Source organism: Arcicella aurantiaca (genome assembly GCF_003148625.1).
GTDB classification, from domain to species: domain Bacteria; phylum Bacteroidota; class Bacteroidia; order Cytophagales; family Spirosomataceae; genus Arcicella; species Arcicella aurantiaca.
Map to the genome: position 1 here is coordinate 57,672 of NZ_QGGO01000006.1, position 57,671 is coordinate 115,342.

Consider the following 57,671-nt stretch of genomic DNA (forward strand, 5'->3'; position numbering starts at 1 on the left):
GTCGAGTTTATAGTCCTCAGTGAGTGGTGTGATTGCAGGAATTACGATTCCACTATATTTTTTTTGTATTATCATCAGGTTGCATTATTACAGGAAAATTCCTGAGTTTTTATCTATTTGAGGTTTCAGTTTAATTTTTAATATATTGTGAGCGAAAAGCGATTTGGGTCCGACACTAAACCCTAATACCTAAATCCCAATCCCTACTAAATCAATAGGCTGAATTGAAAATATCAATTGCGTCTTGTTCTTCAATTAATCGAGGATTATTTTTCAATAATCGTTGTATTTTCATGGCATCTTTTGCCATTTGTGGGATACTTTCTTTACGCACACCCACTTCGCTTAATGTAGCAGGAATACCGCATTCCTTGATAATTTCTCTGATTTTGGAAACACCTCTGTATGCCGTTTCTAAGAATGTGGGAGCTTCCTCACAACCCAAAGCAATGGCAACTTTGGCATATCTTTCTGCCGATGCAGGAATATTATAATTCATCAAATAAGGCAAAAGAAGAGCGTTTGATAGTCCGTGTGGCAAATGATATTCACTACCCAACGGATATGAAAGTGCATGAACGCCTGCTGTATTGACAGGCCCTAAACAAAAACCGCCCAAAATACTTCCCATCGCTACATTGATACGAGCATTTTCATTTGAACCATCTTTTACGGCATCTACAATATTTTCAGCAATCAAACGCATTCCTTCGTAAGCATACATGTCAATAAACATATTGGCAAATTTGTTTGTATATGCTTCCAAACAGTGCGTAAGGGCATCTAAACCTGTTGCTGCGGTAATGCTTGCGGGCAAACTCAATGTTAAAAGTGGGTCTGCATAAACCATATCTGGCACTAAAAATGGACTAATAATTCCTTTCTTTTGATTGTCAGAATCATCAACTAAAATAGCATTTGGTGATACTTCACTGCCTGTTCCTGAGGTAGTTGGCACACAAATCAATTTCTTTTTACGTCCATTTAACAAACCAATTCCAACATAATCTGTCAATTTTTGCTCGTTTTCTAATTGTGCAGCTACCAATTTGGCAATATCCAAAACGCTTCCACCACCAATTCCAATGACAACATCTGGGTTTTGAGGTGCAACTCTTTCCATTAATTTGTAGAAATCGGCAAAACTTGGTTCATTCAAAATACTCGTATCAAAAGCAACTACTATATTTTTTTGTGTTAGTGTTTCAGCAAATCCTTCTAACGATTTTAAAAGCGGTTCGATAGTTACGATTAAAACACTTTTTGCTTTTAAAGCAAATATTTCGTCGGGTAATTGTTTTAAAACGTCTTTCCCGAAAACCAACTTACTCGGAAAATGTATGCTTACTTGTTGTAATGATTGCATGATTTTTATTTGATTCTCTACTTAGACTTCCTTCGTTATTTCAGCACCAGTTGGAGCAATATAGCCTTTCATTGCAGGCCAAATTCCTTCTTTTATTTTCTTGGTTTTAAACTTTTTAGGGTCTAAAATCGAATGTTTAATTTTTTGTCTTCTCCAAGTATAAATCACGTGAATTAACCCGTCTGAACTTTGAATAATTGACGGATAAGAATACTGACTGATGGGTGAATCTTCAATAATGACTGCCCCAGACCAATTAATTCCGTCTTTTGAAACTGAAAGATTTAAAGGTGTTCGAGGACCTTTCGCTAAATTATTCGGTGGCAAAACATGGTTATAGACCAATACGTGCAAACCATTTTTAAGCGTTACGGCATCTGTTCCAGAGTTATTATTGGGCAGATTTGTCTTGGCTAAGGGTGTCCATGTTTCTCCGTTATCAGTTGACCATGATTCTAAAATAGCTCGGTTTTTACTTCTTGCCACAATTTGTAATTTGCCATTTCCATGTTGTAAAATACTCGGCTGAATCGCTCCAAATGCTTTATCTGCGGTAATTGCCCCTACTGTACGCCAAGTTTTTCCGAAATCTGATGTTACTTCAAAATGGATTCTCCAGCCTTTTTCTCCTTCTGTGCTACTCGGACAAAACAAATTTCCGTTGCTCAATAAAACGGGTTTATTTTTCACAGGTCCAATATAACCTTCGGGCAAAGCTTTGGCGTTCGACCATGTAACGCCATTATCTGATGATGTTTTCAACCAACCTTTCCATTTGGCTGGACTGGGCCCTATTTTATAAAAAAGCATTAAATCGCCATTCGGAATTTGGTATAAAACAGGATTCCAACAAGCGTAACGAAGGGTGTCATTTACAATTCCGTTTGCTACGTTTTGAGGAGCTAACCATTTGCCATTTTCTTGACGACTCACCCAAATACACACATCTGGATTTCGCTCTTTTGTTCCTCCAAACCACGCAGCGACCATTCCTTTTTTTGATTCAGCAATAGTCGCTGCATGGCTTTCGGGAAATGGAGGATTTTCAACCACGAATTCATCCAATAAAAGACCCGATTTCCATTTTTGTGCAACAGAAATATTCAGGGTTAAACAACTGATTATTAATATTTTGAAAATGTTTTTCATGTATTTTTTTGGGTCAGATGACTTTTTTTATGGTAGGAACGAATAGCATTCGTCCACTGTGTTATTTGAGGGAGTGGACGAATGCTATTCGTCCCTACATCAACAATTTCATAAAACTGTCAGATAACCGCTTTTAATGCTTAAATTAATTCACTACAAACTCAAACTGACCAGATTCCACTTCTAAAACAGCTTTATTATCTTCAATTTTTAAGAATTTGATTGATTTATTTTGACTTACTTTTTGATTACTTTCCTTAATATTTTTCACTGAATTGGTCGGCAAATAAACATGAGCTTTTGTGTTTGGAGGAATCGTTATTTTCCATGTAAATTGTCCTGCTTGCTTTTTCCATTCCGACGAAACTTCACCTCGAATACTATGATAATTGGCTTTTACACCATTCAATTTTTCAATAATTTCGGGCTTCATGATAATCGTTTTGAAAGCATTTGATTCTGATTTTATACCTGCTAAATTTTCATAATACCAGACAATTAAATCTCCCAAAAGCATTACATGATTTGCCGAATTCATTTCTGGATTGGCAGTATTTCCATTCCACAATTCCCATATCGTAGTCGCTCCATTTTCTGCCATATAACCCCAACTTGGATAGTCGGTATTGGTGGCTAATTGGTAAGCAATATCTGCACGTCCATTTTGAGTTAAACCTCTCATTAACCACTGCGTACCAATCACGCCTGTGCTGATATGTCCATTATTTTCTACTAAAATTTTATCTAACAAAGCATTCAAAACAGCCTTTTTGTTTTCTTTTGGCACAATATCATACACAATTGGCAGAAGATTCGCCGTTACTGTGCCGTTACTATATTTGGTTTTATCATCCTTTAAAAATTGTTGATTAAATGCTTTTTGCATGGTTCTCGACAAATTTTCAAAGCTTGATTTATCTTCGTGTTTTGTTAGTAATTGAGCAAATTTTTGCATCGTTCCTAACATTTTAATGTAGGTTGCTGCCGCAATCAATTTACCGTCTGTAATTCTGTTGGTGTCTTTTGCATGAATCAACTCTTTCGACTCAGGTGGTACGCACCAATCACCATATTTATCTTTCGTAACGATACCATTTTCGGTGTATTTTTCAGCCATGTAATCCATCCATTTTTTCATAGAAGGATAATGTTTTTTGATAACCTCCTTATCGCCAAATTGCGAATACAACATTTCAGCAATGGTAATATAAGTAGAAGCCCAAGTAACGTTGTCGCCATAATATCTCCAGAATGCAGGAGCAACATCGGGAATACTTCCATCCGCTTTTTGAGATTGTTCAATATCGTCCAACCATTTTGCATATAGTGTATGATTATCAAAAATGAAACTTTCGCCGTAAGCTCCCGTAGTGCGGTCGCCGAGCCACGGCTGACGCTCATTTCGTTGCGGACAGTCAACTGGCATTCCTTTATAATTGCTTCTAATGCCCCAATAAGCGTTTTTAAAAACCTGATTTATGGTTTTATTTGAGGTTGAAAAACTGCCAACAGTTTCCATTTCATCATATACAACCCGACCATCAAAATCGTCAACGGTAGGTTCAGAAGGAAAACCCGAAATCTCCACATAACGAAAGCCATGATAAACAAAAGTAGGCTCCCAAGTTTCCGTTCCTTCTCCACTCAAAATATAATTATCCTCAGATTTGGCATCTCTCAAATTACGTACATATAATTCCCCATTTGCCTGTAAACTTTCTCCAAATCTTAATTTCACTTTATCACCTCTTTTCCCATGAACACGCATACGAAGCCAACCCGCCATATTTTGTCCCATGTCAAGAATGTAGGTATTTTCTTTAATTTTCTTGATTGAAATGGGCTTTATTGTCTCCATAACTTTCATATTTTCAGTCATTTGAGCTTCATAACTCCCACCTGCTTCTTGTACCAGTTGAGCTTTCAACCAGCTTTTATCGTCGTAACCAACATTATTCCAACCCTTTAACTCTTTGGTTGCATCATAATCTTCTCCGTCATATTCGTTATTGGTACGGATAGCACCATCAGCAGTTACTTTCCATGAATCATCACTTACAATCGTTGATTTTGAGCCATCTGCATATTCAATATCTAAATTGAAAAGCATTTTTGGATACCCAAAAGTCTTGATTTTATAAGGTTTATAATCTTGACGCATAGCATAAAATCGTCCATTCCCTAAGATTGTCCCAATTGCATTATTCCCTGATTTCAATAAAGTAGTTACGTCAAAACTATTGTACTTTACGCCCTTATTATAGTCGGTTGGTACGGGAGCAAGCACCTGATTCCCAACTTTTTGACCATTGAAATATAATTCGTACAAACCCAAGCCAATGATATTAGCAGTAGCACGTTTGATTTCTTTATTGACAACAAATTCTTTTCTGAAATAGCGGGCAGATAATTTTGCAAACTGACTTTCATCGTCCCAAGCAAAGGAGCGGTCAAGCCCTATCCAACGCCCTTTCCAATCGACATAATTGCGTAAACCAATTGAAAATGAAGCGTTTTCTGACCATTGACTTTCACCTTTATTTGTCCATATTTTCACCTTCCAAAAACACGCTTGGCGACTTTTCAAGGCTTTTCCTGCATAACGATTATTGATAGTTTCATCAGAAATCACTTTTCCAGAATCCCATAAATCACCTTCATTACGTGCTAACTTTTCTGAACTTGAAGCCACCAATATTTGATAAGCCGTTTGTTCAACACTTCTAAAATTCGCTTTAATTTCCCAACTTAATCGAGGATTTAAAACATCTATTCCGACAGGATTAACCAAAAATTCACAACGTAAATGCGTTAAAGTAATGGCTTTTTCGTCTTGCTTAAAAGACAAAAAGAGTAAGGCAATCAGAAAATATGAAAGTTTTTTTATCATGAATTTGTATCTTGAAAACTTAGTCCATATTCATTTAAAATATCAGCGACTTTTACGGGCAAACCCGTTGTTAGTGAAATATCCATCGCTTGTAAAAGTGCTACCGTGCCAATGCCTTCTTGAATATCTGGATAAGCAGTTTTATCATTTTCAATGCAATCGACAAAATATTCCAAATAATTTTGATATTCGCCTGCATGATGGCTTTGCCCCTCAAAACGGAAATAATGTTTAAGATATTTATCGCCAAATGCTACGACACGTTCTTCGCCTGTTTTATCGGTAATGGCGTATCTGAGTTCGTGATAATCTGCTTGCGAAGCCCCTTCTGTTCCTCTCAAAATACAGCTCATGCCACTATCACGCATAGTTGGTTGTGTTGGTCCAGTATAACAACCACTTACCCGAGCAATTTTCCCATCGGTTGATTTGAATATAAAGTGCATCGTATCTGCATTTTTCAAACCATTTTTTACCCCATTGGCACTTAACATTCCGTAACCCATCACCTCTTGAATATTGGGCATATACCAACGAATAAAATCAACAGGGTGACTTAAACCACCATACAACCATTTAAAGGCATTTTCTAATGACCAACTTTTTTCTAAAAACCAACGGTGGTCGGCGTGATAATGTCCTTCAATGGTAATCAAATCGCCTATTAATCCATTTTCAAAGTCAGCTCGTTGTCGCATAGCGGGTTCAAAAAAACGAGAACTCTGCCCTACAAAAACCTTTTTGCCCGATTGTACACATAGTTGAATAATCTCTTTGGCATCTGCCAAATTATCAATCAACGGCTTCGTACAAACTACGTGTTTGCCGTGAAGCAAAGCTTGTTTTATGTGTGTTGCATGAAATTTATCAGGTGTATAAATCGCAATTATATCAATTCTGGAATCGTCCAAAAGGTCTTGATATTCGGTAGTATAATGATGAAAATCAAATTCTTTCGCCCGTTTTTGGCATAATTCAGCACTCAAATCACAAACGCTGATTAATTCAAGTTTTGAGCTATTCAACGCTGCGGACATCGTACTTCTGCCTTCGCCTAATCCTAAAATGGCAATCTTTAACATATAATTTTATCAGTTATTTCGGTTTATATTTCCTTCAAAAACACCCAAGTTTCGCCTTTTTTTGTGCCTTCAATCCCTTCTTGATATTTTTGCATTAAGGTATTCCAATCGTTTACTCGTGGATTATTTTCGGTGGTTTTAGGATTGAGTTTATCTAAACTTTCGCCCTTTGGAATGCTGATAATTAACATCAATTGGCGACCATTTTTATAAATCAATAATTGTTGAAAATCGGCATTACAAAATCCTTTTGACACTTCTTTCCAATCTTTAAATTGATTGGCGTGATAGTTTAAATATTCTCTTTGAAGCGTTGTATCCGCCACCAAATTAGCGGTTAACAAAATATGTGTTTGTTCTTTTTTAGAAGGTTTTTCGCCACAATTTTCACGATTAAATTCATAGAAATAATCATCGTAAGTTTTGATTTTAGCTGTTGGGAAAGCTGTTTTCAAGCGTTCACGAAGGAGAAATAAATCTTGAACTTTATCGAAAATAATGTAGTGATTTTGCCACTGAAATAAGGCTTCTTTCCTTACTTTACTTTTTAGCATAATTGCTCTTAAAGTCTGTAAATCAATCGGTTGCTTAGCATCAACTATCAATTCCAAAACGACAGGTTTCTCTTTGTTGATAAGCCAATTTTTATCCGCCGAAACATTCGATTTTTGTAATTGTTGAAATGACTTCTGTAATCCTGCCTTGTGTTTAACAGAATCAGCTACTGACGAACCGTTATTTTCCCAAGTATTTCCTGGTCCATTGGCGTTTTGAAGATATTTTTCCGATGGCGTCCAATTATTTTTTATCGTCATAAACGAAGAACCTTCGTCGGTGTATAAATAAAACCAATGATTAGGAATATGTGCATAAGGAGCTTTATAAATACTGTCAATGTAGTTTTCTGAAATGAGGGAATTTGGTTGAGCAGACAAAGTATAAATTCCTGCACAATCATAATTATGTTTTCCGTAATGATGAATTTTATTCGCAATCACCCGATTATTTTTCATCACATTTACTGTTGGAGTCCAGCCCCACCCCATGCTGATTCCAGAATAGGAAACATTGTTGATTTCGTTGTGTTCAATGTTAAGTCCACGCACAAAACCTGCTCCAATGCCCACACAACCCCAATCTTCATTACTTACATCGGTAATTAAGTTATTACTAATGTGAATATTTGAAGTAATTTCTCTTGAATCGCTCGGGTTGTACGGTAAATGTATTTCGGTAGCTTCGTCTGAAAAAACGCCTACTTGGATTCCTGTTCCGCCAATATCTTTGAATAAATTTCCTTTGACCGAATTTTCAGAAACGCCTTTATGGAAATCTAAACCCGTAGAAGCAAGATGCTCAAAACTACAATTCTCGAAACTAATATGATTTGAAAAAGACGATTGCAGTGCCGCCGCTGGGCGACCAACCCACGCTTGATTTTCGAGTGTTTTTTTATCAGGAGTTCCCGCAATTTTTAGCTTGTAAGCATCTAACATATACATTCCTGCTTGATGCGGAACGTGTCCATAAGTAGAAGGTCGCAACCAAGTTGAATGCTGAAATGACAGATTTTGGAAGAAAATATTAGAAATAGGATTATCGATTGTACCCTCAATTTTCAGGAGTGTTTCTAATGCAGGAGCAATGGCGGTTGCTTCTTGCATATTTTCATGAGGCAGAGGTAAATAATAAATTTTATTGGCTTTTCTGTCTAAAAACCATTCGCCAGCTTCATTCAAAAAGCCTATTGAATTGGTTAAATAGTAGGCAGAATTACCAGTTTCGGCAGAAATCCAAGGAGCAGGCCAAGGGTGTTCCGACTGAATACGACTTTCGGGTTGATGAAATGTCAATTTTGTGCTATCTCCATGAATTTCAATGTTTTTTATTCTCAAATTAGCAACTTCCCACCATTGATGAATAAACAATTCAACTTCAAATTCCTTTTCAATTCCCTCAAATTTTGGCGTTGGAATCCAGCAATATTCTTCTTTTCTATTCCAAGATAATATTCTATTCATCTTGCTATTGGGTGTATCTTTTGCACGAATGGCTTTTTGATTATTTACCCATAATTGTCGGAATTCAAAACTCCTGCCTGCCAAAGTCGGCACGTCGGCAATCCAAACTTTGCCGACAGCCTCCTTGGGTAACCCAATTACCTTTTCTGTGAGTTTTCTCCAATGTTTTATAGCAATGCCACCGCTTAAAATAGCTTTTTCATCTGGTGCAGATGAAATTATCGTCGGACTCGTTGATGTACCTGAATCTTCGGGTCTAACAAATACCGTTTCGTTTAGTGAGTGAATACCTGATTTAAGATAAATATGTACACCCTGTTCAATAGACCTATCTGATAAACGACGTAATTCTCTTACCTTTCGCAATGCCATATTTAGACTTGCAAGAGGTTTCTCTTTTGTACCATCGTTTAGTTCAGAACCTGTTGGAGAAACCCAAATTTCAGCCCTTTGTCCAAAACTAACAAAACAGAATACAAAAAAAACGCTACAAAAAGCAACGAGTATTTTGATAAAAGGAATTTTCATCGAAATTTATTAACCGAATATTATACTTAAAAAAGCATAATTTGAAACACAAAGATAGGTGACGACCCCAACCTTTGTTTGTACCATTTTCTCAATGTATTATACAATATTGTCTTTGAAGAATTGGGGCGTTTATGGGAAAAATTAGTAAAAGAAAATGGTTTTGGAGGGCTTCTATTTAAAATTACGTCAGTCATCCTTTTTAAGGTTATGACTATATCTTGGTAACTTAAAAGAGCCATAGGCTCGAACAATCTTGTAGCAACGGATTTTAATCCGTTGAAAAATTACATCAACGGATTGAAATCCGTTGCTACAAAATCGGTCGAGCCTATGGCTCTTTAAACCCATACGCATCAAAAAACAATATTTACCTATTTCACAAAATCTTTATTACTTTTTCCTAAATCTTTGGAAGTAGCAACGGCAATACCACGTTGGTCGCCTTTATTTACGGCACAATAAAAATGATAAACAACGCCTTTATGCTTTACAACATAAGATTTATGAGCATATAAATTATCATAATTTTCAGAAGATTCTACTAAATTATCCCCGTTCCAGTCTGTCCAATCTGTTAAATTGTAAGATGCCGCAAAGCGATTAAAAGCACCTTTTCTGTCTTTCCAAAATGCACCAAAGTAAAACATCACATAAATATCTCCGATTTTTTGAATGATTGGGTCGCCCGTAATGCCAACAGGATGATGTACAATTGGCTCACTTGTGGGGCGTTGCCAAGTGGTCATATTATCTGAAACCGCCATACCGATACGCTCAAACCAGCGAGTTTTTTTGTTATTTACTGCCGAATCACCGTTGGCATTATAGTACATTACAAATTGATGACCAGTTAAACGTTCTTTGTCTTCAATGACTGTACTTTTAAATAACTTCCGATTTTCCCACCAACCTACATTTTTATCATCAGATGCCAAAACAGGGGATTTTAGCCGTTTCCATTCATGTACTTTACTTGGGTTTTGGGAAGTATGAGCGATTCCGATTGATAAATTTCCTGCTTCATAACCAGCAGATTTACCACCAAAATACGACATCCAATAATCTCCATTGTACTTTCTTAGCTTATACGAACCTTCCCAATTAATATCTTGCAAAGCCAAATAACCTGCTTTTTGGTTTCCGTCCCACTCCGTAGAATCTGTAAAAGACATGATTCGACCAAGCATTTTCCAATTCAGTAAATCATTGCTTTGAGCCAGCCAAGTTTCGTAACCTCTACCACCAAAAGTCAGGTAGGTCATATACCATTTTTTGCCTTTTCTAAAAACCGTCGGGCAGTCCATTTTCAATGAATTATCGGCAGGAGTAAGCACTAAACCATATTTATAAGGCGTTTTAATTTCCTGATAAAGTTCATTCATTTTCTCTTGCGAGACCGTTTTGGAAGGTTGTGCAAAGGTGTTGAAACTCAGAAAAAAACTGAGTAGCAATAATAATATTTCTTTCATATTTAATAGATTATTGATTAGAACTTAGGATTAATACCCAATCATTGCCGTCTTTGGGTTCAGCAGGAGGATTAAATTCTTTCGTCCCCTTATTAGGAAAACTTCCTATTATTGTTTTTTCTCCATTTCTTGGATTATACCAAGTTGCTTTCAAAACATTTCCTTCTATTTTTCCTAAATTTACCGTAAAATTTCGCCCTGTATAAGTGTATAAAAAGGCATATTTTTTACCACGAGTAGCCAAAATGTAATTATACTTTTCTCCTTGCTTTGCTACTAAACTTTGGTCGGGGATTCGCTCAAAAAATGGTTTAGATAAAAGTAAACTTTTCATGAATTGCATTTGTCCAGAACCTTCCGCTTTCATGCCTTCCGACCAAATTTCCAAAGGTCCAAAAGAAGTATCTTCATTAGTAAGAGTTCTAAACATTTGCATCACCGAATTTTGTCCGTAAGTATAACCAAATGCTCCTGCAAAAACCGACCAATATCCGTATCTTCTAACTTCGGCAGCCGTCCAACGTGGTTGAGTTACATCGTGTAAACCATGCGGTATGCCTTCGTAAGAGGGTTCTCCGTCAATTGTGGGCAATACGGGACGAAGTTTATAATCTCGATTTATATACTTCCAATTGTCTTCGCCATAATGTAATTTTTCATTGGCTGAGGTATCCTGAGCATACGTTCTATGCCCTGATTGCACCATATTAAAGTCCATCCATTTTTCGTTATGAAACCATTCAGACGACGAAGAACGCCCTCTTGGATGAAAGGTAATTAAATGTTTTTTGTCAATTTCACGAAGCGTATTTCCAATAACATTCCAAATATTTATTGACTCACTTCCTTTTATATCACCACCATTCAACCAAATGATATTACTATGTTTGGCAAATCTTTTGGCTAAAAATTCAGCATAAATTCTTGCTTGACTTTCTGAAACTCTACCAGATTTTACATTACCACCCCAAATTGGTACAAAACCAATATAGATACCTCTTTTTTCAGCTTGTTCTATCACAAAATCAACGTGATTCCAAAAGTCATATTGGGCTTCGTCGGTAAAAGAATCACCATCTGTAATTTTTGGTTTTGCGATATTTTTTCCAACTAAGGCAGAATCACCGTACATATTTACGACGTTCAGTGTATGTAATCCCATCGCTTGAATCACATTAAAACCTTTGGCTTTTCGGTCGTCTAAATATTGAATTGCTTCTTCTCTGGTGAGTTTTGAAAACAAAAGCCAACCTGTATCTCCTAACCAAAAAAACGGTTTTCCATCAGCAGTTTGAAGGAATCTTTTATTGGCAGAAACTTTTAAATCGGGTAAAGTTTGAGCGTATGTATTTTTCGATAAAATGAGCATCCCCAAAAGGAAAATCGTAATTATTTTATTGGTCATGTTGAAAGTTTTTTTTAGTAACACAGACTTTAATCTGTACTCAATTTTCATTTACAGACTAAAGTCTGTGTTACTTTTTTGTAATCCATATTACTGTGGCAGATGCGTTTTTACTATTTATTTGAAGCACTTTTCTACCTTGAACAATCTCTGAATCAGCGATTATTTTCCCATCTTTTGGATTGATATAATTTACGGTAAAATCACCTGAGAAATTTGTCAAGTCTAAATTTACATTTTCGTTGGTTTCAGTATAGATGATGTAATTTTTGCCTAAATACCCTAATGCCCATTGATTTTTAGGCTTGCCTGATAATTCAATTACATTCATTTGGGTGGTATTTTTCAAAAAATCAGGAGGTAAATTTTGGGGTAAATTAGCCAAGGAACCACCTGCCATAAACACTGCCCAACCATTCGCATCGAAACTATCTCCCGAATAAACCACTGCTTTGTCAGGAAAATTTTGACGGTATTCTCGCACTGCTTTATAAATCTGTTCAAAAGATGAGCGTTTAGGGTTCAATAAGCGTGCGTGTTGGCGTGGAGCAAGATTTTGTCCTCCTTTGGGTTCGTAAATTGTACCGTTAAATTGATTGTGCCAATACCGAATATCAATCAAATCAATCGTTTTTGAACGATTTTTATCTGCTAAAATGGCATCTTGAACGTCTTTTGTAGTGCTTAATCCGATAGTAACATTTTTGCCTGTTTCTTTTTCCCATTCCTTAATGACATCAATCCAAAATTCTACAAAATGCAAAGGACCTGTATATTCAGCTCCAATCAGTTGAATTACTCCCGAATTTTCTGCAAAATTTGATAAACATTTTCGGATATAATCACGATGAATTTTACGACGAATTGGGTGCGAAATGTCATAAAATTGCTCCGCCATAAAAATTCGTTTGTCACCTGCATACGGCACAGGCTCTGGGAAACCCGTATTGTTAATATTATTGGCAGGTCGCCAAGGGAAATCGGCATAATGAGCCCCTGCTTCGATAATATTGTGCTGAAAGTAATTTTGATGAATTAGTACCAAATTTTTCTGGTCTGCCAAATCAGCAAATTGTTTTAATCTTCCCCAATACCATTTATTGTATTTTGTCAAATCATATTTACTTAAACCGTCCCAAGCGGTTTCTTTTCCACTTCTGGCAAAAGGCAATTCATAAAAAGGCGTCCAAACTTCACCATCCATTCTACGGATTCGCTCGTGGTCGTCTCTTCGTCTATCGTACCAAAGTCCGTAATTATGGTCTAAAACCGTAACATTATTTTGTTGCATCCAATCGGTTAATTCTTCCAAATCATCGGTTAAACCCAATCCTGATTGCCCTGGTACAAAACGAGTAATATGTGGTTTTGCATTTGCTAATCCATGTGGACGAGCAACGCCCGACCACCAAGGAACTTCTTGTTTTCTACCTGTTAAAATCTCATCGTCACGTACCAACCAACCATTTTTGATTTGCATGGTTGGAGTTTTGATTACCGTTGTCTGTGTCTCCACAGACGACAGTTGTCCAATCGTCTGTGGAGACACAGACAATTGCGGTAAAGCTTGTGATGACATTCGCCCAACTATAAACTCTTGCAAGGTAAACGCCTGACTAACAGCATTTTTAGTCAATTCCATCGCTACTTCTACTTTCGGGCTACTGGATGCTTCTATTAAAGTTGACATCAAAAAAGTACGATTTTCGACTTCATTTCCTAAACGGTCTTTTAATTGTGCATAAAATAAACTTCGAGGTTTTATGTGTTCGTTTGACATCTCCCAATGTCCGTCTCCTGCAAATTGAGCCCAAGTACCAAACGCCCAATTTTGAGCCGTTGGGGGTTTTGCACATTCAACCATAGACGCTGAACATTGCCAAAAAACACTGTTGGCTGCCGACCAACCTGCACCTTGTCCGTCTTGTCCACGATTGGCAAAACGTAGGGCATTGCCATCAACATTTACAATATCAAACAATACGCCAGATGCCCAACTGTCAATTGTTCCACTAAAACTAAAAGGCGTTTTTGACTCGCATTGTACAAAGGCATTTGGACCTGTTGCACAATAACCAACCGCAAAATCGTGGTAGCCATTTTCAGCATAAATACGTTGAAAAAGTGTTTGTTGACCCGAAGTAAAAAAAGTGTATCGTCGCTGACCACCAATTTCAGAAATGGGTTCGGTTGAAATACAATCTTCGACAGTAATGCGTTTGGCAGAAGCTAAAATATTTACTGCCGAACCTGCAAAGTGTTTGAACGTTGTTTGTCTGACCCAGCCATCACTCACATTTTCAAAAGAAATTGCCATCCAACGGTGGTCTTCGTCTTTCAAATTTGCTTTATCATAAGTAGAAATTAATTGTAGATTTTCTATGCCAATGTTTGAAATACGCCCATTCCATTGATACGTTGCGATTTTGCCACCACCAAAAGTAGAATCTAAGGCAGTTGTTAAAGGCACGTCCAACGTAATTTCATTGGCATTAATAGCCGTAATTGTTCTATCCCAAAATAAATCTCGTTGATTTGGTTTCCAACCCAAAGCAGTAACTCCACCGCCAAAATGGTCAGTTTTTAATAATTCAATCCATTCTTTGGTTGATGGTCTGTGAATTTGAACTTTATCACCAACTTTGAAATCAGTTGATGATGAAACACTAATTTTTTGAGCATTTACAGGAATATATGGATTGATGATTTCATGCGTTTTACCAAAAGTTCGGTCATTTTTTCCTTTGATACGAATCAAGGTTTCACGAGAATCTCCTGCTCCAATAATGACTGTTCCTTTTTCGCCAATGCCCGCACCACGTAGTACAACTCCCGATGTTTTAATGATTAAATTTCCTTTTACTTCAAATTGCCCTTTGTCTAATTGAACTGCCCCACGAAATCCGTTTTTATCTAAAGGTAAATTTGATACAAAATCTATGGCTGATTGTATTTTTTGAGTTGCATCTCCTTTCTGACTTTTCACAAAAACCTTTGTTTCAATCGTTGGAATTGGTTGTTCACTTGCCTTATATCCACAGTAAGAAAAATCAGGAATACGATTACCTTGTGTATCTGGGGTATAAGCTAAATTTCCTTTATCGCTCTGATAAACAGGCGATAAAGGAATAGTTTCTTTCTTTTTTTGTGAAAAAGAAATGTTAGAGGTAAGTATGAAAAATGTAATTAAACAAAAGTATTTATTCATAGAAGGTAACACAGACTTCAGTCTGTATTTGAATCATAGCCGTCAGGCTAAAGAAAACAAGTTCAAATTCTAACAGACTAAAGTCTGTGTTACATTAAGGTTTTACCGTTTTTACAGAAACCACACTATTCAAATAGTCTTCAATGTTGGTATAACCATTATTGTCTTTATCTTTTGAAGCGTCGTTTGCATCTTTCGGATTCAGTCCATTTTTAATTTCCCAAGCGTCTGGCATTCCGTCATTGTCACTGTCTTTATATGGCGTACCTTGATAAACAGGATAACCACCAACTTGAGCAATTTCGGTAATAATTCCATTTTTATAAGAATCAATTGGCAAACGACGGTGCTTGAATTGTGAAGTTGGCAAAACAACGCCTTCAGTTATCTTGATTTTTCCTGTTTTCACTTGTTCAATAACTCTTGTATCAACAGCATCACGTCTTGGAAGGGTTGCCCCTGCATTTGCTAACACATAATCATGAGCAACTTTTGTAGGCAAAATCGTAATATTTGGCATTGGTAATGGCTTATTCCAACGAATAGAATCTTTGTATTTTCCTGCGTTTGCCAAGTCTTCTACTTGTACGCCACCATTCCAATTATCTTTGGTTACTCGCTCATTTCCTTCCACAATATTACCCGAAACATAAGCACGACCAAATGTCAAATATTTCAATTTACTACGTCCAGATTCTGGCTTCAAAATGCGGTATGCAATGGGTGATTCTTTTGGTGTTTGTGGACCGGGTTTAAAATAATTATTGATAATATTGTACATAGCTCGGTAGTCTCCACCATCAATTGAACGGTGTACCCAGTTAAACATTACGTTATTGGTAAAATTGAAAATTCCGAACCAACCAATTGACGGATTACGCCCTGCATTATCTGCCCAAAGATTACGCATAAATGTACAATTTTCGCCTCCAAGTGTACTACCAAAAGCATGATTCCAAGTATCCAAAGCTTCTGAGAAAATTGAGTTTTGAATCGTAATATTTACCGTTGGCAATTTGTCTTCAATTTTGCCCGTACTGTCATTATACATGTGGCGATACATCGACATATTTTCATCTAAACCCCAACTTGCCGAGACGTGGTCAATCATAATATTACCAATTGGATTTCCGCCAATTGAATCGTCTCTACGTCCTACATTTGTTTCTCCTCTACGGAAACGCATAAAACGAACCACCACATCATGTGTATTAATCCAAACCGACTCGCCTGCTACGCAAACGCCGTCACCTGGTGCAGTTTGTCCTGCAATTGTGATGTAAGGAGCTCTAATAATTAAGGGTCTTTTTAAACGAATAATGCCCGAAACATTGAATACAACCACTCTTGCACCACCTTGTTCACACGCCCAACGAAGACTTCCTTCGCCGTCATCATTCAAGTTAGTTACGACAAATACTTTTCCACCACGACCACCAAACGAGTATGCTCCGCCACCTTCTGCTCCGGGGAAAGCAGGAATTTCGGCTTGTGGTAAATCAATTGGACGAGCCGCCCAAGGGATATATGGTTTTCCATTTTTGGCATCATATTGAATAGTCTTCCAAGCTTTTTGCCAAGCAATATCCGACAAACGCCAAGTTTCTTTTAGTAAAGCATCGCTAACTTTTTGTACCGAGTCTGGAATCGTTGGGTATTGAGCGAATGATAAATTTTCACTACCTAATAGCGTTATAAGGATTAGAAAAATTAAGCTAAGTTTTTTCATTGTTCTATTAATAAAATCAATTGTTGTATGGATAATTTAACCTATCTGTTGATGCAATGATTTGATAAGTTTATATATTGATTCAAAATTACTATGAATAAAAAGCTACATGATATACAATTTTCTCTATAAATTATATTATTTTATCTTTGTACTATTTCAAGAATCATTTTTACATTTCAAACCTTATCTATCCTGTCTTACCATTGACTAATTTTAACTCACTTAAAAATATCTGTAATATCTTATCTCATAGCTATTTAGACAATTATTTTTCCTTCCACATCTCTTCCAAATTTCAAATTTTACTTTTACCCACAATTTTTCAGCTCGAAATCTCACTTTAGTATTTAGACAACAAGGTATAATACTAAGAAAAAATAATACAAAAAAGCACTTTGCAACAGAAGTACCTTTGTAAGGTAATTTACTCTTTTAGTACCCATCATCTAACATTATTTAGTATGTACAAAGCACAGTATTTGCTCCTGTTTTGTCTCTTTTTTTGCTTCAAAATTTCAGCTCAACAAGAAACCCGAACAATCATCAATTTTAATAAAGACTGGAAGTTTTATTTAGGAGATGAACCTAAAGCAAAAGACCAATTGTATCATGACGAATCTTGGCGAAAACTAAATTTACCCCACGATTGGAGTATCGAAGGGCAATTTGCCGAAAATCATCTTGCAACTTCACAAGGTGGAGCTTTGCCAACGGGAATTGGTTGGTATCGAAAGAAATTTAAAGTTTCCCAATCATTCAAAAATAAGATTAGCTATGTTGAATTTGATGGTGTTTATCGTAATGCTGAAGTCTGGATTAATGGACATTATTTAGGTAAACGCCCCTACGGATATAGCTCTTTTCGGTATGAAATAAGTAAATATTTGAAATATTCGAATGAGGAAAATCAACTCGTCGTTCGAGTTGACAATAGCGAACAACCTAATTCTCGGTGGTACACAGGCTCGGGTATTTATCGAAATGTTCGCTTAGTGCATACTTCCAACCTTGCGATTGACCATTGGGGAACATTTATTTCTACCCCAAAAGTTACTAATCAAGAAGCTACTGTAAAGGTTGAAACGACTGTCAAAAACACTACCCAAAATTCGCAAAAAATTCGTTTGGTAAGTTCCATTATAGATGCTTCTGGCAAGGAAATCACAAGCACTTCTCAGGAATATGTTGTCAAAGACTCTTCTGCCACTTTTCAACAAAATATTGTTCTCCAAAATCCAACATTATGGAATATTAAAAAACCTTATTTGTACAAAATAGTGAGTAAAATTTATGTACAGAATCGTCAATTAGATAGTTACGAAACGCCTTTGGGAATTCGTTTTTTTGATTTTCAATCTGCCACAGGTTTTAGCTTAAATGGCGTACCAACCAAAATATTAGGGGTTTGTAATCATCACGACTTGGGAGCATTAGGGGCAGCTATCAACGTGCGAGCCATGGAAAGACAATTAGAAATTTTGAAAGAAATGGGCTGTAATGGCATTAGAATTTCTCATAATCCTCCTGCTCCAGAATTGCTTGATTTATGCGACAAAATGGGCTTTATCGTCATGGATGAGGCTTTTGATATGTGGAAAAAGAGGAAAAATAAGAAAGATTACGCTCAAAATTGGGACGATTGGCATAAAAAGGATTTAGAAGATATGGTAAAACGTGACCGTAATCATCCTTCTATTTTTGTATGGAGTATTGGCAATGAAATCCGTGAGCAGTTTGATAGTACAGGCACAACCATTGCCAAAGAATTATCTGCCATTGTAAAAACATTAGATAAAACTCGTCCAGTTACTTCTGCTTTGACGGAAACAAATCCTGATAAAAATTTTATTTTCAAATCTGGGGCATTAGATGTTTTAGGATTCAATTATAAACACGAAGGTTACGCCGATTTATTGAAAAATTTTCCAAATCAAAAATTTATTGCTACCGAAACTGCTTCCGCTTTGGAAACTCGTGGGCGTTATGATTTACCCAAAGATTCTGTGGTTTTTATGCCCAAAGATGGCAAATCTAAACTCACCAATGGCAATGCAGATTTTACGGTTTCTGCCTTTGATAATGTGGCTGCTTATTGGGGAACAACGCACGAAATTTCATGGAATGCCGTCAAAAAATATCCACATATCGCAGGTTTATATGTGTGGAGTGGTTTTGATTATTTGGGCGAACCGCACCCTTACCCCTACCCTGCCCGTAGTTCGTATTATGGGATTATCGACTTGGCTGGTTTTCCGAAAGATGTCTATTATATGTACCAAAGCGAATGGACAAGCAAGCCTGTTTTACATATTCTACCCCATTGGAATTGGTCGGTAGGTCAAACCGTTGATGTTTGGGCATATTTCAATCAAGCAGATGAAGTTGAGCTATTTCTAAATGATAAATCGCTGGGAATCAGAAAGAAAGAAAATGATAACATTCATGTTTCGTGGAAAGTGAAATATGAATCTGGGGTTTTAAAAGCTATTTCTCGCAAGAATGGAAAGACCGTTTTAACCAAACAAATACAAACGGCAGGCAAAGCAACAAAAATAAATTTGAGCGTTGACCGACCTATTTTAAAAGCCAATGGTGAAGATTTAGCTTTTGTAAAGGTGAGTGTGACCGATGAAAATGGAAATATTGTGCCAAATGCAGGACATTTAATCAATTTCAATGTATCGGGTGTTGGCGAGTTAGTGGGCGTGGATAATGGCTATCAAGCAAGTCTTGAACCTTTCAAAACCAATTACCGAAAAGCCTATAATGGTTTATGTTTGGCAATTATCCAGACCAAAGAAACCGCAGGGAAAATCATTTTAAAAGCAACGAGTGAAGGATTGGAAAGTAATGAAATTGTTATGGAGAGTTTGGTGGAATGAAAAAAGTAGGGGCGTATCGCATACGCCCTCAGACAAAATGGCCGTATGCGATACGCACTCGGACAAAATGGGCGTATGTGATACGCCCCTACCGTAAAACTGACAAAAAAATAATTCAAAATCCATTAAGGGTATTTTTTACAGATTGTGTCTATTAAACAACAATTGAATAATTCAAAGAATAAATTGATTAAATCATAGCTAACAAAATGGTCTTAAAACACACAATTATCTCAGAAAATACCGACCAGTCAGATGATTTTATCAAATTGATAAATGAAGATGAAACACTCAATGGAAAATTAATTTTCTATGATGCAGAACAAATCATTAGAGACGCATTTGTTGAAAATCCGCAAAGAGGATGTGAATTATTATTCAAGAAATACCATAAAGTTTTGTGTAGCCATGCCGTTCGATTTGTGTATTCAAAAGCCATAGCTGAAGATTTAGTAAGCGAAGTTTTTTGTCGGTTCTGGAAAAACAAAACCTATTTATCTGTAACAACTTCGTACAGAATGTATCTTTTTCGGTGTGTTCGCAATGAAGCCCTCAATTATATACGTTCAGAATTTAAGGGTTTGGAAGGAATTGATGCAGCTTATGCCAAAGAAATTTCGGTCGGACAAAGACCCGATGATATTACACAATTTGAAGAAATTTTACAGCAAGTTGAAGATTTGGTAGAATCATTAACGCCACAATGTAGAAAGGTCTTTTTGATGAATCGTTTTGAAGGGAAAAAATACCATGAAATTGCTGAGGAACTTCAACTTTCACAAAAAACAGTCGAAGCTCACATAGGAAAAGCATTATCACTTGTGCGGAAAGGTTTACAAAAACACTGGCTCGCAACAGCTCTAATCATGATGATGAGTAAGATGGATTAAACCACATGACTCACTAAACAAACCTATTTAAAAACACTTTATCAAAGATTTTCCGATGAATACAAATATAAACAAAGAGCTTTTGTTCAATCATTTTGCTCGAAAAACGTCTCCCTTACAACGCCAACTCATTGAAGATTGGCTAAAAGAGGAAAAAAACGAAGAACTATATTATCAATTGCTTGAACAATGGGAACAACATAATTTACAATATTTACCAGAGACAAATCAGGCATTGACACACTTCATTGATTATATGGAAGCGGGTCAATCCTCAATTACCTCGACCTTAACCAATGCTGAGGAGAACCGCTATTCTCCTCGCTGGTTTAAATGGGCAATTGCTGCTTCTGTCATTTTTTGCTTAGGAATTTTGTCATTTTACTTTAAAAATCAACTCTATTATCAAACTTATAAAACTCAAATTGGCGAGAATAAAACTATCAATTTACCCGATGGAAGTAAAGCCATTTTAAATGAAAATTCATCTTTAAAATTAGTTCGTTGGGGATTTGGCTCAGAAAATAGAGAAGTTTTTTTAACAGGTGAAGCCAGCTTTTCTGTAAAACACACCCTTGATAATCAGCAATTTATTGTAAAATCAGACAATCATTTTGAGGTAGTTGTTTTGGGAACAGAGTTCTCAGTTTATGCTCGTCAACAAGGTTCAAAAGTCGTCTTGAAAAAAGGGAAAGTCAGAATAGAATACACCGAGAACAATACCAAAAAACAGCTCATCATGAAACCCGGTGAATTAGTGAGTTTAGATACACAAAATCATATTCAAAAGAAAGTGGCGGTCATAAAACCACAAAGTGTTGAAGCCAAAGGAAATCGTTTTGTTTTTGAAGAAACAAGCCTGCAAGAAGTTGGCTATTTATTGGAAGAAAACTATGGACTTTCCGTTGAAATAAAAGGAGAAGAATTATCTCAAAGAGTGCTAATGGGGTCATTCAGAGCTGAAAATGTTGATGAATTATTAAAAACTATTTCAGAATTATTAAATATCAATGTGGTCAGACAGGGCAATCAAGTCATTTTGTCTGAATATTAATAACCTCACCCCCGCCCCCTCTCCAAAAGAGAGGGGAGAAAAATGGAGTCGAATGCTCCCCTCTCTTTTGGAGAGGGGCTGGGGGTGAGGTTAAAACGTCAAACAATCTTTCAAATAAAATATACTATGAAAAAACGAATACTCAAGACTGCTCAGGTAAGTCTGGTAGTGACGCTTTTGCTTTTGGCAAAATATCCGTGTTGGTCACAAGCGTATGCTTCGAGCAAGCAAATTCGCACCCAAAGCGAAGCTCAATCAGAGTCGAACATCAAATTAAAAGATGCTATCCAACAATTGAAAAATCACTACGGGGTTGAAATTATGTACGAATTGAAGACCGTAGAACGATTTAGTGTAAAACCAAGTGTGTATTCTACTGAAAAAAACCTTCAACAGAATTTAGAACGTTTATTATCACCGTTCGGACTGACCTACAAAAAAATCAATAAGACCTCTTATATGATTTTGGAAGAAAAATCAGGCAAAGAGAGGGCTGAATCTAACGCTCGATTTCCAGAAAACGGAATCACCTCCAACACCAAAACTACTAATGCCGATTTACAAACTGTGGAGAAAACTACTGTCTTTGCTATAAATGAGCAGTCGGTTTCGGGAAAAATCACCGATGACAAAGGCAATGTTTTGGCAGGCGTAAATATCACCATTAAAGGAACAAGCAGAGGGACAAATTCGGACGAAAATGGATTGTTTAAAATCGCTGTACCCGACGAAAATGCCGTTTTAGTTTTTAGTTACGTTGGCTATGGAAAACAAGAAATCACCGTTGGAAAACGTACATCTTTTACCGTTTCGATGATAATCGACCAAAAATCATTGGACGAAGTTATCGTTGTGGGTTACGGAACTCAAAGCAAAAGAGCCGTTTCAGGGGCGGTGTCTTCGGTAAACTTCAAACAATTTCAAGACCGTTCATTTAGCAATGTAACACAAGCCTTATCTGGACAAATTGCAGGGGTAAATATTTCGCAAGCACAAGGAGCTCCAGGGGTTTCGCCCATTATTCGTATTCGTGGGGTAAGTTCAATTACGGCAGGAACAAATCCGCTTTTTGTGGTTGATGGTGTACCACTCGAAAACTTCAACCTCAATATGGTCAATCCACAAGATATTGAATCGGTGGAAGTGTTGAAAGATGCTTCTTCGGCAGCAATTTATGGTTCTCGTGGTGCAAACGGTGTTATTTTAGTCACTACCAAATTAGGAAAAGTAGGCAAAACGACGTTCAACATTGGTTATGAATCGGGTATTCAGAGCGTAGAAAGAAGAGTGAAAATGATGGACGCTCAACAATGGATTGATTATTACATTGATGCTCACAATAACGCTTGGGTAGATTTGAATCCAACAAAAAACAAAGCTTCTGACCCAAATAGTATTCGTACTTCAACATACCGTATTCCCGATGATTTCTTGACAAATCCACAACAATTTGGCAAAGGAACAGACTGGCAAGATGTGATGTTTAGAGTTGCCCCTTCACAAAATTTTCAATTATCAGCTTCGGGTGGTTCTGAAAAAACGCAATTTATGTTTTCGGCATCATACCTTAATCAACAAGCGGTTTTAGACGAAAATTATTACAAAAGATTATCCATTCGTTCCAATATTAAACACCAATTGAGTGAGCAATTTACGATTGGTTTAAACTTGGGTGTAACCAGTATTTTTGACCGTACAGATGGTACACAAGGAAAAAGTGATGTGGTAAGTTTAGGTTTGCAAAGCGACCCAATTTTCCCGATTTATAACGAAAATGGAAATATTGGCTACCGTGACCCTAATTCTGTTTGGAATAAATACGTGGCTTACAACGACTTAAACTTATGGCATCCCTATTCTTTGACAAGATATATTCACAAAGAAAATAAGACCTTCAATACGTTAGGAACTGCTTTTTTAGAGTATAGAATTTTGGACGGATTGAAATTGAGAACAAGCATAAATGCCAATTTATACAATACACGTTACAATTCTTATCGTGTAAATAAACAAGGATATGGTTATTCTGGCGTGTTGGCAGCAGAAGGATATTCTACGAGTGGATACACTTTTAACTGGCTGAATGAGAACACCTTAAACTACGAAAAATCTTTTGGCGACCATAATTTAAGTATTTTATTAGGATATTCAGCACAAAGTCAACGCAATGAATTTGCGACTTTAACTTCTGGAAATTTCCCGAATGATTTAGTTGAAACGCTAAATGCAGGGGTAGTTTCAAGCGGTTTTACGAATGCTTCGGAGTGGTCGATGCTTTCATATTTAGGAAGAACGCAATACAACTTCAAGAACAAATATTTCTTGACTGCCGCCATTCGTCGTGATGGAAGTTCACGTTTTGGGTCAAATACTCGTTGGGGATATTTCCCTTCTGTATCAGGAGCTTGGATGATTTCAGACGAAAATTTCATGCAAAATGTAAAACCTGTAAACAGTCTTAAATTCAGAGTAAGTTATGGGATGGCAGGGAATAATCAGATTCCAAACTATGGCTCTAAGAGTTTGCTAAACTCTTCAAATTATGCAACAGGAACAACTTTAGCTCCCGGTTTAACAATTGCCAACATTGCCAATACCGATTTGAAATGGGAACGTACAACTCAATTTAACGTTGGAATTGACCTAAAAGCATTGGATAATCGTATCGGACTTTCGGCAGAATACTATAATTCAACGACAAATGATATGCTTTTAAACGTTCCTGTGCCAGATATTACAGGTTTTGCTACGCAATTAACCAATATCGGTAAAATGGAAAATACAGGTATTGAATTGAACCTAAATACCCAAAATGTTAGAGGAAAATTCAATTGGTCAACTGATTTTAATTTTAGTATGAACCGCAACAAAGTGTTGCAATTAGGACAAAGTAACGCTCCAATTACTTATACAGATTTTGTGGTGACAGTTAAAACAGAAGTTGGTCAACCAATCTCAAATTTTTACGGATATGTGGTTGATGGTGTTTTCAAAAATCAAGCTGCAGTTGATGCTTATCCACATTATACTACAACCAAAGCAGGCGACCCAATTATAAGAGATGTAAATGGTGATGGCAAAATCACGGTTGATGACCGTACAACTTTAGGGAATTATCAGCCTGATTTTATGGCAGGTTTAACCAATACATTTTCTTACAAAGGAATCGACCTGTCTTTCATGCTACAAGGAACTTTTGGAGGCGAAATTGTTAATCAAAACTTCCGTTACTCAGGTTTTTGGAACAACGGACGTAATATGTATGCAGGTGTGGCAAACCGTTGGCGTTCGGAAGCAAATCCGGGAGACGGTCAGCATTTTAGAGCAACTTTGGGTTTAACGGGTTTTCAAGACCAATTTACAAGTTTATGGGTTGAAGATGCCTCGTTTGTTCGTTTAAAAAACATTAGAATTTCTTATGCACTTCCTGCCTCTATCATGAGACATTTACCGATTAAAACTGCTCGTTTTTACGTAAATGCGGAGAATGTTTTCTTGTGGAGTAATTACACCAATTATGACCCAGAAAATACAACTTATAGTGCATCAAGTTTTTCGGGAGAAGCGAACGGAAATACTTCTAACGGTCTAAATGCCTCTGGAAATGCTCCAAATGGTGCATTTGTGGGTGTTGATTATGGCTCGTATCCAATTCCAAGAGTAATAACGATTGGTGCGAAATTCGATTTTTAGGGAATCTTTTGGCTTATTATTGAGAATGAGATAACATCTTGGAATTGGAACTTCCCGAAATAACTCCGTTAGGGGTTAAACTTTCGGGAAGTTGAACCAAATTATTAAATTTTAAATCCAAGAATTTATATCAGACTCTACAAACCATTTCAAACATTAAAGAAAAATGAAAAAAATTAAACAACTATATATCTTGCTCGCCTTCTGTTTGACGGCGACAAGTTGCAGTGATTCCTTTTTGGAATTAGCTCCTATTTCAAATGCAACGGCTGATAATTTTAAAACAACCGATGATTTTGAATTAGCCGTAAATTCTGCTTACGCAACACTCTATACCGTTTATCACCCCGAAGGTCCAATTTCGTATGTCAACGAACAAATGAGTGATAATGCCATTATGTTCAATATTTCGGGGATTCAAGCAGATAAATGGCAATTCAAAGATTATTCTTTAATGACCACCAACACCATGCTTTATCAGTTTTGGCAAGACTATTACAAAGCGGTATTTAGTACAAATATTGTGTTGAATAAAATTGAAGGTGCAAATTTAAGTGCTACCTATAAAGATGAAGTAAAAGCTCAAATGATGTTTTTGAGAGCATTATATTATTTTAACATGGTGCAAACTTGGGGTGATATTCCGTTAGTAACCACACCACTCACAGGCGACGAAGCTTATGCAGTTGTACGTTCTCCTCAAACGGCTATTTACGACCAAATTAAAAAGGATTTACTTTTTGCGATTGATAAATTACCACTTTCGTCAGCAGTTCCAGCTACAAAAATTGGTCGTGCTTCAAAGGGTGCTGCTCAAACTTTATTGGGGAAAGTATATTTGACCATTGGAGATAAAACAAATGCAGCAACTGTACTTAAAGACGTTGTTAATAGCAATCAATATGCTCTTTTATCAACGTATGCAAGTCTTTGGGGAGCAACTGTTAAAAATACAAAGGAATCGATTTTTGAAATTCAATTTATCGGCGGTTCGGTTTCAGCTCCATATAGTAGATATTATCAAACATTTTATCCAAATAACAACTTCTTAGGATTTTACGGCTCAGGCATGAATCAAGTTACAGATGATTTGTATAATGAATACGAAAGCAAAGACCCCCGCAGAGATTTATCCATTGCTTTGGGATATAATAATGGAAATACCTTTATTGCTCAAAAATATCCAATTAAATGGACACACAGCAATGCTGTTTTAGGTAGCGGAAATCCACTTTCTAACAACAATTTTATGGTGTTGCGTTATGCAGATGTATTGCTAATGTTGTCGGAAGCAACTGGCGACCCAAGCTATTTAAATTTAGTAAGAAGTCGTGCAGGATTACCAAAATTTGGAGAAGCAGGTTACCCAAATACTTATGGAACGGTTGATTTAGCGGTTGAGCATGAACGTCGAGTTGAATTAGCCTTAGAATTTCATCGCTGGTTTGACTTGAAACGTACTAACAGAGCCGTTTCATTATTAGCACCAAAAGGGAAAGCCATTACAAACGATAAATTATTGTTACCAATTCCACAAATTGTCCGTTCACAAAATCCTGCAATCACACAAAATGTAGGATATAATTGATACATTTACGGTATTTGTTGCAAGACAAAATTGGTACACAGATGACATGATGTTCCAACACAGATTTACACAGACTAATATTTAAAATCTGTGTAAATCCGTGTTGGAACATCTGTGTTATCTGTGTCCTAATTTTCGATAAATTTTAGTTTAATAGGCTGTTTAATAAGTTTTGGGAGAAGTTTAACCGTCAAAAATTTTAGGATAAAATTATTTTGGAAAACTTATTAAATACACTTTTAAGTAAATGGCTTTCAGTTTTCTCTAAAATTAATGAGTGGTACACTTCCCGAAAGTTTTTTCTACTTTCGGGAAGTTGATGCTGGAAGAACTTCCCGAAAGTAGAAAGAACTTTCGGGAAGTTAAAGGGACTTAATTAACACTGTATTAAACCATGTATTTTTAATTCAAAACATGAAAACAAAATCTTCAAAATTCATTACGATATTCTTATTTTCAATTATTTACCTATCTTCATTTCATTCAAAATCTCAATCGGGACTTGAACGTATTTTGCCCTTAAACTCTCAACAAAAACAAACCGCCAAACCGTGGGTATTTTGGTATTGGATGCAAGGTGGAGTTTCAAAAGCAGGCATTACCGCCGACCTTGAAGCTATGAAAGCACAAGGCATTGGTGGGGCATATTTAATGCCCATCAAAGGAGTTAGCAATCCTCCAATTTATAGTCCTGCCGTGAACCAATTAACGCCTGAATGGTGGGAAATGGTGAAATTCTCAATGTCGGAAGCCTCACGATTAGGTTTAGAAATGGGAATGCACGTAAGCGATGGATTTGCCTTGGCGGGTGGACCTTGGATAAAACCCGAAATGTCTATGCAAAAAGTGGTGCATTCTACTATAAATATTCAAGGAAATCAACAGTTCAGGGACAAACTTCCTTTTCCCAAAATCAATGAAAATTATTATAAAGACATTGCCATTTTTGCTTATAAAATTTCGCAGAATTACACTTCAACAACCAACACAACTCCAATTATAACGTCCAATAAATCAGGTATTAACCCGCAGTTTTTAGTAAAAGAAGACAATAAGGAAAGTTTTAGATTAGAAGAAAAAGGTTGGATTCAATATACCTTTGAAAAACCTTTTACCCTCCGAAATATTACAGTGAAAACGGGAGGAAATAATTATCAAGCCCAACGATTATTGATTGAAGCAAGTAATGACGGACAAAACTTCAAAACAGTTACACGTCTCGAATCTCCACGACACGGTTGGCAAGATACTGATGCCGATGTTACGCACGCTATTCCTTCTACAAGGGCAAAATATTTTCGATTTGTTTATGATAAAACAGGCTCAGAAGCAGGTTCAGAAGACTTGGACGCTGCCAAGTGGAAGCCTGTCTTGAAATTAATTGGTTTGACACTTTCTAACGAACCAAAAATTCATCAATACGAAGGAAAAACAGGCGAAGTTTGGCGAATAAGTAAACGAACAACTACGGCACAAGTAGCCGATAGTCTGTGCATTCCGTTAAAAAACATCATTAATATTACTGATAAAGTTGACCAAAATGGAAACTTAAATTGGAATGTTCCCACAGGAAATTGGCAAATTATTCGCATCGGTCATACTTCCACAGGACATAAAAATGATACCGCAGGCGGTGGAAAAGGCTTAGAATGTGACAAATTTAATCCCGAAGCAGTCACTCTACAATTTGAAAAATGGTTTGGCGAAGCACAAAAACAATTAGGCGAAGAATTAAGCAAAAAGGCATTAAAAGTATTTCATGTGGACAGTTGGGAATGTGGAAGTCAAAATTGGTCAAGTAATTTTTTAACAGAATTCAAGCAAAAAAGAGGTTACGATTTATTTCCTTATTTATTAGTAATGACGGGCTTACCAATTGAAAATACCCAAACATCTGAACAAGTTTTGTTTGATATTCGCCAAACGATTTCAGAATTGGTGGTGGATAAATTTTATAAAACCTTAGCGGATTTGGCTCATAAAAAAGGCGTAATTTTTACTGCCGAAAGTATTGCCCCAACCATGACCAGCGATGGCTTGGCACACTATAAATTAGTAGATGTGCCAATGGGTGAATTTTGGCTAAATAGCCCAACGCACGATAAACCCAATGACATGATGGACGCCATTTCGGCGGCTCATATTTATGGCAAAAATATCATTCAAGCGGAAGGATTTACGACGGTAAGAATGGCGTGGAATGAACATCCTGCCATGTTGAAAACCTTGCAAGACAGAAATTATACTCTGGGAATCAACAAGTTAGTTTATCATGTTTTTACGCATAATCCTTGGATGAACCAACAACCTGGAATGACTTTAGATGGCGTTGGTCTATACTTTCAGCGTGACCAAACTTGGTGGAAACCTGCCAAAGCATGGGTCGAATATGCAGAACGTTGTCAGACTTTGCTTCAAATGGGAAAACCTGTGGCAGATTTAGCCGTTTTTACGGGCGATGAAATACCAAGACGTTCTGTTTTACCCGACCGTTTGGTGAATACTTTAACGGGATTATTCAGCAAAGAAACACTTGTAAATGAGCAAAAAAGATTACTAAATGAAGGCGAACCACTCCGACAAATTCCTGCGGGAGTATCACATTCTGCAAATATGGCTGACCCCGAAAAATGGGTAAATTCGCTTCAGGGCTATCAATACGACTCTTTTAATCCTGATGCTTTGCAGAATATGGCAACGGTAAAAAATGGGAATGTTCAATTTTCAGAAGGCAACTCCTACCCTATTTTAGTTTTTCCTTCAAATCTGAAAATGAATCCCAATAGCCATGCCATTGATGCCAAAACCTTACAAAGTATGTTGCAATTAGTGAAGGCAGGAGCAACGATAATTGTAGGCGAAAAACCAACCATCAATAGCAGTAAATTATCAAATAAGGTTTTTCAAACACAATTAAATGAACTTTGGGACGGACAATTTTTAACGCAAAAAAATGATTCTCATTCAATTATTTATAAAAAATTGGGAAAAGGGAAAATCATCAAAGCACCATTTGAAGCCAATTCTTTTGATAAATTAGGCATTCTAAGAGATTTAATTGTGAAAAATGACCAAGAAAATTATGCTCAAAATATCGCTTGGACGCATAGAAAAATGAATGATATGGAGTTGTATTTTATCTCAAATCAAGTAGAGAAAAATCGTCAATTGTCATTTTCATTAAGAGCAAATCAGCCTTTTGTATATTTATACAGTGCCGTTTCTGATGAATTAACAGCGATTTCAAGTAAAGTAGAAAATGGACGAACTCAATTAATGTTGAATCTTGAGGCAAACGAATCCATTTTTATTATTCTTAGCAAAAAAGTCTTGAATGCAAGCCAAGCTTATTCTACTACCTTATCAAAAACTATTGAGGGAACTTGGAAAGTGAGTTTTGACGATAAAAATGGACAAATCAAAAACACCCAAAACTTTGAAAAGTTAAGCGATTGGTCAGTAAATCAGGATAGTTTGATTCGTTATTTTTCAGGGACTGCAACGTATCAAAATTCGTTTCAAATTAATAAAACGCAAAAACGCTATTGGTTAGACTTAGGAGAAGTTGCCAATATTGCCAATGTAAAGGTAAACGGAGTTAATTGCGGAGTGGCGTGGACTGCTCCATATCGTGTTGAAATTACGAAAGCTATTCGAGAAGGAGAAAATCAGTTAAATATTGAGGTTTCAAACACTTGGGCAAATCGCCTGATTGGAGACAATAAACTGCCAGAAAATCAGCGTATCACAAAAACCACTGCTCCATTTAGATTAGCTGGAAAGGCACTGGAAAAATCGGGATTGCTGGGAGAGGTTAAATTATTATTGGAGAAATAGTTATTGGGGAATTGGGAATTGGGGATTGGGAATTGGTTATTGGGAATTGGTTATTGGGGAATTGGTTTATTGGAAATTGGTTATTGGGGAATTGGTTTATTGGAAATTGGTTATTGGGAATTGGTAATTGATAATTGGTGATTGGGGAATTGGTTATTGGAAATTGGTTTATTGGGAATTGGTTATTGGTGATTGGGGAACTGGTTATTGGAAATTGGTTTATTCATTATTGGGGGATTAATCGTAAGGGCGAATCGTTCTTACAATCGTCACTTTAAATAAGTAGCCTCTACTTATCTAAATTTTACAAGTCCCCAATAGCATAATTTTCATTAGAAGCAACTAATAAAATGGCATTATTCTTGAAATTATCTAAGATATTCCATTCTTCTGGTTTAAGCAATAAACATTGATTGGAAGAACTCAAAGTATATGTTTGAATTTTTCCATTTAGTTTAACCGAAACATCTACACTTCCATTAATGCAAATTAATGCTTGGTGCGACTTCTTTTTTGACTCTCTTTCTCGCACAAACCCATCTGCATTTTTAATAAAACAAACACTTTTATAGTTGTGTGGAAATAAATTTTCAACAACAGTCAGCTCACCTCTTTCATCAATGAATTGTGGTAAAATTATTAACTTAGCCATAAATGTAAACTTTAAAAGTTAGAAAGTTAAGGTATAATAAAAAGTCGTCTTCAAGCAAAGACGACTTTTAAGCAATATTCAATTTTACTTAATCTATTTATTGCAAAGGCTCAAAAGCCCCGCCCCAAGTATTATTCTGAACAATCTTAGGATTGTTATTGATAGCTCCCGTAGGAATTGGGAAGAAATAATATGTTGGACTATATTTGATTGCTGGACGTGTCATTAAAGCATTTTCAGTAACTGTTACTGTCAAATATTTTGTATAAACATCATCCAATGTTAGTGCATCACGAGTAGTTGCAAAATCAGCAGGCACACCTGTCGTTTTTAACGAAATCACTACTTTAGAACCTTTTTTACCGTTCAAAACAGATTCTAATAATCTCCAACGACGTAAATCCCAGAAGCGTTTACCTTCAAAAGCAAATTCAATTTGACGTTCAGTTAAAATGGCATTAAACATTTCTGCACGAGACATATTTGCTTTCAAGCCATACATTCCATCTGTTCCAGCATCAATACCTGCTCTTGCACGCACAACCTTTAATTGCGTATAAGCTTCGTCTAATTTGCCTATTCCTGTGGCACTTTCTGCTAAGTTTAATAATACTTCTGCAAAACGAATTTCAATCCAGTCTGTACCCGAATAAGCCGTATTTGAGAAATCAAGCGTTGAACTTGCAACATCGGTAGTTTGCAAAGCTTTTCTACAATAAAAACCTGTATTTGAGGCATTTGCACCTGCATTTTCAATAGATTTCCCAGATACAAAATACGTCCATAATCTATTGTTTGGCACATTCGTCATATTCCAAGTACAACCATTAAATGCTATGGTTTTATCAAATCTTGGGTCACGGTTTTTATAGAAAGTTTGGTCAGAATAAGCATATTTACTTGTTGCATCTCCCGCTGCTTTACCATCTTTCATCGGATAAGCTTTTACCATATCCCATGAAGGTAAATTTCCACCACCACCTGAAACAGTTGAATATTTTGGTCTATTACCCGATTCCCAACCACTATTTCTTCTTTGTTGGTCACCCGTTGAGGTATTGTATCCTGTTACGAAAACGGCTTCGGTGTTACTCACTTCTGTAAACCATAATTTTCCATAATCTGCAAATAATTTTGCTCCATTGGCAGTCAAAATATCATAGGCTTGCTTGTTAGCATTATAAGATGTTTGCCATTTGCTTGTTACATCAGAAGGGTTAAATTGTGGACTTGCAGCGTATAATAAAATTCTTCCTTTCAAAGCAGCGGCAGCCCCTTTTGTGATACGTCCCCAGTTTGTAGATGGACTTGACCACGTTCCGGGTAAATATTTAATAGCCGTATCTAAGTCAGCAACCATTTGATTGTAACATTCTGTGGTAGTATTTCTGCCTACAAAAGTGGCTTCACGAGCTTCAATACCAACTGCATATTGAGGTGCTGTAATCATCGGAACACCACCATAAAGTTTCACAAGTTCAAAATATCTCCAAGAACGGAAAAATAATGCTTGAGAAATCAATCTATTTTTTGCACCAATATCCATTTTTTTATCAACACTCAAATCATAAATAAATGAGTTGATAGTTCTGATTTTCCCATAATTGTTGGTTGCACTCAAAGCTGTTCCAAAATCTCCAACATCTGTAAGTAAAAGTGTACCTTCTAAGAGTCTGTTTTCGGTACTTCCTTGGTTGTATGATTCTTCAGAATATGTACTTCCGCCAAAACCACTTATTGAACTTGCTCCACCCCAATCTGGTAAATTTTGATTATAGATATAACTCAAAGCAACATTTGATAACACTGAATCGCCTGCTACAACTTCGGGAGAAGCAGCTCCTAAATCTGTTTTGTCTAAAACATCAACGCAACTTGTTAGTCCAAGCACTGAACAAAAAAGCATTGATAAAATATATTTATTCTTCATAATTTCTGTAATATTTTAGTTGGAATTACATCCAAAATTCTTTGTATTAAGTCCTTTTATATTATGATTTAGGAATTAAAATGTTAATTCCTAAATCACTAATTCCAATTATAAATTCAGGTTTAAACCGAATGAGAACGAACGTAAAACAGGGTAAACATCATACGAACCACCATATTGTTTATAGCTGTATGGATTATATAAGTTTAGCGGGTTCGTTGACGTTAAATAAACTCTTGCACCTGCAACACGGATTTTTTGTGCAATTGCAGAAGGCAATTCATACGACACATTAAGGGTTCTAACAGACATTTGGAATGAATTTTTAAACCAAAAATCTGAATCTATTTGGTTTTGATTTCTATAAAATGGACTTCCATAAGTAGCCCCTGTATTCTCTGGAGTCCAGTGGTCTGTCAAGAATTGTGGCAAGTTTGTTACTGCACCAGCTTGAGCCGTTGCCGTAGAAGAAGTTGTACTCCATCCTCTTGCACTTGACTCGATAAGTGCTTGTCCACCAAATGAACCGCCCACATTAAATGAAACCGATAAACGCTTGTAAGTAGTTGAGAAATTGAATCCAAAACCGTAATGATTATCTTTTTTACTGGTCAAATAGGTACGGTCGCTATCATCAATTTTGCCGTCTGCTGCGGTATATGAATAATTTCCATCTGCGTCTGGGGTTGTTGATTTTGCCCCATACAAATCTTCATAATACAACATTCCTGGAGATGGTTTTGTACCGTAAATTGTATAGTTTGGATACTTTGCTAAAAGAGCTTCTACATCGGCTTGAGTTCTCAACATTCCTAAACAACGTAAGCCAAGAAGACCTTGGTCGGTTGATTTGCCAGTTGGGTCATACAATGTTCCTTTTAAACCTTTATCATAATCAACGGTATTTTGCTTGTTGTCACTCCACGAGAAAAACCCTCTTACATTATAAGACCAATCATTTGAAATTTTGCTTTTCCATCCTATCGAAAGTTCTGTACCGAATCCGTCAATTGAGGCGAAGTTTTCTGACGGTAAAGCAGCTCCAACTACTAAAGGTACTGACGACGTGATACTTGTAAGCATATTGAAACGGTGGTCATAGAAGGCATCAAAAGTTACACTAAGTCTATTATTTAAAAATGCAGCATCAATACCTGCGTTCAATTTAGTATCATCATCCCATCTTACACTTTCGTTTGCCATCGCATTTTTTAAACGAATAATTCCTGCACGGTCGAGGTTTCCACCAAAAACTGGTCCATTACCTGTCTGAATTAAGTTGTAGCTTTTCAACCAGTTGTAAGGTTTGGTATTATCCATCCCTGAAAGACCACCCGAAAGTCTAACTTTCAACATATCCACCCACTGATTTGATGATTTGAAGAAAGGTTCTTCTGAAATAACCCAACCCAATGATAACGCAGGGAAAGTTCCCCATCTATTGCTAAGAGCAAAGTTGGTCGAAGCGTCACGTCTTAGAGAGAATTCTAATAAATATTTGTTGGCATAACTATAATTTACACGTCCTGCAAATGATAATCTACCAGATTCTGATTCTGTCTCTGAGATTGTACCTACACCAGCACCAGCCACTGTACCACCTAAACCATAACCAATGTTGTCTTCTGCACCACTTACTAATTTCTCAACCATAGAGGCAACACCGTCACCATAAGATTCAGATTGTTCAAATAGCGTAACAACTGAAACACTATGCTTTCCAAAAGTTTTATCATAAGTCAAATATCCGTTTAATTGATATGAATCACTATAAGAAGGATTTAGACGAACTCTATCACCGTTATTTAATGCCGCTACACTTTTTACACCACCACCATAAATATGCTTGTTTGTTCCTGACATATTGAAGGTATAAACATTATAAAATGTACCGAATTGTTTACCCCAATCATTTTCAAAGTTTTTATTGAAGTTAGCTCTTGCCTTCAATCCTTGAATAAAAGGGAATTCATATTCAATACTTGCATTAATGTTCAGACCGTTGTTTCTTGAAGTTGTATAGTTGCTTGATTTTTGTGCTTCAAAAAAGTGGAAACTTTCATTTGTATTTGAACCCCCACCCGTGTAAATATTGACAGGATAGCCATCAACATAAGTAGGTTTGAAAGGCGATACATATAATAAACTTGAAAAGTCTTTTTCTGCATTTTCGCCACCTTGCTTCAAGAAATACATTTTCTTTTGAGATAAGTCACCCGAAACGCCTAAACTTGCCTTTAAATTTTTAGCAACTTTTACTTCTGTGCTTGCTCTAAAAGTCCATTTATTAAAGGCGATATTATCAAAGTTTGCATCTTGCTCGTTATAGGTGATACCCGCAAAGTAGGTTGCACGCTCATTACCACCACTTACATTAAGGGCATGACGTGTTACGTGTGAAGGCTTCCAAGCTAAACTTAACCAATCCTGACTATTCGTTTTAAAATAATCTAATTCGTCTTGTGTATAAATTACCGAGTTGGCATCGGTAGCTTTTTTTCCCCCTATAAAATTGTAATCATTGGCAAAAGTTGCCAATTCATAACCATTCATCATAGAAGGTAAATTAGCGTCAGAAACCCCATAAGATGTACTGTATGAGAATCTTGGAACACCATTTTTACCTTTTTTAGTGGTTACAACAATAACCCCATAACCACCTCTTGCACCATAAATGGCAGCAGCCGCATCTTTTAGAATTGAAATATTTTCAACTTCCGATACGTCTAAAGTGTTAAAATCATCTTCCGAACGGATTACGTTGTCAATAACATATAATGGACGAAGGCTACCTCCATCTTTAGAAAGTAAACTTGGGTTACGAATTGTAATCAAGGCGGCATCACCAGGACGGCTCGTTCCTCCCGAAACACCAACTCCCGGTTGTTGAGATACCAAAGCCGCCGATAAACTTCCAACAGGAATATCTTCAATTGCTTTCATATCAATTTGAGCAACTGCACCTGTCAAGTGGCTTTTCTTTTGCTGAGCGTAACCAACTACAATAACTTCGTCTAATGCTGCATTATTTTCTTCTAAAACAATGTTGATATTACTTCTATCTCCTACCGAAACTTCTTTGGTAGAATAACCTACTAAGCTGAAAATCAAGGTTTCGTCACCTTTGGCAACCTCCAACTTAAATTCTCCTTTGGCATTAGAAGATGTTCCTGTTTTCGTTCCTTTAATTCGGATACTTACACCAGCCAAAGCTAATCCTCCCGCATCTTTGACAGTCCCCGTTACCGTTTGATTTACTTTAACAGTATTTTTGGAAATTTTTTGACCAAGATTTGAGGCTTGAACACCATTCACGAAAGGCGAACCTCCCATAAATTGTGCGACTAATAATAAAGTACAAGTAAGTTTTGTAGCTTTACTAAAATCGGGTTGAGATTGTAAAAATAAATTCATCTGAAAAATGTTTAAATTTTAGACACTGATGGAACTTGCGTACTGATGGCTTGTAAATTCCGAGTTTTATAAGGTTTGATTTTCTTTAAGACTTTGACTTAATGCTTTGTTTCAGCATTCTTCTTGGCTTCTTCTCTTATTTTTTTTTCCCAAGCAAGGCTAACTTCTTTCATGTTAATACCTTCATTTGATAAATAATTATTAATACGTCCTTTGTATTTTCCGAACCATGCGTGCTTTTTATCGGAAGATTCTGCATCCATTGCGTGTTCACGAGCTTCAAATAAATAATTGTAGATTTGCTTTTTTTGCTTTTTGGTCAAATCTGGCATCATTTCTTGGTAAGCTCTAAAAGTATTTGGAAATACGCCGTAAGTCATGCCATTTTTCACTCCTTCCACTTGTTCTTTTGATAACTTTTTAGACAATTGTTTCAAAAACGCTTTATGAATTTGGCTTAACTGAATTTCAGATTGGGCGGTAGCGATTTTTGAAAGTGAATCAGCAATTGTTTTTGAATTATCTTTTGCAATCGTTTTCAAGTTTAGCTTTCGTACTTCGTGAAAATCATTTAGTGTTTTGTATTGATTTGCGATAATATCTCGGATGATAATCGCTTTAGAAGAATCTGGAATGCTTAGGTTTTTAACAATTTTTGCGGCTCTTTCTGTCACTACTTTTTCATAGGAAACATCATTTTTGCTTTTGTCTTGAGCTTTGATTTGCACACAATTGCAAATCATTAAGAAGGCTAATATTTTGGTAATTTTATTCATTTTTTAATATGGGTAAGTCAAATTTAATGTATGCTGTCGCTTAGCTTTAAAAATCATAGTTTGATGAATATTTTAGCAATTTTTCAAGTAAAATTTATGATAGTTTTTTGCATTTTTTGCAATTTTGAATCCTTAATCGCTAAACTCTTATCTAAAAACTTCCACAAAAAACTCAAAACTTCTAAACAACAAAACACAAACCACTGACAAACAGACACTTAAATATTAAAACAAACTAAAGATTGGCAATAATCAAATAATAATACTGAGTTAAAAATTGAATAAATATTGCTATTCTTTAAAATCTTCTAAGAGAAGTTCTATTTTCGATACAAAATTCACCATTAGAGTAGCTTTTTTTGTGCATTTTTTTACCAACTTAGTGTACAATATTGTCATAAATAAAATTAGAATCATCATATTTTGATAATATGCTCATTTTTTAGGCTTTTTAAGACTATATAGTATGATTTTGAGACAAAGTAGAAATATATAAATAGCGTCTTTTTGAATAAAACCAGCATAAAATGAAGCCTTTATTTCAAAAAGTACCCGTAAAACTTGAGAGTTCTTTTATCATAAGACACGATGTCAGACCCAATTTTGGAGGGATTTGGCATTATCATCCCGAACTCGAACTTCACTACATTATTAAAGGTGAAGGCGTAAGATTTATTGGTGATAATATCAGCAACTTTTCTCATGGAGAAATTGTATTGGTTGGCGAGAATCTCCCACATACTTGGCGTTGTAAAGAAGAATATTTTCAGAATGACCCCGACTTAAAAGTGGAAGCGGTGGTTATTCAATTTTTGCCCGATTGTTTAGGAAAAAGCCTATTGAGCCTTCCTGAAGCTTATTTATTGCCCAAACTTTATGAACGTGCCAAATCTGGCTTGGTCATAACGGGTGAAACAAGAGAGAAATTAACGCATCTTTTAACGGCAATTCCGAAGGCTCAAAATTTAGAGAGATTATCGCTAATGTTATCTATTTTACATACTTTGGCTGAGAGCGACGAATACGAAAACATTGCCAATGGACAAACTTTTTATCAATCAAATGAATCCGATACCATTCGGTTGAATAAAGTTTGTAACTATACACTTTCCAATTATAAAAAGGATATTACTTTAGAGGAAATTGCGGCAATCAGTAATTTGAGTGTCACGTCTTTTTGTCGGTATTTTAAATTGATGACCAAGAAAACGTACTATGATTTTTTGATTGAAATTAGAATTAGTCATGCGTGTAGAGCTTTGGTAAAAGACCATTTACCGACTGAAGTAATCTGTTTTGACTGTGGATTTAATAATGTTTCTAACTTTTATCGTCATTTCAAAAAGGTAACAGGAATTACACCTTTGGAGTATAAAAGAAAATATCATACAAAATAAGGTTCTGTCGATTTGGCTTTATTTACGACAGAACCTTAGCTGATTTTTTAAAGAATTGTCAATTTACCTTTTAAGTTCTTGACTTCTCTTATTTGATTATTATAACGTATCGTACAATTAGTTTTTGTTTCGGATTGGATTTCTAAAGCGATTATTTTACCATTTTTCCAAGAAAAATCAAGAGAAATTCCACCTCTTGCACAAATTCCTTTAACAGAACCATCTTTCCAATCGGCGGGAATGGCGGGTAAAATTTCAATTTTATCGCCTTGACTTTGTATTAACATTTCGGCAATGCCAGATGCTCCTCCAAAATTTCCATCAATTTGAAATGGCGGGTGTGCATCAAATAAGTTTAAATATGAACCTCCTGCCCCACTTGCTGGACGAAGCAACATTTTTATCATTTTCAAAGCGTGTTCTCCTTCTAAAAATCTCGCCCAAAAGTTGATTTTCCAAGCTAAACTCCAACCTGTGCCTTCATCACCACGATAAATTAATGATTGACGAGCGGCTTTCATCATGGTAGAATCTGCCCAATTTATATCATTTCCCGGAAAAACACCCCACAAATGAGAAACATGACGGTGCTTATTTTCGGGGTCGTCTTTGTCTTCCATCCACTCTTGTAATTGCCCATGCTTACCGATTTTGTTCGGGGCAATTTGAGCATATTTTTGTTTTAAAGTATCTCGGAGTTCCTTATCAATTCCCAATAATTCGCTGGCATTTATACAACTTTTGAACAATTCACGAATAATTTGATGATCCATCGTTGGGCCAATAACCAAACCTCCTTGCTCTGGAGAATTGGAGGGTGAACTTACTAAATAACCCGTTTTGGGGTCTTTTACCAAGAAATCTACAAAAAACAAAGCGGCACTTTTCATGATTGGATAGCCCGTTTTTTGCAAAAATTGCTCATCGTTTGTGTATAAATAATGTTGCCATAAATGCTGACTCAGCCAAGCACCACCCGTAACCCAAATACCATGATTTGAGGCATTTATCGGAGCAGTTCCACGCCAAATATCTGTGTTATGATGTACAAGCCAACCCCGTGCATGATAATATTTTTGTGCCGTTTCTTCACCACGTTTAGCCAGTTCTTTAATCATATTAATCATTGGTTGATGCAAAGCCGATAAATTCAACACTTCAGCACCCCAATAATTCATTTGAGCATTGATGTTTGTGGTATATTTACTTCCCCAAGGTGGCGAAAGTAAATCATTCCAAATACCTTGTAAATTGGCAGGTTGCGTGTTTGGTCGTGACGATGAAATCAATAAATAGCGACTATACTGAACATAAAGTGCGGCTAAATTGGGGTCAGATTCTGTTCCAAATTTCTCTAAACGGAGATTAGTCGGTAAATTTTCATTCGGAGATTTTCCAAATTGAATGGCAAATTTATGATAATACGATTGGTATTCTGCCAGATGATTTTTGAAAACTTGAGGAAAATTTTTGCCTTTTAATTTAACAATGGTTGCTTGGCATTTAGCGAATGGATTAGCAGACACATCATGATAATTTACAAAATTGGTAGCAGCAGTTAAATATAAAGTTGCTTCATCGGCACCTTCTACCGAGATTTTTTCGTTCGTGACTTTTACTTTTCCATTTTTGGTCTGAATCTGTAAAAATGCCTCTCCGTACAAAGCTCCATTTCTTACTTTTACCGATAAAGAAAGCGTATTTTCGTTAATTTTTTTGGCAATAAAATGTTTATGCGGACTATTCATAATAGCCTCAAAATCAATACTTTTCAACTTGTCAGCAGATAAATGAATGGCAATTACTTGCTCTGGCTGACTTGCCAAATAGGTTCTTTTGAAATGGATACCTGAAGAAGTAAAGGAAGTTTCAGAAATTGCCTTTTCTAAATTCAATGAACGTTTATAGTCTGTAAACGCTTTGATTTTGTTAAATCTCAACAATAAATCTCCAAAAGGCTGATAATCAGCTTGATATTTACTAACTGCTGGCGGTTCATCATCTTGAATTTTATATTTCCAAAGTCCATTTAAGGTGATTTTTTTCTGTTCGTCTCCCAAAATATAGGCTGAAATGGGTTTGCTTGTGTCTTTATAGCCAGACACGCCCCCTTTATCGGCAAAATTGAGAACTAAAATAGCAATCAGGTTTTTCCCCACTTTTAACACATTGGCAGGAATGGTATATTTTCTTGGCTCAAAATTATTGGTTGTACCTACTAATTGCCCATTCACATAGGTAAAGTCTTGGTCACGAATTCTATTCAAATCTAAAACAACCGATTTTCCAACAAATTCTTGTGGAATGTCAATCGTTGTTCTCAACCAAACAGCTCCGTCCAAACCTTCAAAACCAACAGCTTCCCAACCTTCATAACTTGGCACTTGCATTGTTTTCCAAGCAGAATCATCAAAATTCTCTAAAACAGGATTTCCTCCTAAATTTTTCAATTGTTGAATTTCTGACAACCATTTTTCTCTGTCACCTTCTTTGCTTTTCAGTCCTAAAAAATGTTTTTCTGCTAATGCTTCAGCTTCTTTTTGATTACCTTCTTGCAATAATTGTCGGATTTTAGGTAAATATTTTGCGGCATCGTCACGATTATAATTTCTTGGTTCGCCCGTCCAAAGGGTTTCTTCATTAAACTGTATTCGGTCTTCTTGAACCCCGCCAAAAATCATTGCACCCAACCTACCATTCCCAATTGGAAGGGCATCAGTCCATTTCTGAGCAGGTTTATCATACCATAATTGATAATTCTGGGCTTTAACATTTATTGAAAAAACGAAGAAACAAAGAATAAATGTCGAGAAAAAATAAGATGAAAATCTGGTAAGCATATTGTTTAGTTTTAGGTTCAATTGGTATTTTAGCTAAAAGCAATTTTCTTCAAAAATCTATTGGATAATACAATAAAACACAACACTAACTTTAGCACTTTCCTATTTTAAATTCAAACAAAAATTACGTTTCACATCCAATTTTTGCCATATCACTTAGTTTTTTGTCGGATGATTCTTCAAAAAGAATACATTTGGGATATTTTCTCCATTTTTGCCGATGTCAAAAAATCCAACTATCCGAAAATTTGTTTGGGGCGTATCATTTTTGGTCGCTCTTTTCGTCAATTTTCCAATAATCATCATTAACTTACCATTCCTAAAACAGTCATACACAACTGTATTGGACATTGTTTTTCAAGTTGTTACCTGTTTTATTTATTCCATTTTTGCTATTCATTTTACTTACAAAAATATTCGGAATAAGGTCAATAAAACCCAACAAATTACATTTGGTTTTTTGCTCTTTGTTGCCTTTGTAACTTCGCTATCGCTAATCAATATTTTCGTTGTTGGACTGCCTCCAAAAATGATTCCCACGGTGATGATGCGAGGATTTCTCATTGCGGGAATTGCCTATTTTTTCAGTAGATTTTTAATTGAAACCGATAAGAAAAATGAAGCATTATTAGAAATTGAGCAATTGAAACACGAGAACCTACTAAATCAACTAAACTCGCTCAAAAACCAACTAAATCCGCATTTTCTATTTAATTCTTTAAATACACTCAGTTGGCTAATTAATGAAGATAAAGAACGAAGTCAATTATACTTACAGAAATTATCTCAGGTTTTGAGGTATTCGTTGAGTATGCAAGAACAGCCGTTGGTTTTTCTCAAAGAGGAATTAACATTGATGGAAAATTATATTTTTTTGTTGGAAATGAGATTTGGGAAAAACCTCAACATTGAAAAAAAGATATGTGAAAGTGAAAAGTTTAAAATTCCACCTCATTCGTTACAATTATTGATTGAAAATGCCATCAAGCACAATATTGTTTCTTCGGCAAAGCCTTTGACCATACATATTGAGGTTCGAGAAAAAGAAAAAGTTATACAAATTAGCAACACCATAAACTTGAAATTGAACTCAGACGGGACAGGTATTGGCTTGGCAAACTTGAGTGAAAGATTCAAGATTTTGGTTGGAAAAGAGATTGAAATTTCTCAAAACGAAAAATTTACCGTGATTTTACCCTTAATATCATGAAAATAGTCATTGTTGAAGATGAACCAGCGGCAGCAAGCCAATTAAAGTTTTTACTAAATCAACTAAAAATTGAACATGAAATTTTAGCGACCATTGAAAGTGTTGCAGACGGCATTTCGTGGTTTTCGGAACATGAAAATCCTGATTTAATATTTTCAGATATTCAATTGGCAGATGGCATTTCCTTTGAAATTTATGAACAAATTGAGCTAAAATCTGCCATAATCTTCACAACTGCTTTTGATGAATTTGCCATTCGTGCCTTCAAACTCAATAGCATTGATTATTTATTGAAACCGATTGATTTGGCGTCTTTGCGTTTTGCCATAGAAAAATTTAATAATCAGCAATTAATGAAGGAGGAATTATTGAATTCACTCATTAAGCAACGAGCTTTTTCTGTTAAAAACTACCGCAAAAGTTTTTTAGTAAAGTTTAGAGATAAATTATTGCCCATTAAAAGTGAAGATTTTGCTTTTTTTTATATTGAAAACAGTTTGGTATATGGACAAGTTTTTGACGGAAGAAAGTTTATTTTAGATTTCAAACTTGATGATATAGAAACACAACTCGACCCAGTGGATTTTACCAGAGCGAATCGACAATATATCGTTTCAAGAAATAGCATTTCAGAACTTGTTTCTTACATCAATAGTCGTTTACAAGTAAAAACAAATCCTAAAGCCCCATCGGATATTATTGTTAGTAAAGAAAAAGTTACCTTGTTTAAAAAGTGGTTTGAGAATATAGTTTAAACAGTGTATTCATTCTCATAATCCATTAAAATGTTGTTTTTAAATTCGATTTTAGACGCTTCACTTCCTATTTTTTCCGTTTCACTTTGAAATTTGGCATTTTCAATTAACACACAATCCAATATTGGTGTATTCTCAGTAAATCATTCAAAATTTTTAAACTATCAAATATATGAATCTTAAAACTTCATTAATTAGTGCGTTAACGCTTACTTTCATTCTAATTTTCGGATGTAAGAATAATGACGTAACCACCACAACATCATCCGCTACGGTAACTGCATTAACTTGTTCGTCGGCTACGTTTTCCGCAACTGCCACGGCTGGAACTGCTTACACAGGAACAGCATCTGTACCATACACAGGCGGAAACGGAGGAGCATATTCAACAGGAACGGCAGTGACTTCGGCAGGTGTAACAGGATTAACGGCAACTTTATCGGCAGGAACATTGGCAACTGGTGCAGGGTCGGCAGTTTTTGCCATTACGGGTACTCCTGCATCAAGCGGAACGGCAACTTTTGCCATTACTTTAGGCGGACAGTCTTGTACTTTATCGCTAACGGTAGTTGCTTCGGGTTCAACAGGCGGTGGAACAACATCGGGTTCGGCATGGTCGGTTGATACAGATATTGACAATATCGTAAAAATGGCAGAAGCATTTAAAACATCTTTAACTTCTACCCAAGTGACTGCCTTACAGTATTCTTACACAAAAGCCCAAGCTCAAAAATGGTCAAACTTGCCAGAAGGTTTATATCGTGGTCGTGTTGGTTTACAAACAAGCACATTTTCTACGACTCAATGGACGGCATTTTACAATCTAATGAAAGCCGCTACAAGTACCATTACCAATGAAGGAAATGCTGAATACGTTGGAATTTTAGCAGCAGACGATTATTTGAATACAATTGGTGGCGGTTCAGACTATGGTTCTGGCAATTATTATGTTGCTTTTATCGGTACTCCAAGTACAACAGGCTTGTGGTGTTTACAAATTGGCGGGCATCACGGAACAATTATTCATACCTATAATGGCGGAAAAATGACAGGAGGCACTCCTTCATTCCGTTCGACTGAACCTTTCCCTTCATTTACGTTGAAAGGGGTAAATTATAATCCAATTCAACAAGAACACGTGGCTTTAGCAGCTATGTTAACAGGATTGGGAAGTGCTGAACTTACAACGGCAAAACGTAGCTCTGCACAAAATGATTTGATTGCAGGGCCACAAAAAGACAGTAGTTTCCCAACGACAAAAACAGGGGTAAAAGTTGGTAATTTGACCCAAGCACAAAAAGATTTAGTGTTGGCTGCCATAAAAACTTATACAGACGATTTGGACGATAAAGCTGCGGCGGCAATTTATGCAAAATACAAAGCAGATATTGACAATACCTATATTTCGTATTATGGAACAACTGCTTTGGCAACATCAGGAGATTATGTGCTGATTGATGGACCAAATGTATGGATTGAATTTTCAATGCAAGGTGGAATTATTGTCAGAAATGCAAATCATCCACACTCTGTTTGGAGAGATAGATTGGCAGATTATGGTGCTAATTAATTGTCTTTTTAACAGGTATTTTTCTCAAAATTTGAATATTGGCAACTTTTAGGAGTTGCCAATATTATTTTCTTTAAACTCAACAATGAAATATATCAAACTGATTTTTGGACTATTAATCATTTTATGTTTAGCCAATAATAACGGTTTTTCGCATCCGATGCCTAATTCTGTGGTAGTGCTGAATATTCATGAAAAAAATATTTCTGGAGAAATTCAAATACCACTTAGTGAGCTTCAAACCGCTATCGGAATGGGTGTAAATGATAATTCCCAAAACTTAATTGGAAGATTGGGTGATACTTTACGGGCGTATTTGTTAAAACATATTCGTCCAAAATCGTTTGATGGAAAGCCTTGGACTACACAACTTGGTGAAATGACGGTTTTAGAAATTAAAAGCAAATTAACAGGTGATTATAAAGAGCTTGTTGTTGAGTTTACCATGTCACCACCACAATTTTATGATTTACGAAACTTTTATTTTGACTACGATGCCGTTTTACATCAAGTAGCGAGCCATAAAATTTTAATTTCAATCAAACAAGATTGGCAACAAGGAATTGTGAGTGAGGATTCAACCTTTCAAGATGTTGGCGTAATTTCATTAGATGTTCCAACGGGAAAAATCTTTCCTTTTCAGATTAGTTTGCAACAAGGAAGTGCTTGGAAAGGATTTAAAAATATGGTTAGTTTGGGCATTAGACACATTGTGGACGGAACAGACCACATTCTTTTTCTTTTGACTTTGCTTTTGCCAGCCATGCTTTTGGTGGAAGATAAACAATGGGGGAGATTTAGTGGGAATAAATCAAGCCTTTTGAATTTACTAAAAATTGTAACGGCTTTTACAATTGGGCATTCGCTGACTTTATTTTTGGGGACAATTCAATGGTTAAGTTTTCCGAGCAAACCTATCGAAATATTAATAGCAATTACCATTTTAATTTCTGCATTTCACGCCTTCCGTCCGATTTATCCCAAAAAAGAAATTCTCATTGCTGGTGGTTTTGGTTTAATTCACGGTTTGGCATTTGCTGAAACTCTTACCAATTTACAATTATCTACTAAACAAATGATTTTGAGCATTTTTGGTTTTAATATTGGCATAGAATTGATGCAATTATTTATCATTTTATTGGTTTTTCCTATCTTAATTGTTTTGTCTAAAACCCCTTATTACAAGTTATTCAGACAAGTGGGAGCAATTATGATGATAATTTTTGCCTTAGCATGGATGGTTGAAAGAATCCAAGAGAAACCCAATTTTATTACGCAGATGATAAATTGAAAAAGTATTAAGTACAGTGTTTATTAAGTTCTTTCAACTTCCCGAAACAATATCCATTGCGGGTTTTAACTTTCGGGAAGTTCCTCCAATCAAAGGTTTTAGGATAAAAATTATTCAGAAAACTTATTAAACAGTGTAAGTGTACTTAATACTCTCTTCTAAAATTAAGCTTTTCTAACAAATTCAGATTTCAAGCCCATTGCTCCAAATCCATCAATTTTGCAATCAATATTATGGTCGCCGTCAGTTAAACGAATATTTTTCACTTTTGTTCCTGCTTTTACAGGCTTTGGAGCTCCTTTTACAGGTAAATCCTTGATTACGACCACAGTATCGCCATCTTTCAATTCATTTCCGTTTGAATCTAATACTTTCAAATCTGTGCTTTCGTTCTCTGAATCAGTTGTTACCTCATCTGGATTCCATTCGTGGAAACACTCAGGGCAAATTAATAGATTATCACTTGGATACGTATATTCACAATTACATTTAGGGCATGGTGGAAATTCTGACATTTTTTGGTTTTTTTAAAGACTAAATAATAGCAACTTTAAAACGGCTAAGCAGTTAAATACCGTTTTGGGAAGCAAAAATGAAACACTCAAATTCGCACAAAAGTAAAAAGATTTTTAGACAAAATCCTTATGGAGATTTTCAGAATTGCTTGTTTGTCTATTTCCTATCAAACCTCCGAAACTCATTTGGAGACATTCCTACGTATTTCTTAAACAGTTTTGCAAAGTAATTAGGATACTCAAATTTAAGCAAAAATGATATTTCTGAAACCGAATACGAAGTATGTAAAAGGTATTTTTGAGCTTCGCTAATGAGGTTTTGATGTACCAATTCAATGGCAGATTTTCCAGAAACAGCTTTACAAATTCTATTCAAATGTACAGGCGTGATGTTCAATTCATCAGCAAATGCTGGAATACTTTTAGGGTATTCGGCATTTTTAATATTTTGCTGAAATTTTCTAAAATGAGTCATCATCGCCGAACCGCTTTGTTCAGCTTCTTCATGTTTGGTAAGTCGATGCAAGCAGATAAAAAATTGCGTAATACACGACCGTAACATCAAAAATCTTTCAGCATAGTCATTAAACAATTCATCTTCAATATTTTTTAAAACGTTTAACAGTTTTTCAAAAGGGAATACTTCGTCAAAATGACTCAAAATTCTTATTTGCTCAAACGTTTTCCAAATCAGACTTGATGTTTTAAAAATATCCTCAATGATGCTATCTGATAATGTTAAAATACACCCATCAATATCAGGAGAATAAACAAGTCCATGTAATAAAGTAGGGGGAATCAAAATCACACAAGGAGCTTCGATTAGATGTTTTTGTATTTCATCTTGAAAAGTTAAAGAGCCTTTTTTAATGATAAATACTTGAAATAAATGAGAATGGATATGTGGTTTTATATTCCAGTCGAAGGATTGGCTTCGAGTAGCGATTAATTCTAAAAATACATATTCAGCAGAATATTTACCTTGTGTATCTCCGTAAAGCCCATCGAAATTGATTACATTTTTTGGGGATTGCATATCAAATGTTTGATTTTTATCCATAAAAGTAAAAATTGTTTCCTCAACCTCTAAATAATATTTGAGAAATTTGCATTCAATATTAAAACATTATTACCTGATTTATAAGTCATGAAAATCTTTTTGAAAAGTAGCATTTGTTTTTTAATGATGTCCATTTTTAATGCACAAGCACAAAATTCTCTTGTATTTGACTCCTCAAAATTTGTGGAGCTGTCTCAAGAAGTAAATGGAAAATTATTAAAGGTTAGAGCCTACGAAAATATCGTTTATGTTGCCAATCCAGTAGAAGCTAATTTTCAAAAATTAAACATTTATGTTCCAGAAGAATATTTTAATGGAGAAAAAATAAATGGTTTTACGGTTGAAACAGCACCCATATTTTTTCCAAACAAAGTTGGTGGATATATGCCTGCCATGCCCGCAACTTTTATAAATCCACCGCAAAGAGGTCCATTTGGTGGCAACAATCAATCTATACTTTTGGCATTATCAAAAGGATATATTGTAGCTTCGGCAGGTGCAAGAGGGAGAACATCTCCAACAGGAAAAGCCCCAGCAGGTCTTGTTGACCTTAAAGCCGCTATCAGATATTTGAAATTTAATGACAAACTAATGGCAGGTGATGCCCATAAAATAATCTCAAATGGTACAAGTGCAGGCGGAGCCATGTCAACTTTGTTAGGAGCAACCGCCAATCATCCAGATTATGAACCATATTTAAAAGCGTTAGGTGCTGCCACTGCCACAGATGACATTTTTGCCGTTTCAGCATATTGCCCCATCATTAATCTTGAAAATGCCGATATGGCTTATGAATGGCAGTTTAATAAAATTCATAATTATAAAAAGATGATTTTCTCGAATGTCAATGGTGAATTTAAGCGAGAAATGAAGGACGGAACGCTTGATGCAGAATCAATTAATGTTTCTGATAAATTAAAAAAAGCGTTTCCAGCTTATGTAAATAGCTTGAATTTGAAAGATAATGAGGGTAAAAAATTGGAATTGGACGGAAATGGAGATGGAAATTTTAAAGAGTTAGTAATGTCATACATACTTGCATCTGCTCAAAAAGCAATATCAACGGGCGTTGATTTATCAAAAGTGGATTTCATTGAAATTAAAGATGGGAAAGTTATTTCGGTTGATTTTGATAAATACATGACGTATATGGAACGCATGAAAACACCTCCTGCTTTTGATGCACTTGACAATTCTTCACCCGAAAATCAGGTTTTTGGTACAGCTACCGTTGATAAACGTCATTTTACAAACTTTGCCATTCAACAAACAGCAAGCGACCCAAGCACTTTGGCTGAAAGTCTGCAAATAAAAATGATGAATCCAATCAATTATATCGGAGACGCTCAGGCAAAAACTGCGAAACATTGGCGAGTAAGACACGGTGCAAAAGATAAGGATACTGGTTTTGCGGTACCCGTAATTTTGGTAACAACGCTAAAAAACAAAGGGTTCAACATTGATTTTGCTCTGCCTTGGGACAAGCCTCACAGCGGTGATTATGACCTCGAAGAGTTATTTATCTGGACGGATAGTATTTGTAAATAATTTTCGGAATCCTTCGTAAAACTAATCAATTAAACAAAGACCACTCAAAAGATGAATATCACTTGGGAGTTAGCCCATCTCGCACACGTCGAATTACTTACGCCTAAATTGGACGAAAGTATCCGTTTTTTTACCGAAATTTTAGGAATGTCCATTTCTGAAATTAATGGAGATTCCGCCTATTTACGTGCTTATGACGATTATGAACACCATTCATTAAAACTGACAGCTCATAAACATTCTGGTATTGGGCATTTTGCTTGGCGTACTCGCAGTCAAGAATCGCTTGAAAATAGAGCAAAGGCAATAGAGCAAAAAGGTTTGGGAATTGGTTGGGAAGACCATGAATGTGGATATGGGAAAGCTTATAAATTTAGATACCCAGACGGACACATTTGTGAACTTTACTTTGAATCTAACAAATATAAAGCAGAAGGTGAGCATAAATCTGCTTTGAAAAATACAGCGAGTAAATTTCCGGGAAGGGGAATGAATGTACGAAGAATTGACCATTTGAATCTTTTAGCAAAAGATATTGTGGCTTTCAGAGATTTTCAATTTGGCGTATTGGGCGGAAGAATGTCTGAAACTATCATTTTTGATGATGAACCAAAAGGTATTTGGGTTTCGGTAAATTCCAAGTCTTATGATTTGGCAATTACGGAAGACCATTCGGGACTTTCTGGGCGTTTTCATCACCTTACTTACGCCGTAAACAGTCGTGAAGAAGTGCTTTTGGCAGCAGATATTGCCCTTGAAAATGGCGTATTTATAGAAACAGGACCTCATAAACACGCTATTCAACAGACATTTTTCTTGTATCTCTATGAACCTGGGGGAAATCGTATTGAAATTGCCAATCCAACGGCAAGATTAATTCTCGACCCAGATTATGAAACCGTCGTTTGGAACAGAGAAGAACGCATGAAAGGACAAGCTTGGGGATTAAAAACCGTTGAATCTTTCCACACAAGAGGTACTCCAATGCCAGAAGAATTATTGTAAAACTGTTTGCAAAATTAGAATTAATTATTCCGAAGGTTTTATCAAAGAACATAAAACCTAACCACTTTTAAATTTTATTAACGTCAAATATCTAAACTTTCAACTCAAAAAAACATGAAAATTACACAAGAACAATGGACACGCAGAACATTCCTTAGCACTTTAACAGGCGTTGGAACAGGAGTATTATTTAGTCCACTATGGTCGTTTGGCAATAATGAAATTGACCCAAAAGTGGCTTCAATAGTTGCCAAAACACTGTCTATTGATACGCACAACCATATTGATATTCCATTAAATGCTGGAAAATCACCAAGTCCAGTATTTGATTTATTGGGAGATTTCAAAAAATCGGGATTGTCGGCAATATGTTTGACATTTGCCGTTGATTATCAAAAATTAGAAAACGCTGGCGATGCTTACAATAGATTTATTACAGGTTTGGACGGAATAGATGTTTTACTGAAAGAAAATAATCTATCTCGTTCCATGAATTTAAAAGACCTAACCACTTCTTTTAAAAATAAAAAACCTGCCATTATTCAGTCTGTTGAGGGAGGACATTTTTTAGAAGGACAAATTGATAGACTCAAAATTGCGTATGACAGAGGTTTGAGAGTGCTTGGACTTTTGCATGATAATGATGCTTCTGTGCCTTTGGGAGATATTTACACCAAACCGCCACAATGGAATGGACTAACGACATTTGGGAAAGAAGTCGTGCAAGAATGTAATAAAATGGGTATCCTCATCGACCTGACTCATTGTAGCAATAAAGCCATTGATGATGCTCTGACCATTTCTACCAAACCAATGGTTATTACGCATACGAGTCTTGATACACAGTTGGGACATAATGAAAAAATGGCTCAAATGATGAAACCAAGACTTATCAGCAAAGAACAAGCCAAGATTTTTGCTAACGGAGGCGGAGTAATTGGGGCTTGGAGACATTTGACAGATACACCTTTGGAATATGTACAGAATATCAGAGCTTTGGTTGATGTTGTTGGGGTGGATAATGTTTGCATTGGCACAGATACGAAAATTAGTAGAGATGCCAACAATAAAAATCCGTTCCGACTTGGTGAAAATTCCAATCAAATTTGGCAAAATCAAGAAGCAGGATTTTTCTATACTGTCGTTGAAGCTATGTTGAAAGCTGGATTTTCAGAAAAAGAGATTATTAAAATTGCAGGAGGAAATTTTTGTAGAGTTTTTGATGCAACTACAAAAAAACACTAATCAATATGAAAAAGAAATTATTAGTATTAGGAGCCCATTCAGCCGATTTTGTTTGGCGTTCAGCGGGTACAATTGCCAAAAGTGTGGAAGAAGGTGCTGAAACGTTGGTAGTTTGTATGTCCTACGGAGAACGTGGAGAATCTGGCGAATTATGGAAAGAAGACCCCAATCGTAGTGTAGAAAACGTAAAGGCAATTCGTCACGAGCAAGCACAAAAAGCAGCAGATATTCTTGGAACGCCAATTCAGTTTTTAAATTGGGGAGATTATCCAATGCTCATTTCAGACGAAAGAATTGAACAATTAACCAAAATAATTGGCGATTTTGAACCAACTGTTATTCTGACTCATACCGCAAAAGACCCTTTCAATCCTGACCATCCTTTGGCATATCAGGCTACGGAACGAGCAAGATTATTGTCGTGTGGAGCAGGCGTTCCGAGTGCGTTTAAAAATATTGACCCACCCATGTGGTATTCATTTGAACCGCATCAGCCAGAAATTTGCGAGTTTTTACCCGATACTTTCATTGATATTTCGTCGGTTTTTGAAAAGAAATTAGCCGCAATGGACTGTATGGGAGCTCAAAAATATTTGAGAGATTATTATGCGGAATTAGCTTCGAGAAGAGCCAATCATGCCCGTAGAATTTCGGGTAAAAAAGATATTAAATACGCAGAAGCCCACCAAAGCCATTTGCCAAGAATAACGAACAGTATTTTTTAGAATTTGTGTGTTAGAAAATCCCTCATAACCAATACACTAATTTCCAGTAACCAATTCCAGAAATGTATAAAGAACTCTCAAAATTCTCCGCCGCCACCATTTGCGAAGCACTTGGCAATAAAGGATATTTACCGTCTGGCATTAAACCAATTGCGGCAAATATGAAAGTTTGTGGCCCTGCTTATACGGTTCAAACAATGCCACGAGATAATGTTTTGTTGCATCGTGCTTATGCCTATGCACAGGCAGGAGACGTATTAATTGCCAATTGTTCTGGTTTTTATGAAGCAGGATATTGGGGAGATTTAATGAGTCTCGGAGCAAAAACCAAAGGTATCAATGGCTTAGTAATTGATGCTTGTGTCCGTGATGCAGACGATATTGAGGCAATGGGTTTTCCTGTTTTTTCAAGAGGTTTATGTATCAGAGGAACGTCAAATCATGGTGATGGCACGCTAAACGAACCCATTATGATTGGCGATGTTTTGATAAATGCAGGTGATATAATTGTTGGCGACCGTGATGGTGTAGTGGTTGTGCCTTTTGCCAAAATTGAAGAAACCATTGAAAAAGCCATTGCCAGAGAAGCAAAAGAAGAAAGAACAAGAGCAGAGTTAAGAAAAGGATTTCCTTCTATTAAAGTCTATGGTTGGGATGAGAAGTTTGGATATTAAAATTTTCAAAAATTATGAGTGGTAAATTAAAAATAGCCGTTTTGGGTTTGGGCGAAGCAGGAAGTCATTTTGCAAATGACCTGACAAATTTAGGTGTAGTGGTTTTCGGATTTGATCCAAAACCAATTCATCAATTAAATGCTGCAATCACAGTAAAATATAGTAATTCTGAGGCTGTTCAAGAAGCTGATATAATTTTTAGTGCCAATCTTTCTTCAGTTTCTGAAGAAATTGCAGAAGAGTTGGTGAAGGTGCTAAAACCAAATCAGTTTTTCTGTGAAATGAATACGTCTGGACCAGAGAAAAAGCAGAAAATCGCTTCAATTTTAGAGCCGTCGGGCGTAAAAATGATTGATTTAGCAATTATGGCTCCCGTTCCACCCAAAGGAATCATGACACCTCTTTTGGCTTCTGGCGAATTTGCAACCGAATTTTCAGAGAAAATAAAATCATTAAATCTCGACATTTCTGTACTTGAAAATAGTAAAATTGGCGATGCTGCCACTCGAAAATTATTACGCTCAATTATTTATAAAGGCATTGCTGCCGTAGTTTGTGAAGCAATGGAAGCGGGAGAAGCCTTCGGAATGGAAACCTATATTCGTTCACAGATTGGTTCGTTGATTGGTGGAAATGATGAACTTATTGACCGTTTTGTGGAAGGTAGTCGCACCCACGCTATTCGTAGAATGCACGAAATGGAAGCCGTTATTGAAATGTTGGACGCAAAGGGAATTGAGTCAATCGTAACGCAAGGAACACGAAATAATTTAGAAAAATTAAGTTTGATGTCTTCGAAATGAAGATTTATAAAGAACTTCTCAACAATAGAAATAACCTTCGAGAAGCAGATTTCCCAAAAACATTCTCCAATCAACATGAAATCTATTCCATATATGCAATTTAGAGGCGGAAGTTCAAAAGGCTTGTTTTTCAAAGCTGAAGACTTACCCGCAGACGAAAACGAAAGAAATCGGTATTTGCTTTTAGCGATGGAAGGCACAATTGAAGGTGATTTTCGACAAATTGATGGTTTAGGTGGAGCCAATTCTCTAACAAGTAAAGTCGCAATCATTAGCAAATCCGCCAATACTGAGGCAGACTTAGATTATCTTTTTGTGCAAGTGGTGGTCGGGAAAGGCAAAGTTTCTACTGCCCAAACCTGTGGAAATATTTTAGCGGGCGTGCTTCCCTTCGCCATTGAATCAGACATGATTGAAGCGACAGAATCAACTACGTCTGCCAAAATAAATATTGTAAATACAGGCGGTATTTGTGAAGTTGTAGTACAAACACCCAATCGTCAAATTGAATATGCAGGCAATGCAAAAGTTGATGGCGTTGTGGGAACATCTGCCCCAATTATTTGTAATTATTTAGAAACCGTCGGTTCAACGTGTGGGGCTTTGTTGCCAACAGGAAACTCAAAAGATATTGTTGAAGGAATTGAAATAACGTGTATTGACAACGGAATGCCAATTGTAATAATGCGAGCAAAAGATTTTGGATTGATTGGAAATGAATCAAAAGAAACCTTAGAAGCTAACGAATTACTGAAAGGAAAAATTGAAAAAATACGATTACAAGCTGGTTATTTAATGAATTTAGGCGATGTCAGTCAGCAAACAATTCCTAAAATGTGCTTAGTTTCAGAAGCTGAAAATGGTGGAATTATTAACACCAGAATGTTTATTCCACACGTAGTTCATGAAGCCATTGGCGTTTTGGCAGCGGTTTCTGTGGCAACGGCTTGCATAACGCCTAATACTGTAACCGAAGGAATTGCTAATTATTCATTTCAAAAATCTGAAAATTCAGCAATGCTAAGTATTGAACATCCTTCTGGAGAATTTACGGTAAATCTGGAATATGAAGCACAAAATTCTGATGTAGAAATAAAAAAGTCAGGCGTAATTCGTACCGCCCGACTTCTAAGTATTGGTCATGTTTTTATTCCAGCATGAGGTTTTACAAAACTTCAATTTTAATATTTTCGTAAGCTAATAATTCAGGAGATTCGGGCGATAATTCTGTAATTAAATAGTCAACATCTTGAATATCAGCAATTTTCATTTTCATAACGGTATTCATTTTTTCAGAAATTGCCAAAATCGCTACTTTATCAGAAGCCTTCAACATCGCTTTTTTAACCTGCACCGTTTCCCAATCAGAGTCTGTCAATCCACCATTTACGTCCAAAGCATTTGTACCTAAAATACATAAATCTGCTTTCATTTCAGCCAATCGTTGATGCACTTCACCACCGATAGACATTTGGCTATATCGTGAAATTTGACCTCCAATTAAAATAATTTCAATATTCGGTTTATCTAACAACTCAACGGCAGTCAAGGGATTGACAGTCATAAAAGTTGCCGTTAAGTCTTCGGGAATTAGTTTGACAAACTCACGAATGGTTGTACCACCTCCAATCAAAACCAACATTCCTTCTTTCAATAAAGTCAATGCTTTTTGAGCAATCACTAATTTTTGTGAATGAGCGTAATTTTCCTTTAGGTTTGATGAATGATGATATGACTTAGACATGGCTCCTCCCCTAATCTTAATGATTTCTCCACTTTCTGCTAATTCATTAACATCTCTCCGAATTGTGTCTTCCGATACACTCAATATTTCGGTTAATTCCCCTAATGATATTCTTGTATGAACGTTGATTTCTTTTAAAATCAAGTCTTTTCGTTCCTTTTTTAATAAGCTAACCGACATTGTTTATGTTAAAATATTTCACGTATGGTAAAACAAAGATATGAAAATTATGCAAGAAATGAATGTTAAACGCAAATATTTTATGTGCAATTTTTGCAACAACTGAGCTTAAATACTCATTTTAAAATATTTTTAAAGTTATTTTTTATAATAATTAGTATTATTTCACGAAAATTTAATATGTTTGTTGCAAATATTGCAAATTTAATTCGCAACAATTGCAAAGTGCCAGTTAATCCTAATTTCCCCTTTATGAAAAAAAATAGACTAATTAAAAGCTCACAACGCTTATTATGGCTCGCACTTCTTGGAGGTTTGACCATAAACAATTATGCTCACGCAAATGTGAGTAAAAATGACACTCCTCATTCTAAATTGACGAAAGCCAGTAAAATCACAGGAAATGTAATTTCTGGGAAAGACTCAAGTCCAGTCATTGGAGCATCAGTTGTTATCAAAGAAAGTCCAAATGTTGGAACAAGTACCGATGTAAACGGGAATTTTAGTTTATTCATTCCTGACAATCTTGCAACAAGAAATATTACATTAGTAGTCAGCAGTGTTGGATATGAAAAATTTGAAGTGGCAATTACCGCAGGACAAAGTTCGGTTGTGGTTACGTTAAAAGAAAGTATGCAACAACTTGGAGAAGTTGTAGTGACTGCCTTAGGTGTGAAAAAAGACAAAAGAGCTTTGGCATATTCAGTGTCAGAAATCAATGGTTCTGATTTTACGCAAGCTCGTGAAAACAACGTTGCCAATGGCTTGACAGGTAAAATTGCAGGGGTAAACGCCACAGGTTTATCTACGGGTCCGGGTGGTTCGAGCCGTGTAGTTATTCGTGGTAATGGTTCTTTAACAGGAAACAGTCAGCCTTTATACGTAATTAACGGTATGCCAATTGACAACAGTGTTCCTGGTGGAAGTTCAACACCAAACGGATTTGGGACAAAAGGTGGTACAGACCGTGGAGACGGTATTTCTGCTATCAACCCTGATGATATTGAATCAATGACTGTACTAAAAGGTGGTGCAGCGGCGGCTTTGTACGGTTCACGTGGGGCAAACGGTGTTATTTTGATTACTACCAAAAAAGGAAAAGGTCAAAAAGGTATTGGTGTTGAATACAATAGCACTTATACGATGGAAAACGTTTCAGTATTTCCAGACTTTCAGTACGAATACGGACAAGGCGATGGCGGTGTAAAACCAACAACTTTGGCACAAGCACAAGCAACTGGTCGTCGTTCGTTTGGTTCTAAAATTGACGGTTCAACAGATTATGTAGCGGCTGATGGTAAAAATCACCCTTATGTTGCTCAAAAAGATAATCTAAAGAATTTTTATCAAACAGGAACAACTTTTACAAACTCACTTGCATTTTCAGGAGGTAATGAGTCAATTTTATATCGTCTTTCTTTGGCTGATTTAGATGCAAAAAGTGTTCTTCCTTCAAATACGTACAATCGTAAAACTGCTAACTTAAATATTTCGGCAAAATTGAGCGACAAACTCAGAGCAGAAGCAGTGGTTCAGTACA

38 protein-coding genes (2 of these 38 cut by a window edge) are annotated in these 57,671 nt (G+C 36.1%); 20 read left to right on the forward strand and 18 right to left on the reverse strand.

Features of this window, described 5'->3' with window-relative positions:
* The 10 genes from LV89_RS07250 to LV89_RS07295 form a co-directional block, all read right to left on the reverse strand.
* A protein-coding gene (locus LV89_RS07250) for a dihydrodipicolinate synthase family protein (RefSeq protein WP_109742211.1) crosses the window boundary here: on the reverse strand, positions 1-75 show its start. 852 nt of this gene lie to the left of the window's left edge; 75 of the gene's 927 nt are visible here — the first part of the coding sequence; the start codon lies at positions 73-75; its stop codon lies off the left edge, out of view.
* A 136-nt stretch (positions 76-211) separates the two neighbouring features.
* Positions 212-1,366, reverse strand: a complete 1,155-nt coding sequence (locus LV89_RS07255) for an iron-containing alcohol dehydrogenase (protein WP_109742212.1) — start codon at positions 1,364-1,366, stop codon at positions 212-214.
* A gap of 21 nt (positions 1,367-1,387) precedes the next feature.
* On the reverse strand, positions 1,388-2,515 hold the full coding sequence (locus LV89_RS07260) for a sialidase family protein (protein WP_109742213.1): 1,128 nt from the start codon (positions 2,513-2,515) through the stop codon (positions 1,388-1,390).
* A gap of 145 nt (positions 2,516-2,660) precedes the next feature.
* On the reverse strand, positions 2,661-5,405 hold the full coding sequence (locus LV89_RS07265) for an alpha-L-rhamnosidase (protein ID WP_109742214.1): 2,745 nt from the start codon (positions 5,403-5,405) through the stop codon (positions 2,661-2,663).
* Complete coding sequence (locus tag LV89_RS07270) at positions 5,402-6,487, reverse strand: Gfo/Idh/MocA family protein (protein WP_109742215.1); 1,086 nt, start codon at positions 6,485-6,487, stop codon at positions 5,402-5,404. The genes LV89_RS07265 and LV89_RS07270 overlap by 4 nt, the downstream gene beginning before the upstream one ends.
* A 23-nt stretch (positions 6,488-6,510) precedes the next feature.
* Positions 6,511-9,036, reverse strand: a complete 2,526-nt coding sequence (locus LV89_RS07275) for a right-handed parallel beta-helix repeat-containing protein (protein ID WP_109742216.1) — start codon at positions 9,034-9,036, stop codon at positions 6,511-6,513.
* Between the two features lie 374 nt (positions 9,037-9,410).
* Positions 9,411-10,508, reverse strand: coding sequence for a glycoside hydrolase family protein (locus LV89_RS07280; RefSeq protein ID WP_109742217.1), 1,098 nt, complete (start codon positions 10,506-10,508; stop codon positions 9,411-9,413).
* A 10-nt stretch (positions 10,509-10,518) separates the two neighbouring features.
* The gene (locus tag LV89_RS07285; protein ID WP_109742218.1) at positions 10,519-11,913 is read right to left on the reverse strand and encodes a glycoside hydrolase family 140 protein; all 1,395 of its coding nucleotides are present in this window, start codon (positions 11,911-11,913) and stop codon (positions 10,519-10,521) included.
* Between the two features lie 70 nt (positions 11,914-11,983).
* Positions 11,984-15,121, reverse strand: a complete 3,138-nt coding sequence (locus tag LV89_RS07290) for a DUF6298 domain-containing protein (protein ID WP_109742219.1) — start codon at positions 15,119-15,121, stop codon at positions 11,984-11,986.
* A 94-nt stretch (positions 15,122-15,215) separates the two neighbouring features.
* Entirely contained in the window at positions 15,216-16,850 is a 1,635-nt protein-coding gene (locus LV89_RS07295) for a polysaccharide lyase (RefSeq protein ID WP_109742220.1), read from the reverse strand.
* Between the two features lie 464 nt (positions 16,851-17,314).
* Between LV89_RS07295 and galB the strand changes: the two genes are divergently transcribed.
* The 7 genes from galB (at position 17,315) to LV89_RS25090 (ending at position 30,938) form a co-directional block, all read left to right on the forward strand.
* A complete protein-coding gene (galB, locus tag LV89_RS07300; RefSeq protein WP_109742221.1) occupies positions 17,315-19,735 on the forward strand; it encodes a beta-galactosidase GalB in 2,421 nt (806 codons plus the stop codon).
* Between the two features lie 209 nt (positions 19,736-19,944).
* A complete protein-coding gene (locus LV89_RS07305) occupies positions 19,945-20,625 on the forward strand; it encodes an RNA polymerase sigma-70 factor (protein ID WP_109742222.1) in 681 nt (226 codons plus the stop codon).
* A 55-nt stretch (positions 20,626-20,680) separates the two neighbouring features.
* Positions 20,681-21,679: a FecR family protein gene (locus LV89_RS07310; protein WP_109742223.1), complete on the forward strand. Its 999-nt coding sequence runs from the start codon at positions 20,681-20,683 to the stop codon at positions 21,677-21,679.
* A 126-nt stretch (positions 21,680-21,805) separates the two neighbouring features.
* Positions 21,806-25,372, forward strand: a complete 3,567-nt coding sequence (locus LV89_RS07315) for a SusC/RagA family TonB-linked outer membrane protein (protein WP_229201484.1) — start codon at positions 21,806-21,808, stop codon at positions 25,370-25,372.
* A gap of 166 nt (positions 25,373-25,538) precedes the next feature.
* The gene (locus LV89_RS07320) at positions 25,539-26,960 is read left to right on the forward strand and encodes a RagB/SusD family nutrient uptake outer membrane protein (protein ID WP_109742224.1); all 1,422 of its coding nucleotides are present in this window, start codon (positions 25,539-25,541) and stop codon (positions 26,958-26,960) included.
* Positions 26,961-27,374: 414 nt separating this feature from the next.
* Entirely contained in the window at positions 27,375-30,797 is a 3,423-nt protein-coding gene (locus tag LV89_RS07325; protein WP_109742225.1) for a glycosyl hydrolase, read from the forward strand.
* Positions 30,798-30,800: 3 nt separating this feature from the next.
* Positions 30,801-30,938, forward strand: coding sequence for a hypothetical protein (locus LV89_RS25090; protein ID WP_158279531.1), 138 nt, complete (start codon positions 30,801-30,803; stop codon positions 30,936-30,938).
* A 163-nt stretch (positions 30,939-31,101) separates the two neighbouring features.
* Here LV89_RS25090 and LV89_RS07335 read toward each other — a convergent pair whose 3' ends face one another.
* The 4 genes from LV89_RS07335 to LV89_RS07350 form a co-directional block, all read right to left on the reverse strand.
* Positions 31,102-31,449 (reverse strand): sugar 3,4-ketoisomerase, encoded by a 348-nt coding sequence (locus LV89_RS07335; RefSeq protein WP_109742226.1) that lies wholly within the window; start codon positions 31,447-31,449, stop codon positions 31,102-31,104.
* Between the two features lie 97 nt (positions 31,450-31,546).
* Entirely contained in the window at positions 31,547-33,379 is a 1,833-nt protein-coding gene (locus LV89_RS07340) for a RagB/SusD family nutrient uptake outer membrane protein (protein ID WP_109742227.1), read from the reverse strand.
* A 108-nt stretch (positions 33,380-33,487) separates the two neighbouring features.
* Complete coding sequence (locus LV89_RS07345; protein WP_109742228.1) at positions 33,488-36,793, reverse strand: SusC/RagA family TonB-linked outer membrane protein; 3,306 nt, start codon at positions 36,791-36,793, stop codon at positions 33,488-33,490.
* Positions 36,794-36,891: 98 nt separating this feature from the next.
* On the reverse strand, positions 36,892-37,569 hold the full coding sequence (locus LV89_RS07350; protein ID WP_109742229.1) for a DUF3826 domain-containing protein: 678 nt from the start codon (positions 37,567-37,569) through the stop codon (positions 36,892-36,894).
* Positions 37,570-38,096: 527 nt separating this feature from the next.
* Here LV89_RS07350 and LV89_RS07355 point away from each other — a divergent pair.
* Complete coding sequence (locus tag LV89_RS07355; protein ID WP_109742230.1) at positions 38,097-38,966, forward strand: AraC family transcriptional regulator; 870 nt, start codon at positions 38,097-38,099, stop codon at positions 38,964-38,966.
* A gap of 47 nt (positions 38,967-39,013) precedes the next feature.
* On the opposite strand, the gene LV89_RS07360 is transcribed toward LV89_RS07355, so the two are convergent.
* Positions 39,014-41,806, reverse strand: a complete 2,793-nt coding sequence (locus LV89_RS07360) for a glycoside hydrolase family 95 protein (protein ID WP_109742231.1) — start codon at positions 41,804-41,806, stop codon at positions 39,014-39,016.
* Positions 41,807-42,026: 220 nt separating this feature from the next.
* Here LV89_RS07360 and LV89_RS07365 point away from each other — a divergent pair, with 220 nt between their 5' ends.
* The 4 genes from LV89_RS07365 (at position 42,027) to LV89_RS07380 (ending at position 46,632) form a co-directional block, all read left to right on the forward strand.
* On the forward strand, positions 42,027-43,016 hold the full coding sequence (locus LV89_RS07365) for a sensor histidine kinase (RefSeq protein ID WP_229201485.1): 990 nt from the start codon (positions 42,027-42,029) through the stop codon (positions 43,014-43,016).
* Positions 43,013-43,771 (forward strand): LytR/AlgR family response regulator transcription factor, encoded by a 759-nt coding sequence (locus LV89_RS07370; protein ID WP_109742233.1) that lies wholly within the window; start codon positions 43,013-43,015, stop codon positions 43,769-43,771. Before LV89_RS07365 ends, LV89_RS07370 begins: the two co-directional genes overlap by 4 nt.
* Positions 43,772-43,943: 172 nt before the next feature.
* On the forward strand, positions 43,944-45,341 hold the full coding sequence (locus LV89_RS07375) for a DUF3500 domain-containing protein (protein WP_109742234.1): 1,398 nt from the start codon (positions 43,944-43,946) through the stop codon (positions 45,339-45,341).
* Positions 45,342-45,426: 85 nt separating this feature from the next.
* Positions 45,427-46,632: a HupE/UreJ family protein gene (locus LV89_RS07380; protein WP_109742235.1), complete on the forward strand. Its 1,206-nt coding sequence runs from the start codon at positions 45,427-45,429 to the stop codon at positions 46,630-46,632.
* Positions 46,633-46,796: 164 nt separating this feature from the next.
* On the opposite strand, the gene LV89_RS07385 is transcribed toward LV89_RS07380, so the two are convergent.
* Together LV89_RS07385 and LV89_RS07390 are read right to left on the reverse strand one after the other, a co-directional pair.
* Positions 46,797-47,147 carry a zinc ribbon domain-containing protein YjdM gene (locus tag LV89_RS07385; RefSeq protein WP_109742236.1) on the reverse strand — a complete coding sequence of 117 codons (351 nt, stop codon included), beginning with the start codon at positions 47,145-47,147 and terminating at the stop codon, positions 46,797-46,799.
* Between the two features lie 157 nt (positions 47,148-47,304).
* A complete protein-coding gene (locus LV89_RS07390) occupies positions 47,305-48,183 on the reverse strand; it encodes a helix-turn-helix domain-containing protein (protein ID WP_109742336.1) in 879 nt (292 codons plus the stop codon).
* A 111-nt stretch (positions 48,184-48,294) separates the two neighbouring features.
* On the opposite strand from LV89_RS07390, the gene LV89_RS07395 reads away from it, so the two are divergent.
* From LV89_RS07395 to LV89_RS07425, 7 genes are all read left to right on the forward strand, one after another.
* Positions 48,295-49,755, forward strand: a complete 1,461-nt coding sequence (locus LV89_RS07395) for a subtype B tannase (RefSeq protein WP_211321173.1) — start codon at positions 48,295-48,297, stop codon at positions 49,753-49,755.
* Between the two features lie 51 nt (positions 49,756-49,806).
* Entirely contained in the window at positions 49,807-50,760 is a 954-nt protein-coding gene (locus LV89_RS07400; RefSeq protein ID WP_109742238.1) for a VOC family protein, read from the forward strand.
* A 114-nt stretch (positions 50,761-50,874) separates the two neighbouring features.
* On the forward strand, positions 50,875-52,005 hold the full coding sequence (locus tag LV89_RS07405) for a dipeptidase (protein WP_109742239.1): 1,131 nt from the start codon (positions 50,875-50,877) through the stop codon (positions 52,003-52,005).
* Between the two features lie 5 nt (positions 52,006-52,010).
* Positions 52,011-52,730 (forward strand): PIG-L deacetylase family protein, encoded by a 720-nt coding sequence (locus LV89_RS07410; protein ID WP_109742240.1) that lies wholly within the window; start codon positions 52,011-52,013, stop codon positions 52,728-52,730.
* A 62-nt stretch (positions 52,731-52,792) separates the two neighbouring features.
* A complete protein-coding gene (locus LV89_RS07415; protein WP_109742241.1) occupies positions 52,793-53,404 on the forward strand; it encodes a 4-carboxy-4-hydroxy-2-oxoadipate aldolase/oxaloacetate decarboxylase in 612 nt (203 codons plus the stop codon).
* A 14-nt stretch (positions 53,405-53,418) separates the two neighbouring features.
* Positions 53,419-54,207, forward strand: coding sequence for an NAD(P)-binding domain-containing protein (locus LV89_RS07420; RefSeq protein ID WP_229201486.1), 789 nt, complete (start codon positions 53,419-53,421; stop codon positions 54,205-54,207).
* Between the two features lie 75 nt (positions 54,208-54,282).
* The gene (locus LV89_RS07425; RefSeq protein WP_109742243.1) at positions 54,283-55,368 is read left to right on the forward strand and encodes a 4-oxalomesaconate tautomerase; all 1,086 of its coding nucleotides are present in this window, start codon (positions 54,283-54,285) and stop codon (positions 55,366-55,368) included.
* 4 nt (positions 55,369-55,372) lie between these two features.
* Here the strand turns inward: LV89_RS07425 and LV89_RS07430 are convergent, their stop codons facing one another.
* Entirely contained in the window at positions 55,373-56,131 is a 759-nt protein-coding gene (locus LV89_RS07430; protein WP_109742244.1) for a DeoR/GlpR family DNA-binding transcription regulator, read from the reverse strand.
* Positions 56,132-56,383: 252 nt separating this feature from the next.
* On the opposite strand from LV89_RS07430, the gene LV89_RS07435 reads away from it, so the two are divergent.
* Positions 56,384-57,671 carry the beginning of a SusC/RagA family TonB-linked outer membrane protein gene (locus LV89_RS07435; RefSeq protein ID WP_109742337.1) on the forward strand. Its footprint extends 1,901 nt past the window's final position, so 1,288 of the gene's 3,189 nt are visible here — the first part of the coding sequence; it begins with the start codon at positions 56,384-56,386; the stop codon falls past the right edge of the window.

What these genes read in the sequence shown, in the direction of transcription:
- LV89_RS07415 (WP_109742241.1), top strand. Translation starts at nt 52,793, where the DNA reads ATGTATAAAGAACTCTCAAAATTCTCCGCCGCCACCATTTGCGAAGCA.
- LV89_RS07345 (WP_109742228.1), bottom strand. Translation starts at nt 36,793, where the DNA reads ATGAATTTATTTTTACAATCTCAACCCGATTTTAGTAAAGCTACAAAA.
- LV89_RS07325 (WP_109742225.1), top strand. Translation starts at nt 27,375, where the DNA reads ATGAAAACAAAATCTTCAAAATTCATTACGATATTCTTATTTTCAATT.
- LV89_RS07280 (WP_109742217.1), bottom strand. Translation starts at nt 10,508, where the DNA reads ATGAAAGAAATATTATTATTGCTACTCAGTTTTTTTCTGAGTTTCAAC.
- LV89_RS07275 (WP_109742216.1), bottom strand. Translation starts at nt 9,036, where the DNA reads ATGAAAATTCCTTTTATCAAAATACTCGTTGCTTTTTGTAGCGTTTTT.
- LV89_RS07350 (WP_109742229.1), bottom strand. Translation starts at nt 37,569, where the DNA reads ATGAATAAAATTACCAAAATATTAGCCTTCTTAATGATTTGCAATTGT.
- LV89_RS07365 (WP_229201485.1), top strand. Translation starts at nt 42,027, where the DNA reads ATGTCAAAAAATCCAACTATCCGAAAATTTGTTTGGGGCGTATCATTT.
- LV89_RS07310 (WP_109742223.1), top strand. Translation starts at nt 20,681, where the DNA reads ATGAATACAAATATAAACAAAGAGCTTTTGTTCAATCATTTTGCTCGA.
- LV89_RS07420 (WP_229201486.1), top strand. Translation starts at nt 53,419, where the DNA reads ATGAGTGGTAAATTAAAAATAGCCGTTTTGGGTTTGGGCGAAGCAGGA.
- LV89_RS07315 (WP_229201484.1), top strand. Translation starts at nt 21,806, where the DNA reads ATGAAAAAACGAATACTCAAGACTGCTCAGGTAAGTCTGGTAGTGACG.
- LV89_RS07400 (WP_109742238.1), top strand. Translation starts at nt 49,807, where the DNA reads ATGAATATCACTTGGGAGTTAGCCCATCTCGCACACGTCGAATTACTT.
- LV89_RS07395 (WP_211321173.1), top strand. Translation starts at nt 48,295, where the DNA reads ATGAAAATCTTTTTGAAAAGTAGCATTTGTTTTTTAATGATGTCCATT.
- LV89_RS07410 (WP_109742240.1), top strand. Translation starts at nt 52,011, where the DNA reads ATGAAAAAGAAATTATTAGTATTAGGAGCCCATTCAGCCGATTTTGTT.
- LV89_RS07370 (WP_109742233.1), top strand. Translation starts at nt 43,013, where the DNA reads ATGAAAATAGTCATTGTTGAAGATGAACCAGCGGCAGCAAGCCAATTA.
- LV89_RS07285 (WP_109742218.1), bottom strand. Translation starts at nt 11,913, where the DNA reads ATGACCAATAAAATAATTACGATTTTCCTTTTGGGGATGCTCATTTTA.
- LV89_RS07355 (WP_109742230.1), top strand. Translation starts at nt 38,097, where the DNA reads ATGAAGCCTTTATTTCAAAAAGTACCCGTAAAACTTGAGAGTTCTTTT.
- LV89_RS07430 (WP_109742244.1), bottom strand. Translation starts at nt 56,131, where the DNA reads ATGTCGGTTAGCTTATTAAAAAAGGAACGAAAAGACTTGATTTTAAAA.
- galB (WP_109742221.1), top strand. Translation starts at nt 17,315, where the DNA reads ATGTACAAAGCACAGTATTTGCTCCTGTTTTGTCTCTTTTTTTGCTTC.
- LV89_RS07375 (WP_109742234.1), top strand. Translation starts at nt 43,944, where the DNA reads ATGAATCTTAAAACTTCATTAATTAGTGCGTTAACGCTTACTTTCATT.
- LV89_RS07305 (WP_109742222.1), top strand. Translation starts at nt 19,945, where the DNA reads ATGGTCTTAAAACACACAATTATCTCAGAAAATACCGACCAGTCAGAT.
- LV89_RS07340 (WP_109742227.1), bottom strand. Translation starts at nt 33,379, where the DNA reads ATGAAGAATAAATATATTTTATCAATGCTTTTTTGTTCAGTGCTTGGA.
- LV89_RS07295 (WP_109742220.1), bottom strand. Translation starts at nt 16,850, where the DNA reads ATGAAAAAACTTAGCTTAATTTTTCTAATCCTTATAACGCTATTAGGT.
- LV89_RS07380 (WP_109742235.1), top strand. Translation starts at nt 45,427, where the DNA reads ATGAAATATATCAAACTGATTTTTGGACTATTAATCATTTTATGTTTA.
- LV89_RS07390 (WP_109742336.1), bottom strand. Translation starts at nt 48,183, where the DNA reads ATGCAATCCCCAAAAAATGTAATCAATTTCGATGGGCTTTACGGAGAT.
- LV89_RS07360 (WP_109742231.1), bottom strand. Translation starts at nt 41,806, where the DNA reads ATGCTTACCAGATTTTCATCTTATTTTTTCTCGACATTTATTCTTTGT.
- LV89_RS07255 (WP_109742212.1), bottom strand. Translation starts at nt 1,366, where the DNA reads ATGCAATCATTACAACAAGTAAGCATACATTTTCCGAGTAAGTTGGTT.
- LV89_RS07260 (WP_109742213.1), bottom strand. Translation starts at nt 2,515, where the DNA reads ATGAAAAACATTTTCAAAATATTAATAATCAGTTGTTTAACCCTGAAT.
- LV89_RS07405 (WP_109742239.1), top strand. Translation starts at nt 50,875, where the DNA reads ATGAAAATTACACAAGAACAATGGACACGCAGAACATTCCTTAGCACT.
- LV89_RS07320 (WP_109742224.1), top strand. Translation starts at nt 25,539, where the DNA reads ATGAAAAAAATTAAACAACTATATATCTTGCTCGCCTTCTGTTTGACG.
- LV89_RS07385 (WP_109742236.1), bottom strand. Translation starts at nt 47,147, where the DNA reads ATGTCAGAATTTCCACCATGCCCTAAATGTAATTGTGAATATACGTAT.
- LV89_RS07335 (WP_109742226.1), bottom strand. Translation starts at nt 31,449, where the DNA reads ATGGCTAAGTTAATAATTTTACCACAATTCATTGATGAAAGAGGTGAG.
- LV89_RS07290 (WP_109742219.1), bottom strand. Translation starts at nt 15,121, where the DNA reads ATGAATAAATACTTTTGTTTAATTACATTTTTCATACTTACCTCTAAC.
- LV89_RS07265 (WP_109742214.1), bottom strand. Translation starts at nt 5,405, where the DNA reads ATGATAAAAAAACTTTCATATTTTCTGATTGCCTTACTCTTTTTGTCT.
- LV89_RS07270 (WP_109742215.1), bottom strand. Translation starts at nt 6,487, where the DNA reads ATGTTAAAGATTGCCATTTTAGGATTAGGCGAAGGCAGAAGTACGATG.
- LV89_RS07425 (WP_109742243.1), top strand. Translation starts at nt 54,283, where the DNA reads ATGAAATCTATTCCATATATGCAATTTAGAGGCGGAAGTTCAAAAGGC.